The sequence below is a fragment of the Sphingobium phenoxybenzoativorans genome (assembly GCF_001757355.1).
In the GTDB taxonomy this organism is placed as follows: domain Bacteria; phylum Pseudomonadota; class Alphaproteobacteria; order Sphingomonadales; family Sphingomonadaceae; genus Sphingobium; species Sphingobium phenoxybenzoativorans.
Genome location: NZ_MINO01000004.1, coordinates 1 through 56,498 on the forward strand (window position 1 = coordinate 1; position 56,498 = coordinate 56,498).

Genomic DNA, 56,498 nt, shown 5'->3' on the forward strand with positions numbered 1-56,498 from the left:
CTGGAAGTCATATTGTCGACCGGGCGCCCATTGTCCCACTGGCAGGCGCAAAAGGAGGGCGGGATCGGCGAAGATATCGCCTTGCGTCCCCTGATCCTGTTGCCGCCCCGCCAATGGCTGATCGCGCGCTGCGACCAGCGGTTCGAAACGATGGTGGATCGGGGCGCGGCGGCGGAGGTCGAACGGCTGCTGGCGCGGCGGCTTTCCCCCGAACTGCCCGTGATGCGCGCCATCGGTGTGCGAGAAGTCACCGACTGGATCGTTGGAGATAGTGACCGCGAAACAATGCTGGAAAGGGGAAGGATCGCCACCCGCCAATATGCAAAACGCCAATATACCTGGTTTTCCAACCAGCCTCCGGCGGATTGGCGGCGGGAGGGGAATATCATCGATAACAATTTTATCGCTGATATGGTAATAAAATTACAATCTTAGATATTGACATGCCATTTTATGACAAATAAAGGCGGGCACCTTGCCATGCCGGGCCACCTGGCCCAATGGCGCTGCTTGCATTCGAGGAAGGAATCGACGTGGCCGAAATGAGCGGCGCGGACATATTGTGCCAATGCCTTGTCGATCAGGGCGTCGAAGTCGTGTTCGGCTATCCCGGCGGCGCTGTGCTGCCGATCTATGACATCCTCTACAACCATCCGAAGATCAAACATGTGCTCGTCCGCCATGAACAGGGCGCGACCCATATGGCGGAGGGCTATGCCCGCTCGACCGGCAAGCCCGGCGTCGTTCTGGTCACGTCCGGCCCCGGCGCGACCAATGCGATCACCGGCATCACCGATGCGTTGATGGACTCCATCCCGATGATCGTCATCACCGGGCAGGTCGCCACGCATCTGATTGGTTCCGACGCATTTCAGGAGGCCGACACGGTTGGCCTGACGCGCCACTGCACCAAGCATAATTATCTGGTGAAGTCGCCGGCGAAGTTGGCCCATGTCGTCCATGAGGCATTCCACATCGCCACGTCCGGCCGCCCCGGCCCGGTCGTCATCGACATTCCCAAGGACGTGCAGGTCGCGACCGCGCCCTATTCCAAGCCGGAGATGAACGCGCATCCCAGCTATCGCCCGCAGGTGAAGGCTGATGCGGCGGCGATCTCCACGGCGATCGAGATGCTGGCTGCGGCCGAACGGCCGATCCTCTACACGGGCGGCGGCGTCATCAATTCCGGGCCGGAAGCCAGCGCGCTGCTGCGCGAACTGGCGGAGCTGACCGGCGCGCCGGTCACGTCGACGCTGATGGGCCTGGGCGCATTCCCGGCATCTTCGCCGCAATGGCTGGGCATGCTGGGCATGCACGGCACCTATGAAGCCAATATGGCGATGAACAAGGCGGACCTGATCGTCTGCCTGGGCGCGCGTTTCGACGACCGGGTTACCGGACGGCTGGATGCGTTCAGCCCGAACAGCCGGAAAATCCATGTCGATATCGACCGCAGCTCGGTCAACAAGACGGTCGAGGTCGAATTGCCGATCATCGCCGATGTCGGCAGCGCCATGGCCGACATGATTGCGGTGTGGAAACAGCGCGGCCATGAAGCCAACGACATGACCGAGTGGACCGCGCGGATCGATGGATGGCGCGCCCGCAAATGCCTGGATTATGTCGAGGACGGCGCGGAGATCATGCCGCAACGGGCGATCGCCGACCTGTTTTCCGCGACCAGGGCGTCGGGCAAGGACGTCATCATCACCACAGAGGTCGGCCAGCACCAGATGTGGGCCGCCCAGCATTATCATTTCGACGAGCCGAACAAATGGCTGACGTCGGGTGGTCTGGGGACGATGGGCTATGGCTTCCCGGCCGCCATTGGCGCGCAGATCGGGAACCCGGACTCGCTCGTCATCTGCGTCGCGGGCGATGCGTCGATCCAGATGAACATTCAGGAGCTTGGCACGGCGATCCAGTACCGCCTGCCGGTCAAGATCTTCATCCTGAACAATGAATATATGGGCATGGTCCGCCAGTGGCAGGAGCTGACCTATGAAAGCCGCTATTCCAACAGCTATTCCGACGCGCTTCCCGATTTCGTGAAGCTGGCGGAGGCCTATGGCTGGACGGGCATACGGATCGAAGGGCCGCAGGAACTGGAGGCCGGGATCAGGCAGATGATCGAGACGCCGGGACCGGTGATGGTCGATTGCCGGGTTGCGAAGCTCAGCAACTGCTTCCCGATGATCCCGTCGGGCGCGGCGCATACCGACATGCTGCTGGACCCCAGCCAGGTTTCGGGCACAATGAATGATGAGGCCAAGGCATTGGTCTAGAGCATAATCGGGGGGCCGCCATGACCGCACATCTCAAGCTTCGTTTGCACATCAGCGAACCCTGGGACTTTGCGCGGCTGACCGGCCTGGAGGAAGTGTTCGGCTGGACCGTGGATCATATCCATGAGGAGGAGCAGGAGCCGAACGAGGAATGGGAAGTGACGCTGGATGAGAGTTTTGAATATCACGACCGCCGCATCCGGCGCCTGCTGGTCAGCCCGCGCTATGTCGGCGAGCACCTGACCCGCATCTTCGACGCGGTGGTGGGCTTTCCGGTGCGGGTCGCCCATCGTCAGGATGGCGGATGGCATTATGCGCTGACCGGCATGCTCTCCATCCGCCCCGAACCAGAAGACGACGAGACGGAAGAAAAGACGGATTGATGCATATCCAGGAAGAAACCAACCAACGGCACGTCCTGTCGCTGACGGTCGCCAACGAGGCGGGTATTCTCGCGCGGATCGCGGGCATGTTCACCGCGCGCGGCTATAATATCGACAGCCTGACCGTGGCCGACATCACGCCGGATCATGCGATCAGCCGCATCACCATCGTCACCAACGGCCCGCCCAAGGTGATCGACCAGATCATAGCGCAGCTCGACCGGCTGGTGCCGGTGCACAAAGTGACCGACCTCAGCGAGAACGGCCCTTATGTGGAGCGCGAACTTGCGCTGGTGAAGGTCGCGGGCACCGGCGAGGACCGGATAGAGGCGCTGCGCCTGGCCGATGTGTTCCGGGCCAAGGTGGTGGACACCACCATCGAAAGCTTCATCTTCGAAATCACCGGCCCGTCCGACAAGATCGACACCTTTGTCGGCCTGATGGGGCAGATCGGCCTTGTCGAGGTGGGCCGTACGGGTGTCGTGGGCCTTGTCCGGGGGAAAGACCCGGTTTGACTTCATCCCCTCTCCCCTTGCGGGAGGGGGTTGCGCAGACTTGGGCATGCAATGCCCTAGTCGAAGCTGGGTGAGGGGTTGGCGATTGCCAGGCAATCGCGCTGAGCCTTCGGCTCGCTCGACCCCTCTCCAACGCCATCTAGGCCCGGCTTCGCCAGGCCAAGATTTCGTATCCTCCCCCCTGTCGCGGGGGAGGGAGTATTTGGTTGGTTTGAGGGATATAACAATGCGCGTTTATTATGATTCTGATGCGGACATAGGCCTGGTCAAGGGCAAGAAGATCGCCATCGTCGGTTATGGCAGCCAGGGCCACGCCCATGCCCAGAACCTGCGCGATAGCGGCGTCGCCGAAGTCGCCATTGCGCTCCGCCCCGGCAGCGCCACCGCCAAGAAGGCCGAAGGCGCCGGCTTCAAGGTGCTGAGCAATGCAGAAGCCGCAAAATGGGCCGACATCGTAATGATCCTGGCGCCCGACGAGCATCAGGCCGCCATCTACGCCGATGACCTGCACGCAAACATGAAGCAGGGCGCGGCGCTTGCCTTCGCCCATGGCCTGAACGTGCATTTCGGCCTGATCGAGCCGCGCGCCGACCTCGACGTGTTCATGATCGCGCCCAAGGGCCCCGGCCACACCGTACGCAGCGAATATGTGCGCGGCGGCGGCGTTCCCTGCCTGATCGCGATCGCGCAGGATTCGACCGGCAACGCCCATGACGTCGCCCTCTCCTACGCCTCCGCGGTTGGCGGCGGCCGTTCGGGCGTCATCGAAACGACATTCAAGGAAGAATGCGAGACCGACCTGTTCGGCGAGCAGGCGGTTCTGTGCGGCGGCCTGACCCACCTGATCACCGCCGGTTTCGAAACGCTGACCGAGGCGGGCTATGCGCCGGAAATGGCCTATTTCGAGTGCCTGCACGAAGTGAAGCTGATCGTCGATCTGATGTATGAGGGCGGCATCGCCAACATGCGCTATTCGATCAGCAACACCGCCGAATATGGCGACATCCACACCGGTCCGCGCATCATCACCAGCGAGACCAAGGCGGAAATGAAGCGCGTGCTTGAGGATATTCAGGCCGGCCGTTTCGTCAGCCGCTTCGTCCTCGACAACCGCGCCGGCCAACCGGAGCTGAAGGCCGCCCGCAAGCAGGCCGCCGCCCACCCGATCGAGCAGACCGGCGCCAAGCTGCGCGCCATGATGCCGTGGATCGGCGCGAACAAGCTGGTGGACAAGGACAAGAACTGATCCGCCGGCCCCGCCCAACGGACGGGGTTTGCAGAACATAGAGTTTCCGGTTTCGCATCTGGAACAATCGGGGGACGTGGTCTATTTGAGGCCGCGTCCCCTTTTCTTTCCCCCTGGACCTTCAAAAACGGAGACCGATGTCTATGCGCAAGTTCCTCCTCCCCGCCGCCCTCGCCTTCACGCTGCTTGGCGGCGCAGCCGTTGTCGCTCAAGGCATGGGCAAGCCCGGCTCGCCTGACCCGGCGCTGGTGACCGGCGGCAATTATGTCGTCGAGCCGACCCACACGCAGATCTTCTTCGCCTATGACCATATGGGCTTTTCCAACAATATGGGCCTGATCTCGATGCCGACCGGTACGCTGAGCCTGGACCCCAAGAACCCGGCCGCCGCCAAGGTGTCGATCACCGTTCCCATCGACAACCTCAAGACCGGCATTCCCAAGCTGGACGAGCATCTGCTGAAGCCGGACTTTTTCGACAGCGCGAAATTCCCCACCGCGACCTTCGTGTCGACGGGCGTGAAGGTTGACGGCAAGACCGCCGACATCAGCGGCAACCTGACCATCAAGGGCGTGACCAAGCCTGTGGTGCTTGAGGCGACCTTCTACGGCGCGGGCAAGACTCCGGCGCAAATGGGCGGCAAGGAAAATGTCGGCTTCAACGCCACGACCCTCATCAAGCGCAGCGATTTCGGCATGGGCTATGGCGTGCCGGTCGTCGGTGACGAGATCGAACTGAAGATCACCGCCGCCTTCATGAAGGAATAAGCGGCTTGGGGGGAACGCGTTTTCCTTGCCCCACTCCACCCCGTCATCCCGAACTTGATTCGGGATCCATTGGCCGTTCCGTTGCATGAATATGCCGCCGTTCGCGCTCATGGATCCCGAACCGAGTTCGGGATGACGAGCGTGGGACATCGTGCATGGCCGCAAAAACGGCTGGACCTTCTTAACCCTTTGCCGTTATAGGCTGGGGCATCATGCAGCGTGCGCTTCTATCCCTGCTACGACTTACACGCCCTTAGGCGTGGTTTTCTCGTGCGCGCCTTGCATGGCGGCACACATCGCCTAAGGGCTTATCCGAACATCTTCAGTCACCGGGCAGAGTGCGCAGCGCGCCCGCCCGAAGCAGGAATGCCGTTACCATGATGCTGAGCGACCCTTCACAGAAATACCGACCGTTCCCGCAGGTGAACCTGCCCGACCGGCAGTGGCCATCACAGACCATCACCAAGGCGCCCCGTTGGCTGTCCACTGACATGCGCGACGGCAACCAGTCGTTGATCGACCCGATGAATGCGGAAAAGAAGCAGCGCTTCTTCGACCTGCTGATCAAGGTCGGCATCAAGGAAATCGAGGTCGGCTTCCCGTCAGCGGGCGCGACCGAGTTCGACTTCATCAGCGGCCTCGTCAAGAATGGCAGCATCCCCGACGATGTGATCGTGCAGGTGCTGACCCAGGCGCGCCCCGAACTGATCGCCACGACCTTCGAAAGCCTGCGCGGCGCGAAGCAGGCCATCGTCCATGTCTATAACGCCGTGTCGCCCGCCTGGCGGCGCATCGTGTTCGGCATGGAGCGGTCGGAAGTCAGGCAGATCGCCATCGACGCCGCCAAGCTGCTGCGCGACCATGCGGCGGCGCAGCCGGACACCGACTGGTTTTTCGAATATAGCCCGGAGACCTTCTCGACCGCAGAGCTGGATTTCAGCCTGGAATGCTGCGAGGCGGTGATGGACATCCTGCTGCCCACGCCGGAAAAGCCGCTGATCCTGAACCTGCCCGCGACGGTCGAGGCGGCCAGCCCCAATATCTATGCCGACCAGATCGAATGGATGTGCCGCAACATCTCGCGCCGCGACAGCGTGGTCATCTCGCTCCACCCGCATAATGACCGGGGCACCGGCGTCGCCGCGGCGGAGCTGGGCCTGATGGCCGGCGCGGACCGGGTCGAGGGCTGCCTGTTCGGCAATGGCGAGCGGACGGGTAACTGCGATCTCGTGACCGTCGCGCTCAACATGTATACGCAGGGCGTGAAGCCGGGCCTGGACTTCTCGGACATTGATGAGGTCATCCAGACCGTCGAATATTGCAACCAGTTGCCCGTCCATCCGCGCCACCCCTATGCGGGGGAACTGGTGTTCACCGCCTTCTCCGGCAGCCATCAGGATGCGATCAAGAAGGGTTTCGCCGCGCAGGAGGCGCGCAACGACCTGATCTGGGATGTCCCCTATCTGCCGATCGATCCCAAGGATCTGGGCCGCGACTATGAAGCGGTGATCCGCGTCAATTCGCAGTCCGGCAAGGGCGGCGTCGCCTGGGTGCTGCAACAGGACAAGGGCCTGAAGCTGCCCAAGCGGATGCAGGCCGATTTCAGCCGTGTCGTGCAGGAACTGGCCGACAGCACCAGCCGGGAACTGGGCGCTGCCGACATCTGGGATGCGTTTGGCAAGCATTACCGCGTGTCGGGCGATCAGCCTTATACGCTGGTCGATTATCATGAGACCGGCCCGGCGGGCGACCGCGTGTTCGTCGGCAAGATCGGTTTCGAGGGCGGCGAGCGGAGCATTTCCGGGCGTGGCAATGGCCTTATTTCCGGCGTGCTGGCGGCGCTGCGCGACGAGCTGGGAATCGACCTGGAGGTCGCCGATTACAGCGAACACGCCATCGGCGTGGGCACGGATGTGAACGCAGCGGCCTATGTCGAGTGCCGCACGCCGGACGGCGTGACGATTTTTGGCGTGGGCATGGACTGCGATGTCGCTACGGCATCCGTGCAAGCGGTGCTTTCGGCGGCGAACGGGCTGGCCGCGCGGCGAAAATAGGGGTTGCGGGGCCGGGTCAGGCTGCCCTAGCCCCTCCTCTCCTGCCGGAGAGGATATAGAAATGCCCCTGCCCTCGCCCCTGTTCGACCGACTGCGCCTGCCGGTCATGGGATCGCCCATGTTCCTGGTGTCGGGACCGGAACTTGTCATCGCGCAGTGCAAGGCGGGGATCGTCGGCAGCTTCCCCGCCCTCAATGCCCGGCCGCAAAGCCAGCTCGACGAATGGCTGCACCAGATCAGCGAGGAGCTGGCGGCATGGGACAGGGACAATCCCGCCACGCCCGCTGCGCCCTTCGCCGTCAATCAGATCGTCCACAAGTCGAACGGGCGGCTGGATGAGGACATGGCCACCTGCGCCGCGCGCAAGGTGCCGATCCTCATCACCTCGCTCGGCGCGCGCGAGGATGTGAATGAGGCGGCGCATGGCTGGGGCGGGATCGTGTTCCATGATGTCATCAACGACCGGTTCGCCCGCAAGGCGATCGAAAAGGGTGCGGACGGCCTGATCCCGGTGGCGACCGGCGCAGGCGGGCATGCAGGCCCCCTCTCCCCCTTCGCGTTCATGCAGGAGATACGCGCCTGGTTCGATGGACCGGTGGCGCTGTCCGGCGCGATCGCGCATGGCCGGTCGGTCCTGGCGGCGCGCGCGCTGGGCGCGGACCTCGCCTATATCGGCAGCGCCTTCATCGCCACACGGGAGGCGCGGGCGCAGGCGCAATATAAGCAGGCCATCGTCGAAGGTCAGGCGGCGGACATCGTCTACACCAATCTGTTCACCGGCATTCACGGCAATTATCTGCGCGCCTCGATCGCCGCGTCGGGCCTCGACCCCGACAATCTGCCGGAAAGCGACCCCAGCAAGATGGATTTCGGGTCCGGCGGCAATCAGGCGGCAAAGGCCTGGAAAGATATCTGGGGGTCCGGCCAGGGCATCGGCGCAGTCACCCAAAGCCTGACGGTCGCCGAGTTTGTCGAACGGCTGGCGGCGGAATATGCGGCGGCGAAGGTCGGTATTTGCGGCTGAAGCGCCGGATTTAACCTGCCCGTCCGCCCGGCGCGCGCATCCCGGCGATCAATATGTCGACCAGCCGCAACGCGCCTTCCTTCCACTCCGGCCCCGCGCCGACATGGGCGACGCCCGCAAGCGCGCGGAGCAAATCCAGCGGATCGACATTCAATTGGATGTCACCATTTTCCACGGCCCTGTTCACCAGCATGGCGATTGCTTCCTTCACCTGCACGCCGGACCGCGCGTAAAGATCGGACGTGCCGCCGACGATTGAATTGAGCGCCTCGGCCATCATCTGCTTGGTCGCGAGATGCTCGACGAATAGCCGCAGCCAGGCGCGCAAAGCCTCAACCGGCGCATGGTCCGCCATCAGACGGGGCGCCGCCGCTGACAACTGCTCGGTGTCATTCTGATAGACGGCGGAAACCAGCGCATCGCGCGTGGGAAAGTGCCGGTAGAGCGTGCCGATGCCGACAGCGGCGGCCCGCGCGATTTCGTCCAGGCTGGCCTCCGACCCCTTCTCGGCAAAGATGGATTTTGCGGCCGTGATCAATAGCTGCCGGTTGCGCACCGCATCGGCGCGCAATTTGCGCTCGCCAGCCGGTTCGCTTTTTTCAACCACGCAAAGACCCGCCCCTTGATAAACGGAGGAACCCTCCGTATTTATGAAACGGAGACACCCTCCTCTTATACCTTTACCAGTCAAGCCGCAACGGACCACCCGGAAGCGGCCAGAAATCCGCCCAACCCCAATAAGGAAATTAGGATGACAACAGCTTTCGGCAACACATCCACGACCGATGACGTTCTTGGCGACATAGACCTTAGCGGCAAGCGGGTCCTCGTCACTGGCGTTTCGGCGGGGCTTGGCGTTGAAACGGCCCGCAGCCTGGCGGCGCGCGGCGCAAAGGTGGTGGGCGCGGCCCGCGACCTGAAAAAAGCCGAACGCGCAACCGCGCAGGTTCTTGCAGACGCAGCGAACGGTGGCGAGCTGGACCTGATAGAGCTGGATCTCGCCTCTCTGGCGAGCGTCCACGCCTGCGCCGACGCCCTGGTCGCGGAGGGCAAGCCTTTCGACCTGGTGATCGCCAATGCCGGTGTGATGGCCTCGCCCTTCGGCCACACCACGGACGGCTTCGAAACCCAGTTCGGCACCAACCATCTCGGCCATTTCGTGCTGGTCAACAGCATCGCCTCGCTGATGGCGCCGGGATCGCGTCTGGTGAATGTCGCGTCTTCAGGCCACAGGTTCGCCGATGTCGACCTGAAGGACCCGAATTTCGAACATACGCCCTATGACCCCTTCGTCGCCTATGGCCGGTCAAAGACCGCCAACATCCTGTTCGCCGTTGAATTTGACCGGCGGCACAAGGATCGCGGCATCCGGGCGACCGCGCTGCATCCGGGCGGCATCCTGACCGAGCTTGGCCGTCATGTCGGAGACAATCAGCTTGAGCAGATGATCCAGCAGATCAATGCGGACCTCGCGGCGGAGGGCAAGCCGCCCTATCGCTGGAAAACCATTCCGCAGGGTGCGGCGACATCGGTCTGGGCCGGCGTGATCGCCCCCGCCGAGGCGGTGGGCGGTCATTATTGCGAGGATTGTCAGGTCTCCGAAGTGACGGACGGGCATATCAGCCCCGTCAGCCCCGGCGTGCGCCCCTATGCGGTCGACCCGGAAAACGCCAAGGCGCTCTGGGCCAAGAGCGAGGAAATGGTCGGCGAGCGCTTCTGATCCCTCCCTGCAACGGTAAAGGGCCAGTAACGGCATAGGGCCGGTAACGAAAAAGCGCCCGTGATGATAAGGGGGTTGCGCCGGACAGACCGGCGCAACCCTTTTGTCATGACCAGCCGGAAGAAGGAGTTGATGGATGCCGCATCGCCGGGACGTCCGGTCTCGCAAGCTGTCGTGGGAACAGGCGCTTTACCGGTCGGGCCTGATGGACATGCTGGCCGCGTTCGATCCGCATGTCGTTGGCACCCTCCCTCTCGGCGTCTCTGTTCCGGGCAGCGACATCGACATTGTGTGCCATGCGGCCGACCCTGCCGAATTTTCGGCGCTGTTATGGCGAAATCTCCGTCACAGGGCGGCGTTCGGCATGCGCCAGTGGATCGCCGTGCCCAATCCAGTGATCGTCAGCTTCACCTATCTGGGCTGGCCATTCGAAATATATGGCGCGGACCAGCCGGTGCGCGACCAGCCCGGCTGGCGGCACTTCATGGTCGAGAAACGATTGCTGACCCTGGCGGCGGCGTCCTTCAGGGATGCCGTCATGCGCGAACGGCGGAAAGGCGCAAAAACCGAGGCGGCCTTTGCCACGATGCTGGGCCTGACCGGCGATCCCTATGAGGCGCTATACGGCCTGTCCGCCGCGCCGGACCCGGTCCTGATGGACATGCTCGCCGCAGCAGGTCACGCCGCCAGACATCGCGACATGGCAAATGAGACTGCTACTGATAACGACTTGCAATAGTCCCGCCGATGTTTTAGCCGCTGCCCCAGAAAAACGGGGAGTATCTATCTTATGCGCCGGCAGCTTGGCTTTGTTCCTTCCATAATCGCGATGATGGCCGCAGCGCCGGCATTCGCGCAGTCCGCCGACACTGACGCGCCGGGCGATGCGGACGGGTCCATTGTCGTCACGGCGGCCCGCACCATCCTGCCGGTCAATGCGCTTCCGCTGACCATCGACATCATCACCAAGGATGCGCTGGACCAGCAGATCGCGATTTCAGGGTCAGTCACTGACGCAGTGGCGACCCTCACCCCGTCCTTCTCCCCGACCCGGCAGAAGCTGTCCGGCGCGGGCGAGACCCTGCGCGGCCGATCGCCCCTTTATGCGATCAACGGCATTCCGCAGTCGACGCCAATGCGCGACGGCAGCCGCGACGGCTTCACCATCGACGGCTTCTTCGTCGACCGGGTGGAGCTGATCTACGGCTCCAACGCGCTGCAGGGCATCGGCGGCACTGGCGGCATCGTCAATCAGGTGACTGTCGGCGCACCGAAGCAGGACGGCATTTCCGGCCGCGTGCTGCTTCAGGGCACGGCGGACAATGATTTCAGCAGCGACGGCATCGGCGGCAAGGCCGCTGGCCTGATCCAGTATAAGGCTGGCCGTTTCGATGCGACCGTGGGCGCCGCCTATGAAAAGCGCGGCGTATTCTATGACGGTGACGGACGGCGCGTCGGCCTCAACCTGACACAGGGTGAAACGCAGGATTCAAAGACGACCAACCTGTTCGCACGGCTTGGCTATGCCCTGTCGGATACCGGCAGGCTGGACCTGATCGCCAGCCGGTATGAAATGAAGGGCGAAGGCGACTATGTCGCGGTCGCGGGCAGCCGCCTGACCGGCCGTCCCACAAGCGCGATCAAGGGCGATGCGCCTGGCTTGTCGGCGGCGAGCCGCACGGAAAGCGTCGCGCTGTCGCTGACCGACACCAATCTTGGCGGCGGCAATTTCGTCAGCCAGATATTCTTCAACCGCAGCCGCGACACTTTTGGAGGGGAGATTGCGCCGATCGCCACCTTCCAGGATGCGCGGATCGCCCCGGTCGGCACCCTGTTCGACCAGTCGCAGAACCGCTCGCGCAAGCTGGGCGCGAAGATCAGCTATGAGCGCGCCATGCCGGGCCTGGAGGCGCTGACCCTGACGGCCGGTTTCGACGCCCTGCTGGACAAGACGGCGCAGTTGCTGATCGCCACCAACCGCGTCTGGGTTCCGCCATCGGACTTTCAGAGCCTTGCGCCCTTCGGTCAGGCCAACCTCAAGCTGTTCGACGGCGTGCTGCGGCTGGCGGGCGGGGTCCGCTGGGAGAATGTGCAGATCAAGATCGATGACTTCACGACCCTGGCGTCGTCAAATTCGACCTTCGTTTCGGGCGGCAAGCCGAAATTCTCCGACGTGCTGTTCAATGGCGGCGTGATCATTGAGCCGGTGCCGGGCATCCGCGCCTATGCCAGCTATGCCGAGGGCTTCACCGTTCCCGACATCGGCCGCATCACCCGCGCGATCAACCGGCCGGGACAGGATATCGACACCTTCCTGGATATCAGCCCGATTATCTCCAACAATCGCGAGATTGGCGTGGAGGTGAAGCAGGGTCCGCTGGACGCGAGCGCCACCTATTTCTGGTCGTCGAGCGACAAGGGCCAGTTGCTGATCGCCCGCGCGGGCGGCATTTTCGATGTGCAGCGCCAGCGCGTCGAGATTCAGGGGCTGGAAATCAACCTGGGCGTCCAGACGCCGATCAAGGGCCTCAAACTGTCGGCCGGCTATGCCCATATCCTTGGCCGCTACGACGCGAGCACCGTGCCCGACGGCATAGTCGATACGGATCTGGACGGCACCAACATCTCGCCGGACCGCCTGAACCTCGCTGCCAGCTATATCAACGGGCCGCTGTCCGCGCGCATTCAGACCCAATTCTATCTGAGCCGGACCTTCACCGGACTGGTGCGCGACCCGCGCAACGATTTCGGCGGCTACACGCTGACCGATGCCAGCGTCCGCTATAATTTCGGCGGGCTGGGCGCGATCAGCCTGAGCGCGCAGAATATCTTCAACAAACAGTATATCGACTATAACAGCGATACGCGCCTGCCGACCGACAATCTGGCCTTCTTCGCCGGGCGCGGCCGGACCTTCACTCTGGGTTGGGATTACCGCTTCTGAAGCTGCTCGACACGCTCCATCGCTGGACGGGCGGACTCATCGGGCTGATCCTTGCCCTGCTGGGTCTTTCCGGTGCGATCCTGGTGCATCGCGACGCCTGGATCATGCTGCCGCACGCCAGCGATGCGCGGGTGACAGACCCTGCCGCCATCGGCGCGGCGGTGGAGCGGATGATGGCCGATCCAGACCATCTTCCGCGCAGCATCCTGTTCGCCAACGACAGTTTCGGCCTCAATCGCCTGACATTCGGCAAGGGCGCGGGCGCCTATGCCGACCAGGCGGGGGCGATCGTGACGCGCTGGGACAGCCAGTGGCAGCGGCCGGAACTGTGGCTGTTCGATTTCCATCATCACCTGTTCGCCGGGGATATGGGGGAAACGGTGATCGGTGTGGCGGCGCTGTGCGGCCTGTTTTTCGTCATTTCCGGCGTCATCCTGTGGTGGCGCACCCGGCGCACTTTCGAAGTCCGGCTATGGCCCCGGCGGATGAGCCGCCCCGCAATCGTGCGTCATCACCGGGATCTGGGCGTCATCATGACCCCTCTGCTGGCGATGGCGCTGTTCACTGGCGCGGTGTTCGTGTTCCGGCCCGTGGCGTCCCTCCTGCTGGGGCCTGGCACATCGGCCGAGTTGAAGGCCGCATCGAAATCGCCCAAGCCCCTTGAGGCGAAGTTGGCGGCGAAGCCCGACTGGCGCGCTATGGTGCGGGCAGCCCATGCGCGCTTTCCGGAGGCGGAGCTACGCTCCATCGGCCTGCCGCGGGGGGATAGCGGCCTCATCGCCTTCCGCATGCGCCAGCCGGAGGAATGGCTGCCGAACGGCCGCACCATGGTCTGGTTCGCCGCCGATACGGGCGTTGTCGCCGGCTCACGAGATTCTCGCGACCTGACGCCCAGGGTCAAGGCGTATAACATGTTCTATCCGCTGCACGCAGCCAAGGTGGGCGGGCTGCCGTACCGCATCGTGATGACGCTGACCGGCCTCGCCCTGGCGATGCTGGGCAGCCTCGCGGTGTGGAGCTTCTGGTTCAGGGGCGGACGGCGATCCACCATGCCCAAACGAGCCGTGTGGCGGTGATGGCGCCAGCCCGGCCTTAAATTCGGCCCTTAGAACAGGCCCGGCACCTCGCGCTGGGCCGTGCCCGGCCGGGCTGGCGTCAGAAGCTCCCTGCGCTGCTGATTGACCGACTGGCTTGAGACTGTGCCGGAGATCGGCGTGCAGGTGGCCCCGGCAAGGAAATCCAGCGCCTGGCGCGTTGACGCCTCCCGCGGGTCGCCAAGTTGATAGCCGATATCGTCCGGCGCCTGGCAGCTCGCCCCGACCGAACTGGCGAGGCCGGTGAAATAGTTGGCGTTGCCCGCGCTGTTCTGCGTGGCGAAAGCGACCACGCGCAGACGGTCGTCACAGGCCGACCGGTCAAGCGCCACCTGCCCCACCGGCTTCCCATAGGTATTGGTGCCGATCAGCCCGGCGCGCGCATTCAGATAGGGGATGAAGCTGTTGATCACCAGCTCGCTGGCGGAGGCGGTGCCGCGCGTGCCGATGAAGGCGATGCGCGTCGGCGCGATGGATTGCGGCTGCACCTCGAAATAGCGGGTTTCGTTCTGCGCCGCCTTTTCGGGACGGAAGGTCGTGCGCGTCAATATGTCGGACGAGGACCGTCCGCCGCCAAGCAGATCGCCAAACAGCTCCGCAATGGAAACCAGCCCGCCGCCATTATAGCGCAGGTCGACGATCACCTCCGTCACGCCCTGGGCCCGGAACTGCGCAAACGCATCGCGCAGGGCGGGTCCGGCGGTCGTGATGAAGGTGCGCAGATTGACGTAACCGACGCGGCGGCCGCTATCGTTCAATATTTGCGCGCCATAGCGGCTTGAGACCGGCGTGATGTCGAACTCCCGCTTCGTGACGCTGACATCGCGCGTGCCGGCCGCATCGTAGACGCGCAGGATGCGCGTGGTGCCAACCGTATCGGGGCCAAGCGCATTTGATACACCGTCCAGCCCTTCGCTCGCGGTGATGGCGCTGACGGAACGGATATTGGACGAAGTCGTCCCGATCCCGATGATTTCCGCGCCCCGGTCTATTCCGGCGGTCAGGCCGGGTCCGCCCTCAAACGCCTCCGTCACGAAAATGCGCCGCTGGGTGGAATCCGTCGCCAGGCGCAGGCCAAGTCCAGCGCTGGAGCCGGAACTATAATAGGCGTTTTCCTCGGCGATCGAGGTCAGATAGGTGAAATAGCGGTCCCTGCCCTGCCCCCGCGCAGTGGCGGTCAGGGCATCGATATAATCGTCCACCGTCGCATAGGGCGACGGGTCCAGGCTGGCGGGCAATGTTTCGGGAAACAGATACCATTCGCGCAGTTGCGCGGCGGCCCAGTTCTGCCGTTCGCGCACCGAACAGGCCGATGACGGGGTGGGCGTGGGGGTGGGCGATGGCGTGGGCGTTGGTCCGCCCACGATGCTGCCGCCGGGCGAATCGCCTCCGCACGCGGAAAGCAGCAAGGCCAGTCCGGTTGTTGCCGACAATAGCCGCGAATGTTTCTTCATTACCCGTTCCCCGAAATGTACGCCGGAACGCTAGAGGACAAGCGTGAAGAATTTGCATCGGAAAATGCCACCAAAATGGCCCAAAACCGATGTAAAATGGCGCGTCGCTATATCTCGACCTGGCTACCCAGCTCGACCACCCGGTTGGTGGGCAGGCGGAAGAATTCCATGGCGCTTTCCGCGTTGCGCAGCATCCAGGCGAACAGCTTTTCGCGCCACACGGGCATGCCGGGCCGGGCCGAGGGCAGCAGGGTCTGCCGCGCCAGGAAGAAGCTGGTCTCCATCATCTTGAACGTCTGGCCGCAGCCGGTGACGGTCTTGAGCGCGGCGGGCACGTCCGGCTCCTGCATGAAGCCATAATAGAGGACGAGGCGGAAGAAGCCCCGGCCCAGATCCTCCAGCTTGCAGCGTCCGTCATTCTCCACCACCGGCACGTCCATGATCTTCACGGTCAGCAGGATGACCCGCTCGTGCAGCACCTTGTTATGCTTGAGGTTGTGGAGCAGCGCATGCGGCACGCCGTCCGGGGTCGACGTCATGAACACCGCCGTACCGGGGACACGCACGGCGCTGTTGGCGGCGGAGGCGACGAACACGGGGATCGGCATGGCGGACTCGCGCATCCGCTCGATCATCAGCTTGCGCCCGCGCGACCAGGTGGTGAGCAGCGTAAAGACGATGAAGCCGATGAACAGCGGGAACCAGCCGCCATCCGGTATCTTGGTCAGGTTCGCCGCCAGATACAGGCCATCGACGATGTAGAACACGCTGAGCAGCGCGACAGCGCCGGCCCAGTGCCATCTCCACAGCTTGAAGATCAGCACCGTCAGCAGGACATTGTCGATGAACATCGCGCCGGTAACGGCAATGCCATAGGCCGCCGTCAGGTTGGACGAGGTGCGGAAGCTCAGCACCAGCAGGATGACCATCACCATCAGCCCCCAGTTGATCAGGGGGATGTAGATCTGGCCTGCGGTTGATGCGCTGGTATGGGAAATCCGCAGGCGCGGCATGAAGCCGAGCTGGATCGCCTGCTGCGTGACGGAGAATGCGCCGGATATAACGGCCTGCGACGCAATGATGGCGGCCAGGGTGGCAAGGCCGATCAGGGGAAGCTGAAGCGCCTGTGGGGCAAGATTGTAGAAGGGGCTGTGGAGGGCGGACATGCCCTCGCGGAACAGCAGCGCCCCCTGCCCCAGATAGTTGCACATCAATGCGGGCAGCACGAAGAACAGCCATGACACGCGGATCGGATTACGGCCGAAATGCCCCATGTCGGCATAAAGCGCCTCCGCCCCCGTCACCGCCAGCACCACGGAACCAAGCGCCAGGAAAGCGGGCAGCGGGTCAGTGACGAAGAACATCAGCGCCCAATAGGGGTTAAACGCCTGCAGGATGCCGGGCGTATGCCATACACTGATCAGGCCCAGCGCGGCGATGGTGCAGAAATAGAGCAGCATGATCGGGCCAAACATCGCCGCGACCCGGTTAGTCCCCGCGCTCTGAATCCAGAACAGGCCAAAAAGGATCAGCACGGCGGCCGGAAGGATCATCGGCTCCAGCGCCGGATTGTAGACCGCCAGACCTTCGACGGCGGAAAGCACCGACACCGCCGGCGTGATCATGGAGTCGCCGTAGAACAGCGCCGTCGCGAACACGCCGAGCAGGATGATGCCCGATGACCAGCGTTTCGTGCGCGTCTGGCCGCTGATCAGCGCCAGCAGGGCCAGGCTGCCGCCCTCCCCCTTATTGTCCGCGCGCATGATGATGGTGACATATTTCAGCGTCACCACCAGCATCATCGACCAGAACATCAGGCTGATGACGCCAAGGATATGGTCGGGATCGAGCGTCAGCTTGTGATGGCCCGCAAATGTCTCGCGAAAGGCGTAGAGCGGGCTGGTGCCGATATCGCCAAAGACGATGCCGATCGCGCCGACCGCCAGCTTCAGCGTCGCCTTGCCCTGAGTATGGCCATGCGCATGGCCATGGGCATGCTCATGGTCGCCCTCGCCCGACTCCGCCGCCGGGGCGGCCTTATCCGAGTCGGTCATATGCGGACAGAAATGCTGTCATGCTGGTGCTTTACCTGCCTTCACGCCGCGACCGGACCTACCGGCGGACATGCAACCGGTGCGCCCTATCATGGCTAATAGTGCGGTGCAATAAAGCTGAACAACGCATTAAAGACTGTCCGGTTTCGGGAGCCTTTTTGGCGGAGGCTACTGCCCGCCCTGCTGCTGCGCGGCGAGCAGGCGGTCCATGACGATCAGCTTTTCCTCCAGCTCCGTCCGCAGTCCGCTTCCAATGGGCAATTGGGCCGCCAGCGCCGCCCAGACCGGGCGGGCCTCCGCCATCTGGCCCGAACGGATCAGCGCGATCCCGTAGAAATAGGGCGCTGCGGGCTTTGCGGGGTCCAGGGTCATGGCGCGGCGATAGGCGAAATCGGCGGATGGAGAGAGCACGCCATTGCCATGCGCGACGAGCGCATTGCCGAGCGCCGCCCAAAGATTGGGGTCGTCGGGACTTTGCCGCAGGCCGGAAACCAGGACATTGGCCGCCTCCCGCGTCTTGCCCTGCCGCGCGAGACCGTCGGACAGGATCAGCCACTGCGCCGCATCGCCGAAACGATCCTCCATCGACCGGCGGCGCTCCACCAGCTTTTCGTCGAAGTTCGCCGCCTTGGCCTGCACGGATCGCGGGCTTCCCGCCAGATTCGGCCGGCCCTGCCAGGCATAGCCCGCCAGGCCAAGGATGAGCGCAGCCGCCACCAGTTCCCATGTCGCGCGCGGCAGGCGGCCAATGCCGATGATCCCGGCAAGCGAGACGCCGAGCAGCCCAAGGACGATAGCCCAGCCCATCAGCGCTTCCTGCGCCGGATGCGGCTGCGCACCAGCAGGCCGCCAAGCGCCAGCAGCACCAGCGGCGCGGCCCAGAGCGGCCATAGGATCGGCGCTGCAGTCGGCGCATAGCTCACCCAGTCGCCATAGCGTTCGATCAGCCAGGCGCGGATATGTTCGGGCCGCTCCCCCGCCGCGATGCGCTGGCGGATTTCCGAACGCATGTCGCCGGCCATGCTGGCGTTGCTGTCCGCGATCGACTGGCTCTGGCAGGTGAGGCAGCGGATCGTCACCATCAGGTCGCGCGCCTTCGCCTCCAGCGCCGGATCGTCAAGCTGGCGGTCGGCATAGGGCGCGGGCGGCAGTGCGGTTTGCGCCATTACGGGAGAATGCAGGAGAAGGAATAGCAGGCCAATCATCCCCCACGCGTCATTCCCGCGAAGGCGGAAATCCCGCTTTCTTCTCCGCCGTATAAAAGAAACGGGATGACCGAGGGACTGGCTGATCACCGCGCGTCCCTCAGTATTTTCAGGATGCCCGCCACATCGTCCTCGCGAATGTCGCCGACATGCTGATGCACTATCTTGCCCTTGCCGTCGATCACGAACGTCTCCGGCACGCCAGAGGAGCCGAGCGCCATTTGCACGGCGCTGCGCGCGTCGAGGCCGATGCGGGTATAGGGATTGCCGTACCGCGCGAGGAACCGGTCCACATCCGGCCGCGCGTCGCGAATGGCGATGGCGTCGATCTCCACGCCCGCCTGCTTCAGCGCCATCAGTTGCGGCGCTTCCGCCGCGCAGGGAATGCACCAGCTCGCAAAGATGTTGAGGAGGCGCGGCTTGCCGGTTGCGAACTGCGCGCTTGCCAATGCCGGGCGATCGCTCGCCGCTGCGGGCAGGGAGAAAGCGGGAAGCGGCTGGCCGACGAGGCGGGAGGCGATGATGCGATTGTCGGGCTTCAGCAGTCCGCTTGCGAACAGCCCGAAAAAGGCGAGGAACAGGAGCAGCGGGAGCCAGATGAGCGCGCGCTTCATGCTAGCGCGCTCCGTTTGCGTATCTTCATCATCCACCCACGCCTTTCGCGCCCCAGCAGGGCAAGCGCTCCGCCCAGCGCGATCATGATGCCGCCTAGCCAGATCAGCGTCACGAACGGCTTCCACCATATCCGCAACTGCCAGCGACCCCGCTCCGCCTCCTGTCCAAGCACGACATAAAGCTGCCCGTTCCAGCGCGTCAGCAGCGCAGCCTCCGTCGTGGTCGTCGGGGGGTTGGTGAAGAAGCGCGACTGCGGGTGGATGGCGATGGGCGCGCCATTGCCGCGCCAGACCGTCATATCGCCCTGCAAGGCGGTCCAGTTATCGCCCGCGACCGGCACGATCCGGTCGAAACGCAGCGTCCACCCGGCGGTGCTGATCGTTTCGCCCGGTTTCGCTGCCACCAGCTTTTCCACCGTGAAGGCGGAATCCGACGCCATGCCCGCCAGGCTGACCGCGCAGCCGAGATGGGCGATCACCATGCCCCAGGTGAACAGCGGCGTGCGGCGCAGGTTGCGTTTCCACAATGGCGCGACGCTGCCGACCGCCACGGCGGCTGCGATGATCAGGCCAAGGAAGGGCAACACGCCGATCCGTCCCCATGCCAGCGCGGAAACGGCAATCGCCGCCGCCAGCAGGATAATGGCGGGAATCAGCATCCGCCCGCCGACCGCCTTCGCCCGGTCCTTGCGCCAGCGGGTCAGCGGCCCCCCGGCCATGGCGATGACAAGGACCAGCGTGATTGGTCCGACGATCCGGTCGAAATAGGGCGGCCCGACCGACACCTTATGCCCGAACGCCTCGGTCATCAGCGGGTAGAGCGTACCGATCAGCACCAGTCCCAGGATCACGGTCAGCAGCAGGTTGTTGACGACCAGCATCGTCTCGCGGCTCACCAGCTCGAACTGCGCGCCCTCCCGCACCGTACCGATGCGGAAACCGAACAGGGCAAGCGCGCCGCCGATATAGAGGGCGAGGAGGCCAAGGATGAAGGTGCCGCGCTGCGGATCGACGGCAAAGGCGTGGACGCTGGTCAATATGCCCGACCGGACAAGGAAGGTGCCGACCATCGACATGGAGAAAGCCACCACCGCCAGCATGATCGTCCAGGCGCGGAGCGCATCGCGCGTCGCCAGCACGGTAGCACTGTGCAGCAGCGCCGTCGCAGCCAGCCAGGGCATCAGCGAGGCATTCTCCACCGGGTCCCAGAACCACCAGCCGCCCCAGCCCAGCTCATAATAGGCCCAGTAGCTGCCCGCCGTGATGCCCAGCGTCAGCATGATCCACGCCGCCAGCACCCAGGGCCGCATCGCCTTGGCAAAGGCGGCGTCCACCCGCCGGGTCAAAAGCGCCCCGACCGCGAAGGAAAAGGCGACCGACAGGCCGACATAGCCGATGTAAAGCGTTGGCGGATGGAAGGCGAGGCCGGGGTCCTGCAGCAGCGGGTTCAGTCCCTGCCCGTCCGGCGGCGCGGGATCGAGCCGGGCGAACGGATTGGAGGCGAACAGCAGGAAGGCGTAGAATCCCAGGCTGATCGCCGCCTGCGCGCCCAGCGTCGCCATATGCGTGTCCCGCCGCAGCGCCCTTTCGAACAGCGCGACGGCGGCGCCCGCGACGCCCATGACCGTGACCCAGAGCAGCATCGACCCTTCATGATTGCCCCATGTGCCCGCGACCTTGTAGAGCCAGGGCTTCATCGAATGGCTGTTCGTCGCGACCAGCGCGACCGACATGTCCGACTGCACGAACAGGGTGATGAGCAGCAGGAAGGCGGCGGCGGTCAGCATCCCCTGCGCCACCGCGACCGGGCGCATCGCGGACAACAGATCATCCTTGCCGCCCACCAGCCCGAACCAGGCCAGGGCAAGCTGAAGCAGCGCCAGCGCGGCAGCAAGCCACAGCGCGGCAAGACCAGCTTCGGCGATCATGCGAAGATCACCGCACCATCATTCGTCATCCCCGCGAAGGCGGGGATCCCGCTGCCCTTTCCGTTCGTCCAGAGGAACAAGCGGGATCCCCGCCTTCGCGGGGATGACAAGGGAGAAAAAGATAAAGCGCCGGAAACCCTCACTTCTCCTTCCCCATCTCAGGCCCCATCTCATGCGTGGTCTCATTATATGTCATGCCCTCAAGCTCCCTGGGCATGTACCGCTCATCATGTTTCGCGAGCAGGTTGGTGGCGACGAAGGTGCCGCTGCGGTCGAACGCGCCCTCCGCCACAACACCCGACCCCTCCCGGAACAGGTCCGGGGCGATGCCGGTGAAGGTGGCGGGCACCGTCGCCTTATTGTCCGTCACGTCGAACCGCACCGTCACGCCATCCGCGGCGCGATGCAGGCTGCCCTTCACCACCATGCCGCCCAGGCGGATCGCCTTGCCCGGCTCGACGCCCTTGGTCTTTGCGTCGCTCGGCGTGTAGAAATAGGCGGCCTCATCCTTCAGCGCGGACGCCGCCAGCAGGGCCGCGCCGATCAGCGCGGCAAGCGCCACCAGCGCAAGGATCAGACGTTGATGCTTCGCTTTCATGAAGGGTCAGCCCCGGTCGCGCTTCATCTCGCCGGCGCGGCGTTCGGCCGACCGCATGGCGCGCCAGCTTCCAATGCACAGCGCCGCCGTCCCCAGCAGGGTCAGCGCATAGGCGGCGATGACGAAGGGCCAGGGGTTCATGTCCGTCAGTCCCGCGCCATCCGGCGCAGCCGCGCCTCTATCCGCGTCTCGGCAAGGATCGTGCGCATCCGCATCAGCACGATCGCCCCGAACAGCAGGCTGAAGCCCAGCACGGTAAGCCCCAGCGGCCAGAGCATCGACGATGCGATGCTCGATCCGCCCAGCGTGATGCTCGGCCCCTGATGCAGGCTGTTCCACCACACGACAGAGCGGTTGATGATCGGAATGTTGATGGCGCCGACCAGCCCGAAGATCGCCGTCACCCGGCTGACCCCGCCTCGCTCGCCCGAAGCGGCGCTGGCGTTGGCGAGCGCCATATAGCCCAGATACAGGAAGAAAAGCACGAGCATGGAGGTCATCCGCCCGTCCCATTCCCACCAGGTTCCCCATGTCGGCCTGCCCCAGATGGAGCCGGTGATCAGGCAGATCGCCGTGAACAGCGCGCCAGGCGCGGCGATGGCGCGGCCCGCAATCGCGGCCAGCGGATGCCGCCAGACAAGCTGGACCAGCCCGGCCACCGCTATGCCCGTCCACCCGCTCATCCCCAGCCAGGCGGCGGGAACATGGATGTAGAGGATACGGACGGTTTCCCCCTGCAGATAGTCGGCCGGGGTCAGGAACAGCCCGCTCAGGCATCCCGCGACCAGCAGCGCCAGGCCCGGCCAGAACAGCCAGGGCGTCAACGGACGGGCGATGGACAGAAACCGCGCGGGATTGGCGAAAGCATGCATTGATGGCGTCTTTAGCCGGGCCGGAAACCCAAGGCCAGTCATGCTTTATGATGATGGCGTCAAAGGCCGGAAACGCCGCCTGCCGCTTTTTTGTGACAAGAGGGCGACAAATCGGAACGACACGCCTATATGCGCAGCCATCGGCGGCCCCTGCGGCCCCACAGATTGGCAGCGGACCTTTCGACACATGCTCACAACTCATCCGTTCATGTCCTCTGATGATGGGGACAAGTTGCGTGAAGAATGCGGGATTTTCGGGATTTCCAACGTCGAGACCGCTTCGGCGGTCGTCGCGCTGGGGCTTCACGCGCTCCAGCATCGCGGCCAGGAAGCGGCGGGAATCACCAGTTGGGACGGCCATGATTTCCACACCCACCGGGCGATGGGTCATGTGGCGGGCAATTTCGACCGGGACGATGTGATTCGCGCCTTGCCCGGCGAATCGGCCTGCGGCCATGTCCGCTATTCGACGACCGGCGAAACCTCGCTGCGTAATGTCCAGCCGCTCTATGCCGATCTTGCTTCGGGCGGATTCGCCGTCGCGCATAACGGCAATATCTCCAATGCGATGAAGCTGCGCCGGGAACTGGTGCGCCGCGGATCGATCTTTCAGTCGACTTCGGACACGGAAGTCATCATCCATCTGGTCGCGACGTCCAATTACCGGACCCTGCTCGACAAGTTCATCGACGCGCTGAAGCAGGTGGAGGGCGCCTACTCCCTGATCTGCATGACGCCGGAAGGCATGATCGCCTGCCGCGATCCGCTGGGCATTCGTCCGCTGGTGATGGGCAAGCTGGGCGATTCGATGATCTTCGCGTCCGAAACCGTGGCGCTGGACGTGGTCGGCGCGGACTATGTGCGCTCCATCGAACCGGGCGAACTGGTGATCGTCACCAATGGCGGCGAGATGCGCAGCCACCGGCCGTTCGGCGAAACCCACGCCCGCCCCTGCATCTTCGAGCAGGTCTATTTCTCCCGCCCCGATTCGATCATTGGGGGCACCAGCGTCTATTCCGCCCGCAAGGCGATCGGCGCGCAGCTCGCCATCGAAAATCCGGTCGATGCCGATTATGTGATCCCCGTGCCCGACAGCGGCGTCCCCGCCGCCATCGGCTATGCCCAGCAATCGGGCATTCCGTTCGAACTGGGCATCATCCGGTCGCACTATGTCGGCCGCACCTTCATCCAGCCGAGCGACAAGGTCCGCCATCTGGGCGTGAAGCTGAAGCATAACGCCAACCGCGCGCTCATTGAGGGCAAGCGGATCGTGCTGATCGACGACAGCATCGTGCGCGGCACCACCAGCCTCAAGATCGTGCAGATGATGCGCGAGGCGGGCGCGTCGGAGGTCCATATGCGGATCGCCAGCCCGCCGACCAAGCATAGCTGCTTCTACGGCGTCGACACGCCCGAACGCACCAAGCTGCTGGCGCACAAGCTGGACGTGGGCGGCATGCAGGACTTCATCCACGCCGACAGCCTGTCCTTCATCTCGATCGATGGCTTGTATAAGGCGCTGGGCGAGGCGAAGCGCGCCGACATCCGTCCGCAATATTGCGACGCCTGCTTCACCGGCGACTATCCCACCACCCTGACCGATCAGGATGAGGCGGCGGTGCCGAATCAGTTCGAGCTTCTGGCCGAGCGGGTGGTATAGCGTAAGCGCCCACTCCCGTTCGGGCTGAGCTTGTCGAAGTCCTGTCCTTACCCCTCTTGAAATGCAGCCCTTCGACACTGACGCGAGTCGCGCGCCTCGTGTCAGCAGGGCGAACGGAAAAAGAATGTCTGACAGCCTCCCCCTCTCCGGCAAACTCGCGCTCGTAACCGGCGCCAGCCGCGGCATCGGCGCCGCCACCGCCCTCGCGCTTGGCAAGGCGGGCGCGCATGTCGTGCTGACGGCGCGGACCAGCGGCGCGCTGGAGGAGATTGAGGAACAGATTCACCAGGCGGGCGGCAGTGCGACGATCGCGCCGCTCGACCTGACCGATGGCGAAAGCATCGGACGGCTGGCCGGCGCGGTGGCGGGCCGGTGGCAGGCGCTCGACTATCTGGTGCTGAACGCCGCGATGCTCGGCACGCTGTCGTCGGTGCCGGCGATCGACGCCAAGGAATTCGCCCGCCTGATGACCCTCAACGTGACCGCGCAACAGGCGCTGATTGCGGCTTTCGATCCTATGCTGCGGTCAAGCCAGGACGCCCGGATTGTGGCGCTCACCTCTACGGTCGGACAGACGCCCCGCGCCTACTGGGCCGCCTATGGCGCATCGAAGGCGGCGCTGGAGATTTTGGTGCAATGCTATGGTGAGGAGATGAAGAATATCTCCAATATCCGCACCCATATCGTGAACCCCGGCGCGACCCGCACGGCCATGCGCGCGAAGGCGTTTCCGGGCGAGGACCCCGCGACGCTGAAAGGCCCGGAGGTGGTTGCCAAGGCGATCCTCGACCTGATCGTGGCGGACACGCCGACCGGCTATAGCGGCGCGCGGATCGAGGGGTAAGATCAAGGTTTGCCTATCGACAATTACCCTCCCCGCCGTTCGGGCTGAGCTTGTCGAAGCCCCGTCCTTTCTTGAAGTGAAATGCAGCCCTTCGACAAGCTCAGGGCGAACGGAACGGGACAGGCTCTCAAGAAAAGGCGCCTCGGATCAGACTCTCAAACCCCCTTCACCAGCGTCACCTGCATTACATTGATGCCGCCGCCCCGGAATCCGCCTTCGCAATACATTAGATAATAGCGCCAGAGCTTTACGAAGGATTCGTCAAAACTGGCGGGAAGTTTGCCCGCGAGCACCACTTCGTCGAACCGCTCGCGCCAGCGGCGCAGGGTCTCCGCATAATGCAGGCCGAAATGATGCGGATCTGTCCATTGCAGCCCCTCCGCCGCCGCCAGCTTGCGGAACCGGCTTTCCGACATCAGCAGGCCGCCGGGAAATATATAGGCCTGGATGAAGTCGGTATTGGTGGCATAGCGGTCGAAGATCGCATCATCGATGGTGATGAACTGCAGCGCGGCCCGTCCGCCGGGCTTCAGCAGGCCGCGTATGGCCGCCAGATAACTGCGCCAATAGCCCTGCCCCACAGCCTCCACCATCTCCACGCTGGCGATGGCGTCATATTGGCCGGTAATGTCGCGATAGTCGGTCAGGAGTATTTGCGCGTCCCCGCGCGGCGAGAGCGGCGCCAGGCGCTTCTGCGCATAGTTGCGCTGTTCGGCGGAAAGGGTCAGCCCGTCATAGCGCAGGTTCATCCGTGACAGCGCCACCTCCGCCAGCGCGCCCCAGCCGCAGCCAATCTCCAACAGGGAGTCGCCATCCTTCAGGTCCAGCCGCGCGAGAACCGCGTTGGCCTTGCGCTGCTGCGCCACTTCCAATGGTTCAGACCGGTCCTCAGGATCGACATATAATGCACTGGAATAATGCATCTTCTCATCCAGCCATAGCTGGTAGAAATCATTGCCCAGATCATAATGGAAGGCGATGTTCCGGCGGGACCCCTTGCGGCTGTTGCGGCGGAAGGCATGGACAGCCCATCCCACCCAGCGCGCCGGGCCGCTGGCGCGGGCGACGCCGCCCAGGCTCTTGGCGTTGGCCATGAACAGTTCGAACACCGCCACCGGATCGGGACTGCCCCACTCGCCGACCGACCAGGCGCGATACCAGCCCGCTGATCCCGACGTCGCCAGCCGGACGAGCGCCCGCCAGCTCCGCAACCGCACTTCGCAGGCCGGTCCGGGCGCGCGGCCGCCCAGCATGCGAAAGCCGCCATCGGGCAGCCACGCCTCCAGCATGCCCTGCTCCAGCCCGGCGTCGATCCGGTCGAGAATCCGGTGGAAACTGCCCGCCCAAAGATGCGCGAAAGTACCGCCCCCGGTCGCAAACCGGCTCCCGGCCTTCACCAGATGGCGGCCGCGTTTGGGTGGCAATGCATTCATGGCGGCATAGTGCCCCAGAGGGGCGGATTCTACAATCAGCCTTTCATCTTTCGATGGGCCAAAAGCGCTCTTTCCCGCGCCTCGCGATGACCGATGATCGGGGCGGGATATCCGTCCGGGCGGCGGCCCGCCGTTTCGGGATCGTGGATGGCCTCATCGGGCAGTCCGGCAAGCTCCGGGACCCATTCGCGGATATAATCCGCCGCCTCGAATTTCGGCGACTGGGTGAGCGGCGCCATGATGCGCACGAACATGTTCGCATCCACCCCGCTGCCCGCCGTCCATTGCCAGTTGACGCTGTTATTGCCGTAATCGGCATCGACCAGCGTGTCCCAGAACCATTGTTCGCCATGCCGCCAATCGATCAGCAGATGCTTGATGAGGAAGCTGGCGGCGATCATGCGGACGCGATTATGCATCCAGCCCGTCGTCCAGAGCTGACGCATGCCCGCATCGACGATCGGATAGCCGGTCCGCCCCTCCTTCCATGCCGCGAAATCGCCCCGCGCCTCACGCAGATCGCGCCAGGCCATCGTGTCGAACGCCGCGCGGCCATTCTCCCGCCCATAGGCCGGGAACTGGCGGATGATATTCTGGGCATAGTCGCGCCAGGCGATCTCTTTCAGGAACACCGTCGCATTCCCCTTCGCCTTTGCAAGCCGATTCCAGACATAAGCGGGTGATATTTCACCGAAATGCAGGTGCGGCGAAAGGCGCGACGTACCCTCGCGCGACGGCAGGTTGCGGGCATGGTCATAATCGGCGGCTTCGTCGAGAAAATCCGCCACCCGCTCGCGCGCGGCGGCCTCCCCCGGCGTCCAGTCGGCGCAGAAACCCTTTGCCCAGTCCGGCTTCGACGGAAGGAGGTTCCAGCCGCTGAGATCATCCGATTCCGGCCATTTCCCCGGCGCGGCGATATGGGCCGGTGCGGGGTGCGGCGGGGCGGGTGGCATATGCTCGGACAGCGCCCGCCAGAAGGGCGTGTAAATTTTGTAGAGGCCGCCACTCCCCGTGCGCAGAGTGCCGGGCGGCAGCAGATAATTGCCGTCATGCAGGCAAAGGTCGAGGGCATCGGCCACGGCGCGTTCGGCGTTGCGCCACCAGGGTTCATAATGGTGCAGCGCATGGACCCGGACCGCCCCGGTCTCCTTCGCCAACTCGGTCAGGACCTGCGCACTGTTGCCGCTGCGCAGGATCAGCCGGGACCCCTTCTCCCGCAGGCTGGCGTCCAGGCTGGCGAGGCTGTGATGCAGCCACCAGCGGGAGGCCCCGCCCATCTTGCGATGCTTGGGCGTCTCATCGTCCAGGACATAGACCGGGATCACCGGCCCCTCGCCTGCCGCCGCGATCAGCGCAGCCTGATCGGACAGGCGCAAGTCGCGGCGAAACCAGAGGATCGTGGGAGGAGGCATGGTTCGGGTAATGCCCTTGAAGGCGGGTCAGTTCCAGTGGCGCTTGGCATGGGAAATGAGCGTCGCGAATATATCAGGACTTTCCACAGCAGCCGTCATCCCGGACTTGATCCGGGATCCATGAGCGCAAGCCCCGCATGACCATGCCACGTAGCGTCAATAGATCCCGGACCGAGTCCGGGATGACGGAACTGGGAGCAAGGCGGCCGACAGCCTTTACAATTCCGGGCCGCCCTTCCCGACGGTCCAGGTCTGCCCTTGGGAAACCAGCTTCTGCAGGTCCGGCACCTTCCCCTTCGCGGCCAGCTCGTTCTGCGCGACAATCGCGCTCTCGAAGGTCGGGACGGGATCGTCATACAGCACGCCAAGCGCCATCGGGAATGCGCCGAACGGCATTTCGACCAGCATATGCGCGACCGACCGGTTGGTGACATCATGCACAATGACGCCAGCCGCTTCCCAGTCGCCATCGACGACCTCGACAACCTTCAGCGTCAGCTTCTCCTTGTCGAGCGCGATACCCTTTGCGCCCTTCGCAAACAGCATCGGCTTGCCCTGCTCCAGCCAGAGTTGGCCCTCGTCCGCATTCTTCTTCTCGGTGAAGTCGGCGAACACATCCTTGTTATAGACGATGCAGTTCTGGAAAATTTCGACAAAGGCCGCGCCCTTGTGGGCATGGGCGGCCTTCAGCACATCCGGCAGGTTCTTCGACACGTCAAAGCCCCGGCCGACAAAGCGCGCGCCCGAACCCAGCGCGAGGGCGGCTGGCTTGGCCGGGTGATCGACCGATCCGAACGGCGTCGACGGGCTTTTCGTCCCCTCGCGGCTGGTGGGCGAATATTGCCCCTTGGTCAGACCGTAAATCTCATTGTTGAACAGCAGGATCTGGCAATCGAGATTGCGGCGCAGGATGTGCATCGTATGATTGCCGCCAATCGACAGGCCATCGCCGTCGCCAGTCACGATCCACACGTCCAGCGCCGGATTGGCGAGCTTAACACCCGTCGCCACCGCCGGCGCACGGCCGTGGATCGTGTGGAAGCCATAGCTTTCGACATAATAAGGGAAGCGTGAGGAACAGCCGATGCCGCTGACGAACACCGTATTCTCCGGGGTCGCGCCGATGTCGGGCAAGGTGCGCTGCACCGCCTTCAGGATCGCATAGTCGCCACAGCCGGGGCACCAGCGGACCTCCTGATCCGTCTCCCAGTCCTTGGGCGTCAGCTTCACGGGGGTCATGTCGTTCATCGTCTTCTTCCTTACCCCCTCTCCCGCAAGCGGGAGAGGCAATGAGACTTGGCGGCTCTGCCGCCTAGTCGCAGTGGTGAGGGTCTTGCTTGGGGCGCCCTCACCCTCCCATTGCTTCGCAATGGGCCCCTCCCTCTCCCGCTCGCGGGAGAGGGATTTAGGTAAGCTGTTCTTCGATCGCCGCTTCGATCTCCGCGATGCGGAAGGGCTGGCCGGAGACCTTGTTGAGCGGCTTTGCGTCGACCAGATACTGGTCGCGCAGCACCGTCTTGAGCTGGCCGGTATTCATTTCGGGCACCAGAACCTTCTCATAGGATTTCAGGAGATCGCCCAGATTCTTCGGCATCGGCCAGATGTGGCGCAGGTGGATATGGCTGACGTCCAGCCCCTTCGCCCGCGCGCGGCGCACCGCCTGATATATGGGTCCGAAGGTCGATCCCCAGCCGACAATCGCCAGCTTGCCGCCCTTCTGGCCCAGCTCGACATCCTGGTCAGGAATGTCGTTGGCGATGCCCAGCACCTTATCGCGGCGCAGCTCCGTCATCGCCTGGTGGTTGGCGGGCGAATATTCGATATGGCCGGTGTTCAGCGCCTTTTCGATGCCGCCGATGCGATGCATCAGGCCGGGCGTGCCGGGCTTCACCCAGGGGCGCTTCAACTTCTCGTCACGGCCATAGGGCAGGAAGCCGCCCTCCTGCGCCTTGTCGAGGAACGTCACGGGGAACGGCGTATAGCCGCTCATGTCCGGCACCTTCCACGGCTCGGCCGCGTTGGCGATGTAACCGTCCGTCAGCAGCATGACCGGCGTCATATATTCGACCGCGATCCGCACCGCCTCTATCGCGCAATCGAAGGCGTCGGCGGGCGAACGGGCGGCGATCACCGGCATCGGCGCGTCGCCATTGCGGCCATAGACCGCCTGATAGAGGTCCGACTGCTCGGTCTTGGTGGGAAGGCCGGTTGACGGCCCGCCACGCTGGGAATTGACGATGACCAGCGGCAGCTCGGTCATGATGGCCAGGCCGATCGCCTCGCCCTTCAGCGCGATGCCCGGCCCGGAGGAGGAGGTGATGCCAAGCGACCCGGCATAGCTCGCGCCGATGGCCGACGCGATGGCCGCAATCTCATCCTCCGCCTGGAATGTCGTAACGCCATATTCCTTAAGGCGCGAGAGGTGATGCAGGATCGCCGAGGCCGGCGTGATCGGATAGCCGCCGAAGAACATCGGCAGGGAGGCGAGTTGCGCACCCGCGACAAGGCCGAGCGAGATGGACTCAGCGCCGGTGACGGTGCGGTACAACCCCTCCGGCGCGGGCGCGGCAGCGATGTTGAGCTGCTTGAGGCCCAGCCCCGCCCCGCCAATCTCCGCCGTCTCGCCATAGGCGTGCCCGGCGTTCAGCGCGGCGATATTGGCGTCGGCCAGAACCGGAGCCTTCGCGAACTTGTCCTTCAGCCAGTCGATGATCGGCTGCCGGTCACGGTCGAACATCCAGAGCGCCAGACCCAGCGTCCACATATTCTTGCAGCGCAGGGCCTCCTTGTTGCCCAGGCCGAACTCCTTGACGCTCTCCATGGTGAGCTTCGAAATGTCGAAGGACAGGAGCTGCCACTTCGCCAGACTGTCATCCTCCAGCGGGTTGGCGTCATATTTCGCCTTGGCGAGATTGCGGTCGTTAAACTCGCCGCTGTCCGCGATGATCAGGCCGCCTGGCTTCAGGTCCTTGACGTTGGTCTTGAGCGCGGCCGGGTTCATCGCCACCAGCACGTCCGGCGCATCGCCCGCGGTGGTGATGTCGGTCGAACCGAAATTGATCTGGAACGCTGACACGCCGAACAGCGTGCCCTGCGGCGCGCGGATTTCGGCGGGAAAATCGGGGAAGGTCGCCAGATCGTTGCCCGCAAGCGCGGTTGAGAGCGTGAACTGCCCGCCGGTAAGCTGCATGCCATCGCCGGAATCGCCTGCGAAACGGACGACAACCGCTTCGGGCGATGCGTCTGTGGTTGCTGATGTGATGGGGTCGAGGGCGGCAGTCGCCATAGGGGGCAATCCTCTGATATTCTCCGGTGAACCGGTTTCAGCCTACTACCCTTCGCGGTCAATCGCTTCAAAGTAGTTTTGTTGCAGTAAGGGCATAGCGAAGTTTTTCCGCCATGTCTTGCATGCACGCCAATACATGGGGTCATTTCAGGACGCTGGCGCTTCGTCAGACGCTGCGGTCAGCGATAATAGCTCATCGCCATGATGCGGATGGCGTCGGCGTGCCGCCGCGCCACCGCCGCCTGATCCGCGCCATAGCCACCGCCCAGCACAGAGGCGAGCGGAATGCCCCTGGCGCGTGCGACAGAGGCGACCAGGCTGTCGCGGATATGCAGCCCCTCGTCGCTGAGCGACAGGCGGCCAAGCTTGTCGTCCCGGTGCGGGTCCACACCGGCCTGGTAAAGAATGAGGCCGGGATTGCCGTCATCGATCATCCGCGGAAGATGCTGGTCGAGAATTTCGAGATATTCCTCATCCTCCGTCCCGTCGGGGAGCGCGATATCCAGCGTCGACACCGCCTTGCGCGCCGGGAAATTCCGCTCCGCATGCATGGAAAAGGTCTGCACGCTTTCCCGCCCCGCCAGAAGCGCCGCCGTGCCGTCGCCCTGATGCACGTCCAGATCGACGATGAGGATGCGCCCAACATCGCCTTCCTCGATCAGCCGGTTGGCCGCGACGGCAAGGTCATTGAAAATGCAATAGCCCGCACCCGTGTCGTACAGCGCATGATGGCTGCCCCCGGCTGTATTGGCGGCATAGCCATAGCGCAGCGCCAGCCGCGCCGCTTCCCATGTGCCGCCGGTCGTCCTTTGCGCCCGGCGGCTGAGCGCGCCCGTCACCGGAAAGCCGATGCGCCGCGCCTTGTCCTGCGGCACATCGGCGGCCAGAACCTGCGCGACATAGGCGGGATCATGCACCGCCTCCAGCCACTTGCGCGGCATCAGCGGCGCCTCATGTTCGTCGGGCGCAGGAAGCGCGCCGCGAAGCATGTCCATCACCAGGCCATATTTGTCCCATGGGAAGGCAGCGACGCCATCCTGCCGCAGAGTGTAATCCAGATGATGGACGAGGGGGAACATGCGGCCTATCTACAGCCTTGTTGGGGGGCGCGGCAAACCCGATTCCCTCTCGCATGATGATCCGAACCGGACGAGACGAATGCCTAAGCTGGATGACGAACTGCCCTATCGCCCATGTGTCGGCATCATGCTGGTCAACATGGACGGCAAGGTATTCGTGGGGCAGCGGATCGATAACAAGGTCGAGGCATGGCAAATGCCGCAGGGCGGCATTGACGCGGGCGAGGACCCCAAAAAGGCCGCCTTCCGCGAACTTGGCGAGGAAACCGGCATCGACAAGGGGCTGGTGAAGATCATCGCCCAGTCGAAGGAAGAACATTATTACGACCTGCCCCCTGAACTGATGGGACAGATCTGGGGCGGAAAATATCGCGGCCAGCGGCAGATCTGGTATCTGGCGCGCTTCCTGGGCACTGACGACGATATCGATATCCAGACCGCCGAACCGGAATTTCGCGCCTGGAAATGGACGGAGCCCAAGACGCTCCCCAACCTGATCGTGCCGTTCAAGAAGAAGCTTTACCGCGATATATTGAAGGAATTCCGCGATCTTATCTGACAATCCGGCGCGTTTATGCGCCGGATTGCCTTCAAAAATATGGTAAAGACTGTAGGGTGGCGCAGATGCGCAAACGCCTTCTGCTTCTTTCGCCTCTCCTTTTCCTGCCCGCCACCGCTCTCGCGGCCGAACCTGCGCCCCTGCCGCCCGCCGTCCGCGCGATGATCGAGCAGGCGATTGCGGGCGGCAATCAGGGGGACATCGACACTGTGGCGCGCATCGCCCAGAAAACCTACCCCGCTGCGCAGGCCGAGATCGCCGCGATGGTGAACGCCTATGACACCCAGCAGGCGGAGGCGAAGAAAGAGAAGATCGAGCAAGCCGGCATTTTCCAGCTATGGGAAGGCCGCGGCGAAGTCGGCGGTTTCCGCTCCACAGGCTCCACCAGCGAAATCGGGATCAGCGTCGGCCTCAACATCTCGCGCACTGGCCTGCACTGGAGCCACACGCTTTCGGGCAGCGCTGACTATCGCCGGGCGAACGGAGAAACCTCCCGCCAGCGCTTCGTCGCCTCCTACCAGCCGCGATACCAGTTCGACCCCAGCGGTTTCGCCTACGGCCTTATCCAGTTCGAACGCGATCCGATCATCGGCTTCGACAGCCGCTACACCGGATCGGCGGGTATCGGTTACAAGCTGATCCACGGGAAGAAGGTCAACTTGTCGGTCGATGCCGGTCCTTCCGTCCGCCATGTCGAATATATCGACGGCACCGGCGAAACCAAGCTTGGCGCGCGATCCTCGCTCGACTTCGGATGGAAGCTGTCCGACACGCTGACATTCCGGCAGACGGCTTCGGGCTATGCCGAAAATGACGTGCGAAGCCTGATCGCCCAGACCTCGCTCACCACCCGGCTGGTGTCGCGGCTCTCGGCCAATTTCTCCTATAACGTCCAGTATGAAACGCAGACCCGGCTGACCGATGAGCGGCTGGACACGCTGAGCAAGGCGACGCTGGTCTACGATTTCTGAGCCACCCGCCGGGGGTGGAGGAAGCGGTGGCGCTCTGTTATAGTGTTACCGATGAGCGCAATATCCTTATCGGAGAGGGCAGTGCTGGAGGCAGCGGCGGATGCGCCGATGCTGGGACAGGTCGAGCGCTGGGCAGCGGTCAACAGCGGCTCCCGCAACCTGCCGGGCCTCGCCGACATGGCCGGGTTTCTGGCCGACGCCTTCGCTGCATTGCCCGGCGACGTCGCCCTGTCCAGTCCCGATGAAGTCGATGCCGTGGACGCGGACGGCACGATCCGCATCATCAATCATGGTCGCCACCTGCATGTGGCTGTGCGGCCCGATGCGCCCACCCAGATTTTGCTGACCGGGCACATGGACACCGTATTCGCCGCTAGCGATCCTTTTCAGGACCTGCGCTGGCTGGAGGATGGCGTGCTGAACGGGCCGGGCGTCGCCGACATGAAGGGCGGCATCGCCCTGATGCTCGCCGCACTGAAGGCCGTGGAGGCAAGCCCCGTGGCTGGCCGGATCGGCTATGAAGTCGTGATCAACAGCGATGAGGAAGTCGGCAGCGCCTCCTCCGCCGCGCTGATCCGGCGGGCGGCGAAGGGGAAGATCGCCGCGCTGACCTATGAACCCGCCCTGCCCGACGGCACGCTGGCGGGCGCGCGCGCCGGGAGCGGCAATTTCTCGATCATCGTCGCCGGGCGCAGCGCTCATGCCGGGCGCAACCCGGAGGAAGGGCGCAACGCGCTTGTCGCCGCCGCCGACATCGCCCTGCGCCTGAAAAATGCCAGCGGCGCGGGCTTTTCCTGTAATCCGGCGCGGATCGACGGTGGCGGCCCGAACAATGTCGTGCCCGCCCATGCCGTATTGCGGGTCAATTTCCGGCCCAGAACGCCAGAGGACGAAACCGCCGCCGCCGCCCTGCTCGACACAGTGATCGCTGATGTCGCGCGGGAGCATGACGTGCATATCCACCGGCATGGCGGCTTTGGCCGCCCGCCCAAGCCGATCGACGCAGGCGCCGCCCGCCTGTTCGGGCTGGTCAAGCAGTGCGGCGCTGACCTCGGCCTGCCGATTTCCTGGCGCGACACCGGCGGCGTGTGCGACGGGAACAATATCGCGGCGTGCGGCGTCCCCGTGGTCGACACGATGGGCGCGCGGGGCGGCAGCATCCACAGCGCCGAGGAATTTCTGATCGCTGACAGCCTGCCCGAAAGGGCGCAACTGTCGGCATTGACGATCATGCGGATTGCCGAAAGGGGAATGGTTTGACTTTCTTCATGCGCCCGGCCCGGCCGGACGACCTGCAGACCCTGTACGAAATGGCGAAGCTGACCGGCGGCGGGTTCACCAACCTGCCGCCCGACCGGACATCGCTGTCCGCCAAGCTGGAGAGGACAGCCGAAGCGCTGGCCCGCACAGAAGACAGCATGGAGGATGAGCTGATCGTCCTAGTGCTGGAAAATAGCGAAACCGGCCAGGTGCGCGGCACCTGCCAGATATTCAGCAAGGTGGGGCAGAAATGGCCCTTCTATTCCTATCGCCTGGGCGTGCTGACCCAGCATAGCCGCGAACTGGCGCGGACATTCCGTGCGGAAATGCTCTCGCTGACCACCGATCTGGAAGGGTCGACGGAGGTTGGCGGCCTGTTCCTGCATCCGCGCGAACGGGCCGAGGGGCTTGGGCTTCTGCTGGCCCGCAGCCGCTATCTCTACATCCGCCAGCATCGCGCCCGCTTCGGCGAGAAGGTGATCGCCGAGTTGCGGGGTGTGATTGACGAGGCGGGTGGGTCGCCTTTCTGGGATGGCCTTGCGGGCCGCTTCTTCGGCATGAGTTTCCAGGAGGCGGACGAGTTCAACGCCATCAACGGCAACCAGTTCATCGCCGACCTGATGCCCAAGACGCCGATCTATACGGCGATGCTGACCGATCACGCCCGGTCGGTGATCGGCCTCCCCCACCCCAATGGCCGCGCCGCCATGCGGATGCTGGAGGCGGAGGGTTTCGCCAATGCAGGCTATATCGACATATTCGATGGCGGACCGACGATGGTGGGTCAGGTCGATGGGCTGCGCACCGTGTCGGAAGCGCGGGACGTGACCTTCTCCGGCACGCATGACAGCGGCGGCAAGAAGGTGCTGGCTGCGCGCGGGCGGCTGGCCAATTATCGCTGCGCCTATGCCTTCGTCGCAGAGCAGCCGGACGGGACGGTGAAGCTGGATGCCTCCGGCGCGAAACTGCTTGGCCTTGCCGAAGGCGACACGTTGACCCTGGCGGACCGGTGATGAGCGTCCGCGAAATCAATTTCGACGGCATTATCGGGCCAAGCCATAATTATGCGGGCCTCAGCCCCGGCAATCTGGCGTCCTCCCATAATGCCGGCGCTGTCGCCTATCCCCGCGCCGCCGCCCTGCAGGGCATTGGCAAGATGCGGGCGAACATCGCGCTCGGTCTGACCCAGGGCATCTTCCTGCCCCAGCCGCGTCCCGACACCGCATGGCTGGAAAAGCTCGGCACGGACATGGAGCATGCCGAACCGCATATGCGGGCGGCGGCGATGTCGGCTTCCTCCATGTGGGCGGCGAACGCGGCGACGGTGTCGCCTGCCGCGGACACGGCCGATGGCCGATGCCATCTGACCGCCGCCAATCTGGTGACCATGCCCCACCGCAGCCATGAATGGCCGCACACCATCCGCCAGTTGCGCATCGCCTTTGCCCACAGCGCGCATTTTGCCGTTCACGACGCCGTGCCAGCCCCCTTTGGCGACGAGGGCGCGGCCAATCATATGCGGCTATGCGATCATCATGGCGCGCCGGGGATCGAGGTGTTCGTCTATGGCAAGTCGGGCGGCCCCTTCCCCGCCCGCCAGCATATCGAGGCAAGCAAGGCCATCGCCCGCATCCACGGTCTAAACCCGGAACGCACGCTTTTCGTCCAGCAATCGGAGGAAGCGATCGCGGCGGGCGCGTTTCACAATGATGTCGTGGCGGTCGCCAACGAACGCATATTGTTCGCCCATGAACAGGCTTTCGCAGACAAGGCGGCTTTCTTCGACGCGCTGCGGGCAACGCTGCCCTCGGTCGAGATCGTCGAGGTTCCGGCGAGCGCGGTCAGCCTGGGCGACGCCATCGCCAGCTATCTGTTCAATGCGCAGCTCGTCACTTTGCCGGAGGGCGGGACCGCGCTGATCCTGCCTACGGAAGCGCAGGCCATCCCCGCCGTCTGGAATTGGCTGGAGGCGCATGTCGCGGGCAACGGGCCGATCCGCAGGCTGATCCCGGTCGATGTGCGGCAGTCGATGGCCAATGGCGGCGGCCCCGCCTGCCTGCGCCTGCGAGTCGTGGCCGATCCTGAGACTATCGATCCAAGATTCCTGGTAAATGCCGGAAAACTCGATGCAATCGCTGCAGTGATAGAGGCCCACTGGCCGGAGGAAATCGCGGCGAAGGACCTGCAAAGCCCCGCTTTGATACGGCAGATTCAACAATCATGGTTAAGCCTTGTTGACCATTTGGGGCTTTCGCGCGACCTGTCGTGACGCGGCGTGAATGCCGTTCCCCGCGCTGGATGCGATACCCCTCTGGGTCCGCCGCCGGCACGGATGTCCTTCAGGATGACGATGCAACGGATCAAGCGCCTTTTCACGATCAAGACCAAGTTCGAGGCGTTTCTGATTATTTACGCCCTCGGCCTGGGCGCGGTCGAGCGCGGCATCGTCTATATGCAGCAATATCCCGGCTTTGGCGGGCAACTCCTCGCCTTGGCCTGCACCGGGGCCGTATTCATGGCCGGCGGCAAGGTGCTGGACGCCGTGACGTTGCAGCGCGACGCCGAATATTGAGGCGTCAGCCCGTCGCGCGTTTGCGGATCAGATAGCGGTATACGCCGAACAGGTTGATCGCGAACAATACGAAATTCTGGGCCGTCAGCGCGCCTTCGCTATCCAGCATGCCGGATATGATCCACGCGATGCTGGAGAAAACGAACAGCACGAAGCCCCAGCCCGTTATCTTCCTGCCGCTGTCGAGCGACACCGTGAAAGCCGCGACCATGCCACTAAGGGACGCGGACCATTTGAGGATTTCCAGCATGGGTGTCTCCGGGAGGATGCGCAGGCCCCGTCTAAACCGGCGCCCGCGCGTTTCGCTCCCGGAAATTCGTCACTCGGCCTTGGCGGTAACGACCGATGCGGTCTGCCCGAACAGGATTTTGCGCTCCTCCTCGGTGCGGATCGTGCTCTGGTTGGGGTTGATGCTTTCCACCAGGCCATAGGCGCGCACCGTTGCCGGACGGGCGGCAATAGCCTCGAACCAGCGTTTCAGATGCGGGAAGTCGTTCAGGTCCTGACCCTGATTGGCGTAGGGCACGATCCAGGGATAGCTTGCCATGTCGGCAATGCTATATTCATCCCCGGCCACGAAAGCGCGATCGGCGAGCCGCTTGTTGAGAACGCCGTACAGCCGGTTCGTCTCCTTCACATAGCGCTCAATGGCGTAGGGAATCTTCTCTGGCGCATATTGGCTGAAGTGATGATTCTGCCCCGCCATCGGGCCTAGGCCACCCATCTGCCAGAACAGCCATTGCAGCACTTCCGCCCGGCCCTGCACGTCAGCAGGAATGAATTTCCCTGTTTTCTCTGCGAGATAAAGGAGGATTGCGCCGGACTCAAAGAGGGAAACCGGCGCACCGCCGCCCGTGGGATCATTGTCGACGATGGCGGGAATGCGGTTATTGGGCGCGATGCTGAGAAATTCCGGGGTGAATTGCTCACCCTTCCCGATATTGACGCCATGCACCCGGTAAGGAAGGCCGGTTTCCTCCAGAAAGAGCGTAACCTTATGCCCGTTCGGCGTGGTCCAGTAGTAGAGATCGATCACGTCATGCCTCCTTTGCCGATATTCCCGTTGCGATTGAGAACGGGAATTGGGAGCAAGGCGCAGGATGTTCAACCAAATAAAATCGATCGGCGGCCTATTTTGTTTTGCGCGAGGCCATCCGTCAGCGGCTGCCCTGCATCGCGCTGGTCATGGCGGGCGCCATTTTCGGGCAGACGCTCTTACGCACGGCATCGGCCATCGATGCGGCCGCGATCGGCTGCGGGTCCGGATGCGCGGATTCAGCATCCCACAATATCGCGCCCTTGGGCGAAAAGCCGACGGTCGCCCGCACATCCGTTGTGCCCGCCATGCAATCAAACTGCTGCAGGCTGCGCGTGATGCGGGCTTTGGTGGATTTGTCTGAACTATGGTCTTTCGTCACCCAAACCACCGGCCGGAAATTATCCTTGTTCGCCATGTCTCCGGCGCGCACGAACCAGACGACGCCGTTGGCGTCCTTGCCCACCAGGATCAGGGCCTTTTCCCATTCGGCATCGGCATGGGGCTGAACGGAGGGCGCTGGCGGTGCTGCCTGCGCGGACGGGGCGGCAGCGGCAAGGAGCAACAATGCGGACGAACCCACCATAACGTCCCCCAGAGAATGCCTGTCCCAGCCGGTCGGCCGGTGTCATGTGATGTCGCAAAATCCCGCGGCAACATTATGAAAAAGGCCGCCCCAGCGACTCGGATGATAGCATATTTCATTAACCTTAAAAACACGGGCGGCGGCAGTCCGCGACGCGGATGTGGCGGTCCGTTGCGCATGCGTCTAACTGCTTGAACAATACCGGAAAGGGGGCGTGGTCATGAGTTTGATCAAACTGGAGAAGCAGGATGGCATAGCCATCATGACGCTGAATGATCCTGAGCGGCGGAACATCCTGACCGTCCCTCTTTGCGAAGCCATTCTGGAAAAGCTCGCAGAAGCCGAGGCCGATGAGGGCATCCATGCCCTGATCGTCACCGGGGAAGGGTCCGCCTTTTGCGCGGGCGCGGATTTCGGCGACCTCCAGGCCGCATCGGAAGGCGACGATGCGGCGGTGACGATGGTCTACCGGTCCTTCATGGCAGTCGCCAACAGCATGTTGCCGACCATAGCGGCCGTGAACGGGCCAGCCGTCGGCGCGGGCTTCAACCTCGCCCTTGCCTGCGACATGCGGGTGGCCTGCCCGGAGGCGCGGTTCGACACACGCTTCCTGAAAATCGGACTGCATCCAGGCGGCGGCCATAGCTGGCTGCTGTTGCGGGCCGTGGGATGGTCGCAGGCATCGCGACTGCTTCTGGCGGGAAAAGCTGTGGACGGCGAAACGGCGCTATCCATCGGTCTGGCGGACGCGCTGAGCGAAGCGTCCGGCCCGCTGGAGACGGCAAAAGCCCTTGCCGCGCCGATGGCGAAAACACCGCGGGAACTGCTGCTTCGCACCAAGGCGAGCCTGCGGCTGGCCGGCAGGAGCACGCATGACGAGACGTTCGCGCATGAAACCGCCGAGCAGGCGTGGTCGCTATCGCAACCTGCATTCCGGTCATTGCTGAAACGGTAACGCGTCACCTCCGGCGGAACGCAGGACCGGCTCCATCGGTTGAGAGGCTGTTCAACCATGGAGAAGGACAATGATCCGCCCGAATATCACCACAGCCGCCGGACTGACCCTGGTCGTCATCGGCCTGTGCACCACCAGCCCGGCCCTGGCCGACCGGGGACCCAGCAAGGAGGAAATGCAGGCGATCGCCGCGAAACTCACGGCCGAAGGCTTCAAAAGCTGGAACCGGGTCGAATTTGATGAGGATGGCCCGATCTGGAAAGTCGATGACGCTCGCGCCCTCAATGGCAAGACATATGATCTGCAACTCAGCCCCAATGGCTATGGCATTGTGAAGAAGGACGGCGATTGACCGCTGCAAGCGGGGATGTTCGGCGTTAAGAAGCGGCATGATGATGCAGAGACTCCTTGCCGCCGCCTTCCTCGCCCTTCTGCTTGCCAGCCCCCTGCCCGTCTTGGCGCAAGACGCGCAGCCTGCTGCGGCACGTCCCGAAGCGGCCCTCATTCGGGTCGTCCTCCAGACAAGCGAAGGCGCGATTACGCTTGCGCTCGATCCCGTTCGGGCGCCAATCACCACCGCCAATTTCCTGAAATATGTGGACAGCAAGAAGCTGGACGGGATCACTTTCTACCGCGCGATGAAATTCAGTGCCGGAGAAGGTCTCATACAGGGCGGCGCGCGGGGAGACCCCGCCCGGCTGTTCCCTCCCATCGCGCATGAACCGACCAGCCAAACGGGCATCAGTCATACCGCCGGCGTGATATCGATGGCGCGCTATGCGCCTGGGTCGGCGACATCGGATTTCTTCATCACCGCCAGTCCCATGCCCTCGCTCGACGCCAACCCGTCCGGCGAAGGGGATAATGCCGGTTTCGCCGCCTTCGGCCATGTCGTTGAAGGCATGGACGTCGTGCAGCGGATATTGGACGCGCCGACCTCTCCAACCGAAGGCGAAGGCGTCATAAAGGGCCAAATGCTGGAACCCAAGATCGCCATAGTGGCGGCGCGGCGGGCGAATTGACGCCTCCAACCAGCATTTGTGCGGCGCAACCGAAATGATTGACGGGTCTGCGCCTATCGCCTAATGGCCCCGCTGCGACAGGTTCCCCGGAGACGGGGATGAAAATGGGAACGGGGTTGAAGGCCCCGGCTGCCCCTGCAACTGTAAGCGGCGAGCCACCGGTTCACATGCCATTGGAACATTCGTTCCGAGAAGGCGAACCGGAACGGCGCTGACCCGTGAGCCAGGAGACCTGCCCGTCGCGGTCGTTCTTCGTGCGGACAGGGTGTGCCGGGCGGACGGGGGTAAACCCGCGTAACGACATGATCGGACCGCGTGACTGCGGGGATGATGCCGTGCGCTCGAAGGCCACCGGCTTGCCCCCCGCTCCGGCGCGCGGGCCACAGTCGGGGTACTATCATGTTCAAATCTCTTTCTCTTTTGTCAGTTCTGCTGTCTTCCACCGCGTTCGCGCAGGAAACGACATCGCCTGACGCCGCTGCGGATGCGGAGGCGGGCTCGATCGTCGTTACCGCCACGCGGCTCGCGACGCCGCTGGATCAGGTTCCCGCGTCGATCACCGTGCTGGACAAGGCGGACATCGACCGCGCCCAGGACATGGGTGTGACGGAAATCCTGGTGCGCACGCCGGGAATCAGCATCTCCCGCAACGGCGGATATGGCACGTTAACGTCGCTGCGCATCCGCGGGGCGGAAACCGACCAGACAGTGGTGGTGATTGACGGCGTGAAGCTCAACGATCCCTCCTCCACTGGCGGCGGCTATAACTTCGCCAACCTTCTGACCGGCGATGTCTCACGCATAGAGGTGCTGCGTGGCCCCCAGTCGACCCTGTGGGGCAGTCAGGCGATCGGCGGCGTGGTCAACATCGTAACGCCGCTTCCCGAAAAGGATCTGGAAGGCAGCTTCGACGTCGAGGCCGGTTCGCGCCAGACGGTCAGCGGCCGCGCGGCGCTGGGCGGCAAGACCGGCCCCGTGACATGGCGGATCGGCGGCCAGACCTTCACCACTGACGGCATATCGGCCATTGCGCCGGCGGCCGGTGGACGGGAAAGGGACGGCTATACCAATCGCAGCCTCACCGGCCGGGTGGAGATCGCCCTTACCGAGGGCGTGTCGGTGGACCTGCGCTCCTATTATTCCCGCGGCCGTGTGGAAATTGACGGCTTCGCCGGGGACAGTCAGGAATATAGCCTCAGCCGCGATTTCGTGGGCTATGCGGGCCTCAATGTCGCACTCCTCGACGGCCGGTTTCAAAACCGTTTCGGCTTCGGCTACACTGATACCAACCGCGACAATTACGATCCCACCCGCGCCCGCGCACAGACCTTCGATGCCGCAGGCCGGAACCAGCGGCTCGAATATCAGGGCAGCTTCACGGTGGCCGAGGGCTGGACGGTCCTGTTCGGCGCGGAAAATGAGCGTTCGCGCTTCCGCAGCGTTTCGCCGCCCGCATCCCTGTCGGCGCCGATCCCCGAACCCGGCCGCGGCAAGGCGGAGATCACCAGCTTCTATGGAGAGTTGAAGGCTCAGCCCATTACGGGCCTGACGCTGACCGGCGGCGTGCGGCATGACGATCACAGCCGCTACGGTGGCCGGACGCTGTTCTCCGGCGGCGGCATCTGGGTGCTTCCCACCGGCACCGTGCTTCGCGCCAGCTATGGCGAGGGTTTCAAGGCACCTTCGCTCTACCAACTGTTCTCCGAATATGGGAACACCAGCCTCAACCCGGAAAAGGCGCGTGGCTGGGAAGCTGGCGTCGAGCAGCGGTTGATGGATGGCGCGCTGAGCTTCGGCGCGACCTATTTCGAACGGACCTCGACTGACCAGATTATCTTCGCCAGTTGCGACTTCCCGTCCACCCTGCCGATCTGCTTCATTCCCGGTACGACGATCAGCCGATTTGGCTATTATGACAATGTCGCCCGCGCAAAGGCGCACGGCATAGAGGCGCAGGCGGCGCTGCGCCCGGTCGAAGGTCTGACGATCGACGCCAACTATAGCTGGACCGTGGCGGAAGATCGCTCCACCGGGGCGAGCACGTTCGGCAACTGGCTGCCGCGCCGTCCGCGCGACACAGCGAACGGATCGATCAGCTACGAATGGCCCTTCGGCCTGACGACTGGCGCGGCGATCCGCTGGTCGGGCAAGAGCTATGACAATGCGTCGAACACCACCCGTCTGGACGACTACACGCTGGTCGATCTGCGGGCTGAATTTGCCGTGTCGTCCACTTTCTCGCTGTTTGCGCGGGCCGAAAACCTGTTCGACGAGAAATATATGACCGTCAATCGCTATGGTACGCTGGGCCGCAGCATCTACGCCGGCATCAGGGGTCGCTTCTGATGTCCGCGAAGGAGATGACGGGAGTCCCCCAGCGCGGGGCTTCCACGCTCTGGATCATGCTGCTGACGGCGGCGAGCACGGTGACGACGCTGGCGCTCGCCTGCGCCACGCCGTTCCCGGCTCTCGCGGCGCTGGCGGCGGTCCACATGCGCAGGCGTGACGGCGTGGCGCTGGTCCTCGCCGCCTGGCTGGCCAGTCAGGTGGTCGGCTTCTGCATCCATGACTATCCGCGCGATCTGGAGACGGCGGGCTGGGCCGTGGGCCTGGCCACCGCCGCTGTCGCCTCAGTGCTTGGGGCCTATGGCGCCATAGCGCGCACGGCGCAGCTTCCGGCATGGCTGAAGCTGGCGGCGGCCTATGTCAGCGCATTCATCGCGTTCAAACTGGCGGTGCTGGTCTGGGCGATATGGCTTGGCGGCGTGGAAATGGCGTTCGCGCCGGGTGTCGTCATGCGCCAGTTTGTGCGGGATGCCGCGATATTGGCGGGCCTCATGATGCTCTATCGCGCGATGACGGCGATAGGCGTGCCCGCCGTGACGTCGCGGACGCGGGCAGCCTGAACAATAATCCCCCCGCGCGCTGGCGCGGGGGGACATTATCCGGCAGGAGGCGAAGCGATGCTGACTCAAGTGGATAATGTCCCGGCAGTGGTCGTGTGCAACACCTGCCGCCATAGCCGGGAAGCCCGCGAGGATTCCGAAGGGATTCGCGGCGGAGCGAGGCTGGCGGAGGCGTTGCGTTCGGCGCAGGCTTCCGACCCCGCCTATGCCACGGTCGCCGTGCAGGAAATGCCCTGCCTTTTCGCCTGCTCGGAATTTTGCACCGTCCATCTGCGCGCGCCTGGAAAGCTGGGCTATGTGCTGGGGCGCTTCGCGCCGGACGCGGACTCGGCGCGGGCCATTCTCGACTATGCCATGCATTATGCGGAAAGCCCGCATGGCCGCGTCCCCTTCGCCAAATGGCCCGAAGGCGTGAAGGGACATTTCATCGTCCGCACTCCACCCGAAGCGTTTGTGGCGACAGAATGAAACCGTTTCGATCCATTGCCGAATTTGACGCAGCCCTCCGCGATCTTCCCGGCCCGGACAGGCACGCCATTGCCTCAGCGCGCGCGCGGCAGGCGCAACTGACCAAGCCGGCCGGGTCGCTTGGCCGGTTGGAGGAGATCGCCATTTTCCTGGCGGGCTGGCAGGGGCGCGAACGCCCGGAAATCGCCAGGGCGCGCGCTGCGATATTCGCAGGCAATCACGGCGTCACCGTTCACGGCATCAGCGCCTTCCCATCCGAAGTGACTGTTCAGATGGTCCGCAATTTCCAGGCCGGGGGCGCAGCGATCAACGCTCTGGCGGCCGCAGCCGGTCTGGAATTGCATGTCGAGGCGCTCGATCTCGATCAGCCGACGAGCGACTTCACCGTTGCGCCCGCGATGAGCGAGGCGGAATGCCTGTCGGCCCTGTCTCGCGGAGCGGCCGTCGTCGACTCCGGCCTCGACCTGCTGGCCGTGGGCGAAATGGGGATCGGCAATTCCACTGTGGCGGCCGCGCTCTGCGCGCGAAGCCTTGGCGGGTCGGCAGCGCACTGGACGGGTCCCGGCACCGGCGTCGACGATGCGGGGATCGCGCGAAAGATTGCGGTGATCGAAAAGGCGCTGGCTTTCCACACCGACGCGCCGATGACGCCTTTTGAAACCCTGCGCCGGGTCGGCGGGCGCGAGATTGTGGCGATTGCGGGCGCGATCATCGCCGCGCGCCACGCGGGCATTCCCGTGGTGCTGGATGGTTTCATCAGTTGTTCCGCCATCGCACCGGTCGCCGCCGCCTTCCCCGCCATCACCGAACATTGCATCGCAGGGCACCGTTCCGCCGAGCCGGGGCATATCCGCCTGCTTGACCGCCTGTGTCTCAGGCCATTGCTCGACCTCGACATGCGCCTTGGCGAAGGCAGCGGAGCAGCCGTCGCCGTTACAGTGATCCGCAGCGCTCTTGCCGCCCATAACGGGATGGCGACCTTCGCGGAAGCAGGCGTTTCGGGCGCCTGATGACGGGTTTCCGCCTGCATCTTCTGCGTCACGGAACGCCCATCGATGCAGGAAAGATGACAGGCTGGACAGACTGCGTCCCTATGCAGGAGGGACTAGCCGCATGCGTGGAGCGCGCCGCGCGGCTGGATGTCGCCGCGATCATTTCGTCCGATCTGCTGCGGGCGAGAGCCGCGGCAGAGGCTATTGCACTCCGCATGGCCATGCCTCTGACGACCGATCCGCGCTGGCGGGAACTGGATTTCGGGGCATGGGACGGGCGCGCTGCTGCAGATATCGGGACGGACGCCCTCGCCCCGTTCTGGAGCGATCCGGAAGCCAATCCGCCACCGGGCGGCGAACGCTGGTCCAGCATCGTCGCGCGCGTGGGCAAAGCGATTGGCGACTTGCGCGCGGCCGACACGCTGGTCGTGACCCACGCCGGCGCAATGCGTGCGGCGCTGGCCCTGTTGTGCGGCCTTGATCATCGTCAGGTGTGGATGTTCGACCTCCCCTATGCGAGCATGCTGTCCCTGCATATCTGGCCGGGCGAAAAGCCCTCCGCCCAGATCATCGGACTGTATCAATGAAGGGATTGATCCTCGCCATCCAGTTTCTGACACGCCTGCCCATGCCGCGGGTGATGGCGAACGACGCTGATTTTGCGGCGTCGATGCGCTGGTTTCCGGCGGCAGGGCTGGTCGTCGGCCTGTTCGTCTCCGGCGCGGCGTGGTTGGGCGCGCATATCGATCCCTGGACCGGGGCCTTGGCGGGTCTGGCGATGTGGACGCTCGTTACAGGCGCGCTTCATCTGGACGGCCTGGCAGATCTCGCCGACGCGGGCGGCGCAGCGCACAAGGACAGGGAGAAGCTTCTGGCTGTCCTCGCCGATCCTCATGTCGGCAGCTTTGGCGTCGTGGCGATCGCGTTGCAAATCGTGGCGAAACTGATCCTGCTGCACGGCATGGTTATGGCTGGCCTGTTCCCCGCGCTCATCCTTATCCCCTTCGCCGCCCGGATCGGGCCGTTGGTGTGGACGCTATGGCTGCCGCCGCTACATGCCGGGCTTGCCGCCCGCTTCAGGGATGCAATCCGTCCCGTGCATATTGCCCTGTGGAGCGCCATCCTGATCGCCAGCGCCTGGGTGTCTCCGGCGCTTCTCCTGACCTTTCTGATGACCCCTCTATGGGGCTGGCATGTCCGGCGCAGGCTTGGCGGCATATCCGGCGATGGGCATGGTGCGGGCATCGAATTGGTCGAAACCGGCCTTCTCGCCGCGATCCTTGCAGCCAATGCTTACTGATCAAATGCGCTCTACAGGACGGGTTGTCGTTCCCGCGCCGACTCACTATCGCTATTTTTAAGTCAGTTGTGGGGAAACGGGGTGATGGCGACCGCGATCAGGGATGAAGGCAGGAAAAGACGATCCATCGTGACCGCCGCGACGCGGATCAAGATCATGGAAGCCGCCGAACGCCTGTTCGCCGATCGCGGCATAGACGGCGTTGCCTTGCGCGAAATCGCCGCCGCCGCAGGCCAAGGCAATAACACCGCCGTCCAATATCATTTCGGGACCAAGGAACGGCTGGTCTACGACATTTTCGACTATCGCACGAACCTGTTTGAACCGCTGCGGCAGAAGATGCTGGATCAGGCCGAGGAAGCCGGGCAGCTCAAAAATGCGCGCGTCCTGCTGGAGGTGATGTGCCTCCCTCATCTCAGCATCGCGGATGAAAAGGGCGCCCACCCCTATTCCGCATTCCTCGCGCAATATCTTACCCGCTCGCGCGCCGAGGGGATCAAGCATCCCTATGACGATCCCGAAGTGCCGGTTCCCGCGCTTCGCCGCGTCCGAAGGCTGATCATCGAACGGGTCAGCTATGTTCCGCCCGATGTCCTCCGTCTGCGCGTCGGTCTGTGCAAGCTGATGTTCCTCAACATGCTGATGCGCCGGGACAGCGGCTTTCCCCTGCCCGATCAGGATATTTCGCTGCAATCGCTGGTCGATGACACTCTGGAGCAGATGTCGGCGGCGCTCACTGCCCCCTATCGCCATGACGGGCTGAAACTGTTCGAGGGGCTGACCCTGCCCGAACTCAGCGGTGCGCCAGAAGCAGCCGATAGGATCTAAGCGCCCGCCACAGGAAGAATGCGGACAGCAACGCGGCCGCCGCGCAGGTGATCGACAGCGAGTCCCCCACCCGCTTCTCGTCGCCGAACACATGATCGGTGAGCAGCGCCACGATTGTCGGAGCAGCGCCAAGGCCCGTCACGCTAACGACAAAGACATAGACGGCCGATGCGATGCCGCGCATCCGGTTCGGCGTCGCCAGTTGCAGCGCTGACGAAGCCAGCGCCTGCGGCATGCTGTAGATGAAGCTGGCCGCCGTCGCCACCGCAAGCGCGGAAGCATAGCTGGTGGTGAAACCGAGCGCGATTGAGATCAGGATCAGGCCCACCGCTGCGCAGAAGGGGAGCAGCATCAGCGACTCCACCCGTCCCCGCTTCTCCAGCATGCGCGCCAGCCATGGCCCGGTCAGCACGCCCAGCGATCCCGTCACCAGAACCAGCGCGCCATATTGGACGCCGACCGTGGAGGCGGCCGCGTCGAACCGCCGGATCAGCACCGTCGGCATCCACGCCGGAAACGCATAGAGACAGACCACCAGCGACGACATGCCCGCATAGAAATTGCCATAGAAACCGCGATGTTGGATAAAGACGCGCCAGACGTCGGCCATCGCCATCTGCCCCTTGTCTTCGGCGATGCGGCTGGCGTGGCGGACTGGTTCGCGCACGAAAAACATCATTGCGACGATCAGCAATCCGGGAAGGCCGGCCGCCAGAAAGACGATCTGCCACGGCTTCATCGCGCCGATCAGGGGCACGGCGGACAGGTCCCAATGCTCCGCGCTTTCCAGCAACAGTCCGCCGAAGATCAACGCCAGACCGCCGCCCAGATATGGCCCCATCATGAAGATGCTGAAGGCGCGCGGGATCATCCGTTCGGGAAAGCTGTCGGCGATGATCGACCAGGCGGCGGGCGTCAGGCACGCCTCCGACCCGCCGACCCCGAACCGCGCCATAAACAACTGCCAATAGGTGCGCGACAGGCCGCACAGGCTGGTGCCGATGCTCCAGAGCGCAATGCCGAAGATCAAGATGCCGCGCCTGCTCCCGGTATCGGCCAGACGGCCGAACAAGGGGCTGAACAGGATATATGCGCTGGTGAAGGCGACGCCCTGCAACAGGCTGAGCTTCGTGTCATCCAGTCCGAAATCGGCCTTGAGCGGGCCGACGAGAAGATTGAGCACCTGCCGGTCGATGAAGCTCGCCGTATAGGCCAGCGTCAATGCCGCGATCAGATACCATGCGGCGAAACCGGGTTTCGGTTCGGTACCCGCCGGGGCCTTCATGCTCCCTTCCTAGTATAGGCGGCGACGTCGATCTTGCCGGCTGGCTCGAACGTCTGGCGCAGCTCGAACTTCTGCACTTTCGTCGCGCTCATCGGCCAGCTTTCGACAAAGCGGACGTAACGCGGAATTTTGTAGCTGGCGATCGCGCCGACGCAGTGGCGGACGACCTCATCCTCCGTCATCTCCGCGCCGGGGTTAAGCTCGATATAGGCGGCGGCGACTTCCATCAGCCGGTCGTCGGGCACGCCGATCACCTGCGCCATGCGGATCGCCGGATGGGTCATCAGGAAACTTTCCAGCTCCACCGCAGCGACATTCTCGCCGCCAATCTTCAGCATATCCTTCAACCGGCCGTCATAAATCAACCGCCCGCCCGGTCCGATACGGCCGAGATCGCCCGTATGCAGCCAGCCTTCCGGCGTTATCGCCGCCGCAGTCGCATCCGGGTCGTCATAATAGCCCGCGAAAATGCCGAAGCCGCGCAGGCATATCTCGCCTGGCGTACCGTGGGGCACTTCCTTGCCATCTTCGTCCAGGATACGCGCCTCCATCCCGTCGAACAGTGCTCCGCTGGTTTCATAGAGCAGGTCTTCAGGATCATCGAGAGCGCTGTAGCATGGCACGCCTGTCGCTTCCGTCAGGCCGTAGCTGTTGACCGCCACCGCGCCGGGGAACAGCGCGCCATAGCGGCGCAGCAGGTCGGTCGGCCCGACCACATGATTGATGCGCAGCCGCGACTGGTCATATTTGGCGAAGTCGGGATGCGTCACCAGCGCGGAGATGATTGTCGGGAAACCCGCATAATGCACCGTGGGCCGCTCCGCGATCAGCAGCGCCATCGCCGTGTCCCCGTCAAAATGGTCCATGCCGATGAAGCATGCGCCGGCCGACCGGCATGCCGCCATCGGCAGCATCGTCGACATGTGGAACAGCGGCAGCGGGTCCCACAGCCGGTCCTGCGGCGTCAGCGCAAAGCGCTCGGCCACCGCCGCGCCCATCTGACTGAGCGACAGGTGGGTCAGCATGCACGCCTTGGGCCGGGACGTGGTGCCGGAACTGAAGATCATCATGCCGATATCGTCAGGAGATACGGCGCGTGCAGCGGCCAGTACCGCGTCGCGCGTCACATTGGCTGCCGCCTGTTCGACGGCGGCGTCCTTCGGCCAGGCGCCTTCGCGCGGATCGCCAAGCTCGATCACCTGATGCAACGCCGGCGCAGCGTCCAGTTGCAGCGGCCCGCCCGTCCAATCCGCCAGACCGGGAAACACCTCGGTCAGCATCGGCCGGTAATCGCAATGACGATAGGCCTGCCCGCCGATGAAAAGATGACGGATATGCGCCTTGGGGATCACATAGGCGAGATCGTCCGGGCGGTATCGGGCATTGAGCAGCACCGCCCGCGCCCCGATCAGGTTGATCGAATAATAAAGGATCACATAGTCCCAGCAATTGGGCATCAACACGCCGACATGGTCGCCCGGCTTTACGCCAAGGCCGATCAGCCCGCGCGCCCGATCGATCGCATGTTCCAGAAGCCCGGTATAGCTTGCCTTCCTGCCGCTGTAGATCAGCGCGTCATGATCTGGAAAATACTTCGCCGCATGAAACAGGGTGCCGCCCACAGTGAAGGGATCGATCTGCTCTGACATGGTCGCATCACTGTGCACGGGCAGTTTCAACTGTCTCTCCGACTATACGGCGTGAAAAATGGGAAAGGCATTGGGCCTGATGCGGGCGCGCCGTGAATGGCAACCGCCGGCCAGAGGCCAGTGCCTCCGGCCGGCGATGCTCTGTCCCGATCATGCCCAGGCAAAGCGGCATCTCAGGGAATGCGCCAGGTAAGCTGCAGCGCGACTGTGCGCGGCATCGACACGAAGCCGACCTGATCCGCCGTGCGCCCGGCGGCTGTGCCGGTGCCAGCGCCGGAGCCGCTGGCGTCGGTCACGCCGGTCACGACGAACTGGTTGGTCAGGTTCTTGCCCAGCAGGGCGATTTCCCAGCGGTCGTCCTCTGCGCGCAACCGGACCGACGCGTCGAGATTCACATATTTGTTCTGGCGGGAAAGCGGCGTGCCGAACGATGAGGTCAGATAGCTGGAGCTGTACCGGCTATCCACCGACAGGCCCAGGATCATACCTTCGGTAACCGGCGTCTCATACCGGGTGCCCAGCGACAGGGTCCAAAGCGGCGCGTCCGAAGTCGGCAGCCCGTTCAGATCCTGACCCGGCGTTCCGGCGCGCGCGGGCGTTGTCGGGGTTGCGGCCACCGGCGGCACCAGCAGGCCGGGGAAGCAGCCGTTCGCCGGGGTCTGGCCGCCATAGCAGGGCGCGATGGACGATCCGTAACGCGCCTTGTTATAGTTCGCGCTGCCGTTCAGCTCGAAACCTTCGATGGCACGGGGCGCATAGGTGAAGTCCATCTCCACGCCCTTGGTCCGCACGCTGCCCGCATTGACCGAATTGTAGGAAAGCGCGGCGGAGTCGAGATATGTCACCTGCAGGTCAGTGAATTTGTAGGAATAGACGCCGACGTTCAGGCGCAACTGACGGTCGAACAGGGTCGTCTTGACGCCGCCTTCGAAGCCTTTCGCCCGTTCCGGATCGAAGGTGAAGAAGTCGGCCGGGGTGGTGGTGGTCAGGATCGAGCTGTTGGAGAAGCCGCCCGACTTGTACGCCGTCTTGTAGGCGCCATAGACGGTGATGTCGCGGCTCGGCTTCCAGGTCAGCGACGCTTCCGGCGACCAGTTGTTGAAGGTCTGATCGGCGGTGATCGTCTGGCCCACTGCGTAGCTGATGCCCGCAAAGCGCGGATTGGCGTAGGGCTGGACGAAATAGCTGTCCTTCGTCTCGTGGATGTAGCGCACGCCGCCCGCGGCTTCGATAGTCGGCACGATCTTCCAGATCACCTGGCCGTAGACCGACATGGTTTCGCCGTCCGTGCCCGAATCCTTGGCGTAGGTGACGTAGCGGTAGCCGTCCGGCGCGGCGCTGTTCTCCGAAGCATTGTTCAGGACGACCTGCTCAAAGCCGCGCTTGGTCTTCTGGTAATAGCCGCCAAGCAGGAAGTTGACGGGGGAGTCGAACTTGCTGAGCAGGCGCAGCTCGGTCGAGTAAGCATGATATTTGCTGACTTCCGCGCCCCAGATGTTGACCGTGGGCGACGACTGGTAATCAATGTCGTTCGACCAGTGGTTCTTGTTCCAGTTGTAATTGCTGACCGATGAGATGGCGAGATTGTCGAGGTCATAGTCCAGCGACAGGGTCGTGCCCCAGGACTTGTAGGTGTTGAAGTTCAGGCCATCGGGACGGGCAAATCGCGTCTCCGCCGCAATGTCGGCGGGCAGGTTGTTGACGCGGCCAGCAAAGTCGCGAACGCAGGGCGTGCCCGGCGACGTGGTGCTGGTGCCGCCCTGGCATGCGAACACCGCATAGTTCCAGGTGCCGGGCTGAGTCTTGTTCAGGCCGTAATTCGCCTTCCAGGTCGCCGAGAGATTGTCCGTCGGCTGCCAGTGCAGCGTGGCGCGGGTTAGTATCTCGCGCTCATTGGGGCCGTCATCCGGGCTTGCCCCGGCAATATGCGGCGTGTTGGGCGCAACCGTCGTCGCTGTCGGCGTGTCGCGGGTGTTGTAGGTGATGGGGCCAGCCAGATTATCGAACAGGCTGCCATAATCCTTGGACGCGCGCACGGCGAGGCGGAAGCCCAGCGTTTCGCTGATCGGGCCGGACACCACGCCCTCAAGCGAAACCTTCTGCGCGTTAAACTCATAACCACCGCGCAGGCTGGCCGTGAAATGGTCGGTCGGGTTTGCGGTGGTGATCGAGATCACACCGGCGGTGGCGTTCTTGCCGTAGAATAGCGACTGGGGACCTTTCAGGATTTCAATCCCGCCCAGGTCGAAGAAACCTTCGTTGATGGTGCGGCCCTGGCCATAATAAACGCCATCCACAATGACCGCGATCGACTGCTCGGTGCCGATCGACAGGGAGTTGGAGCCGACGCCGCGCAGGGTGAGCTGCGCGCCGGACCCGGTGGCGTTACGTCCGATGGCGAGCTGCGGCGTCGCGGCGGCCAGGCGCTCCAGCGTGCTCAGGTCGCGGTTCTGGATTTCCACGGCCGAAATCGCGGTAACGGACACCGGAACGTCCTGCACCGACTCCTGACGCTTGCGGGCGGTAACGACGATGTCCTGCAGGCCGCCTTCTTCGCCCGATGCCGCGGCCGGCTGTGCGGCATCGGCCTGTTCGGCGGGGGCGGTCTGGGCGTGCGCGGTTACGGCCGTTCCGGCAAGAATGATCGCGCTGCTGCCCAGCAGCATGCGGGTAAGGACGGTCAAACGGCTTGCGCCGGATTCTCGGAAACTCTGCATCGATAATCCCCTCAACTCTGATCTTTTCTGTCACGCCTGCCGACGCGCACCTTCAGCGGGAGCAAACGCCCCGGCTTTCGATAAGGGCAATCTATCCACGTCGATTATTTAAGGCAAGTGACTTTATAATTTTCGGCAGAGCAAGCGCAGAATGGCCAAAATGCGGCAAAATCTGACAATTTTTCACCGAATTCAGCGAATCTTGCTGCATCGCAATAATCGAATTGATTATTTTTTGTTCCAGAGTCGCCCATCGCCCTTGCGGACAGGCCCATCAATATATTAAGTCATCTGCACCAACAAATCGCCACCCATCGGCATAGCGCGCCTGTTATCCGGCGCGCCGGCGTCGACAGGCAAGGCCGGGAGAGAAGCATGGACGCCACCAAGAAGCGGCTTGAGGATTTCAGCCTGCTGGACCCGCAGGTTCAGGATGACCCCTTCGGCATGTATGAGGCGATTCAGGCATATCCGGGCATCTACCAGATGCCGGAAACCGGCTTCTTCATTGTCTCCCGCTATGCCGATCTTCGCGCCGTGCTGACCGATCCGGTCACCTTCTCCAACGATGTCGACCGCGCGTCGCTGCAGGGGCCGGAACTTTCCGACAAGCATCAGCATTATCTGAGCGCGCATGGCTGGCCGCATATCCAGACACTTCAGCGCACCGACGCGCCCGCCCACAGCCGCTATCGCAAACTGGTCGACCGGGTGTTCACTCTGGGCCGGGTCCGCGAAATGACGCCCCATATTGAGGAGGTGGCGAACCGCCTGATCGACAGTTTCGCCGGTCGCGGCGAATGCGAGTTCATCTCCGAATTCGCCATGCTGCTGCCCGGCATCATCCTGGCCGAGCAGATGGGCCTCGCTCCGACGGAAGTGGCAACCTTCAAGCGTTGGGCCGACGCCATGCTCGCCCCCGCCTCGCGCCAGATGAATGAGGAGGAGTTGCGCACCGTTGCTGACATAGAGCTGGAGGCCCAGCATCATCTGGCGCGCATGTTCGACGACCGGCGCGCCAATCCGCAGCCCGATCTCATTTCCGGCCTGGTCCACGCCCATGCGGAGGGTGAGGAGCCGCTGTCCATGGCGGAACTGCAAAGCGTGATGAGCCAGCTTATCGGCGGCGGCTTCGAATCGACGATGACGGCGATTGGTCACGCCATGCTGCAACTGATCCGCCATCCGGAGCAGATGCAGGAGCTTCGCGACAATCCCGCGCTCATCAAGGGCTTCGTCGAGGAGGTCATCCGCATCGAAAGCCCGACCCAGGGCCTGCGCCGCCGCGCGACCCGCGATGTGGAATTGAGCGGCACGCTGATCCCCGAAGGATCAGTGGTGGTGGTCCGCTATGGCGCGGCGAACCGCGATCCGGCGAAATTCGTCTGCCCGCACCAGTTCGACATGAAGCGGTCCAATGCAGGGACTCACCTCGCCTTCGGCGCGGGCGCGCATTTCTGCGTCGGTGCGGTGCTGGCGCGGCAGGAGATCGCCACCGGCGTCCTGACGATGCTTGCGCGCCTTGACGATATCCAGTTGGCGCGGCCGCTGACCGAGCCGATCCACCGCCCCAACTTCCTGACTCTCCCGCTCCGCGAGCTGCCGATACGCTTTAAAGCCAAGGCCTGACGCGAAGCCACTGGCGCGGATTTCCCTCCCCCAGGGGAAATCCGCGCCATTTTATGCGTCCGGTTTGCCGGGCAAGCTGTAAGGCCCCTCTTCTGTCCGTTTCGGGCAAAGTCGAAAAACGGATATGCGGCGTCGTGCTCCTGCGACCCGAAGGGCGGCGAAGCCAACGCATGGAGTCCAGGCCCGCCCTCTGAACTGGGCTCCTGCCTTCGCAGGAGCACGTTGTGCTTTGGGGCAAAGAAGCACTGAATCGGCCCGACTCGTCCTGCCCGTCGGGCTGAGCCTGTCGAAGTCCCGTCCTTTTCAATAAGCCCGGGGCACCGCCGCCCCTAATCCAGACTCGCCAGCAATTCCCGGCTGAACGGCCGCAAATCCGCCTGCCGTCCTGCCCGCACCAGGTTCGCCCAGTCGGGGTTGGCGATCATCGCCCGGCCCACGGCGATCATGTCAAACTCGCCATCGGCGATCAGCCGCGCGACGGCGTCGACATCCTTTGACCGGGCCGCGCTGTTGGCGATGCCGCCCGTATCCTCGGTCATGCCTTCCTTGAAATCCATCTCCAGCGTCACCGATCCGACCGCAATCACCGGCACGCCGGTCAGCTTTCGCGCCCATCCGGCCAGAGTCATCGGATCGCCGGCAAAGCCCGGCTCCCAGAAGCGCCGGGTGGAACAATGGAAGGCGTCGACTCCGGCATCCGCCAGCGGCTTGAGAATGGCCCCCAGTTCATCCGGCGTCTCCGCCAGCCGCGCCGCATAGTCGAAGCTTTTCCATTGCGAGAAGCGCAGGATGAAGGGAAAGTCGCTTCCCCCCGCCGCCTTGCACGCCTTGATCAGCTCGACGACAAAGCGGGTGCGGTCCGCGGCAATGCCATATCCGTCCGTCCGCCGGTTGGTGCGCGGCCAGAGGAACTGGTCAGGCAGATAGCCATGCGCGCCGTGGACCTCAACACCATCAAAGCCCGCCTCCCGCGCCGCGCGGGTGGCGCGCGCGAAATCGGCGATGGTGTCGGCGATGCCTTGCTCGTCGAGCGCGTCGCCCCCCATTTCTCCAGTGCCCAACAGGCCGGACGGACCGACGCGGCGGGGCTTCTGCTTGACGGTCGAGGGGTTCACCTCGGTCGGCGAGTCCTGCACCCCCACATGCCAAAGCTGCGGCACGATCTTTCCGCCCGCGCCATGCACGGCGTTCGCAATGGCCGCCGATGCCCTGATCGTCTCATCCCGGAAGAATAGCGGGATCGGCCCGTCATGCGCGCCCGCCGCATTCACGGCCATGCCTTCGGTGATGAT

General features: G+C 63.9%; 52 protein-coding genes, 1 pseudogene and 1 riboswitch (1 of these 54 running past the window's edge). Of the genes and pseudogenes, 31 read left to right on the top strand and 22 right to left on the bottom strand.

What is annotated here, in order from left to right; genetic code table 11:
- From BHQ40_RS03215 to BHQ40_RS03250, 8 genes and pseudogenes are all read left to right on the top strand, one after another.
- Positions 1 to 435: pseudogene (locus BHQ40_RS03215) on the top strand (tRNA dimethylallyltransferase); the annotation flags it as partial.
- Positions 436 to 533: 98 nt separating this feature from the next.
- On the top strand, positions 534 to 2,285 hold the full coding sequence (locus BHQ40_RS03220; protein ID WP_070152664.1) for an acetolactate synthase 3 large subunit: 1,752 nt from the start codon (positions 534 to 536) through the stop codon (positions 2,283 to 2,285).
- Positions 2,286 to 2,305: 20 nt separating this feature from the next.
- Positions 2,306 to 2,668, top strand: coding sequence for a hypothetical protein (locus BHQ40_RS03225; protein WP_070152267.1), 363 nt, complete (start codon positions 2,306 to 2,308; stop codon positions 2,666 to 2,668).
- Positions 2,668 to 3,183, top strand: a complete 516-nt coding sequence (gene ilvN / locus BHQ40_RS03230) for an acetolactate synthase small subunit (protein WP_070152270.1) — start codon at positions 2,668 to 2,670, stop codon at positions 3,181 to 3,183. The genes BHQ40_RS03225 and ilvN overlap by 1 nt, the downstream gene beginning before the upstream one ends.
- Positions 3,184 to 3,409: 226 nt before the next feature.
- Positions 3,410 to 4,429, top strand: a complete 1,020-nt coding sequence (gene ilvC / locus BHQ40_RS03235; RefSeq protein ID WP_070152274.1) for a ketol-acid reductoisomerase — start codon at positions 3,410 to 3,412, stop codon at positions 4,427 to 4,429.
- 143 nt (positions 4,430 to 4,572) lie between these two features.
- Positions 4,573 to 5,196: a YceI family protein gene (locus BHQ40_RS03240; protein ID WP_070152277.1), complete on the top strand. Its 624-nt coding sequence runs from the start codon at positions 4,573 to 4,575 to the stop codon at positions 5,194 to 5,196.
- 377 nt (positions 5,197 to 5,573) lie between these two features.
- Positions 5,574 to 7,250, top strand: coding sequence for a 2-isopropylmalate synthase (gene leuA, locus BHQ40_RS03245; protein WP_070152280.1), 1,677 nt, complete (start codon positions 5,574 to 5,576; stop codon positions 7,248 to 7,250).
- Positions 7,251 to 7,311: 61 nt separating this feature from the next.
- Positions 7,312 to 8,274, top strand: a complete 963-nt coding sequence (locus BHQ40_RS03250; protein ID WP_070152283.1) for an NAD(P)H-dependent flavin oxidoreductase — start codon at positions 7,312 to 7,314, stop codon at positions 8,272 to 8,274.
- A gap of 10 nt (positions 8,275 to 8,284) precedes the next feature.
- Here BHQ40_RS03250 and BHQ40_RS03255 read toward each other — a convergent pair whose 3' ends face one another.
- Positions 8,285 to 8,881 carry a TetR/AcrR family transcriptional regulator gene (locus tag BHQ40_RS03255; RefSeq protein WP_070152285.1) on the bottom strand — a complete coding sequence of 199 codons (597 nt, stop codon included), beginning with the start codon at positions 8,879 to 8,881 and terminating at the stop codon, positions 8,285 to 8,287.
- A 144-nt stretch (positions 8,882 to 9,025) separates the two neighbouring features.
- Between BHQ40_RS03255 and BHQ40_RS03260 the strand changes: the two genes are divergently transcribed.
- The 4 genes from BHQ40_RS03260 (at position 9,026) to BHQ40_RS03275 (ending at position 14,014) form a co-directional block, all read left to right on the top strand.
- Positions 9,026 to 9,994, top strand: a complete 969-nt coding sequence (locus tag BHQ40_RS03260) for an SDR family NAD(P)-dependent oxidoreductase (RefSeq protein ID WP_070152288.1) — start codon at positions 9,026 to 9,028, stop codon at positions 9,992 to 9,994.
- A gap of 136 nt (positions 9,995 to 10,130) precedes the next feature.
- Complete coding sequence (locus BHQ40_RS03265) at positions 10,131 to 10,733, top strand: DUF4269 domain-containing protein (RefSeq protein ID WP_070152291.1); 603 nt, start codon at positions 10,131 to 10,133, stop codon at positions 10,731 to 10,733.
- Positions 10,734 to 10,784: 51 nt separating this feature from the next.
- Entirely contained in the window at positions 10,785 to 12,938 is a 2,154-nt protein-coding gene (locus BHQ40_RS03270; protein WP_070152294.1) for a TonB-dependent receptor, read from the top strand.
- A complete protein-coding gene (locus BHQ40_RS03275; RefSeq protein WP_070152667.1) occupies positions 12,935 to 14,014 on the top strand; it encodes a PepSY-associated TM helix domain-containing protein in 1,080 nt (359 codons plus the stop codon). The genes BHQ40_RS03270 and BHQ40_RS03275 overlap by 4 nt, the downstream gene beginning before the upstream one ends.
- 29 nt (positions 14,015 to 14,043) lie before the next feature.
- On the opposite strand, the gene BHQ40_RS03280 is transcribed toward BHQ40_RS03275, so the two are convergent.
- The 9 genes from BHQ40_RS03280 to ccmC form a co-directional block, all read right to left on the bottom strand.
- Positions 14,044 to 15,486 carry a S41 family peptidase gene (locus tag BHQ40_RS03280; RefSeq protein WP_083276670.1) on the bottom strand — a complete coding sequence of 481 codons (1,443 nt, stop codon included), beginning with the start codon at positions 15,484 to 15,486 and terminating at the stop codon, positions 14,044 to 14,046.
- 107 nt (positions 15,487 to 15,593) lie between these two features.
- Positions 15,594 to 17,540, bottom strand: a complete 1,947-nt coding sequence (locus tag BHQ40_RS03285; RefSeq protein ID WP_070152298.1) for a potassium transporter Kup — start codon at positions 17,538 to 17,540, stop codon at positions 15,594 to 15,596.
- A gap of 168 nt (positions 17,541 to 17,708) precedes the next feature.
- On the bottom strand, positions 17,709 to 18,350 hold the full coding sequence (locus tag BHQ40_RS03290; RefSeq protein WP_070152673.1) for a tetratricopeptide repeat protein: 642 nt from the start codon (positions 18,348 to 18,350) through the stop codon (positions 17,709 to 17,711).
- Positions 18,347 to 18,745 carry a cytochrome c-type biogenesis protein gene (locus BHQ40_RS03295; RefSeq protein ID WP_070152302.1) on the bottom strand — a complete coding sequence of 133 codons (399 nt, stop codon included), beginning with the start codon at positions 18,743 to 18,745 and terminating at the stop codon, positions 18,347 to 18,349. Before BHQ40_RS03295 ends, BHQ40_RS03290 begins: the two co-directional genes overlap by 4 nt.
- Before the next feature lie 86 nt (positions 18,746 to 18,831).
- Positions 18,832 to 19,359: a DsbE family thiol:disulfide interchange protein gene (locus BHQ40_RS03300; RefSeq protein WP_070152305.1), complete on the bottom strand. Its 528-nt coding sequence runs from the start codon at positions 19,357 to 19,359 to the stop codon at positions 18,832 to 18,834.
- A complete protein-coding gene (locus tag BHQ40_RS03305) occupies positions 19,356 to 21,287 on the bottom strand; it encodes a heme lyase CcmF/NrfE family subunit (protein WP_070152308.1) in 1,932 nt (643 codons plus the stop codon). The genes BHQ40_RS03300 and BHQ40_RS03305 overlap by 4 nt, the downstream gene beginning before the upstream one ends.
- A gap of 139 nt (positions 21,288 to 21,426) precedes the next feature.
- Entirely contained in the window at positions 21,427 to 21,885 is a 459-nt protein-coding gene (ccmE, locus tag BHQ40_RS03310; RefSeq protein WP_070152312.1) for a cytochrome c maturation protein CcmE, read from the bottom strand.
- A 6-nt stretch (positions 21,886 to 21,891) separates the two neighbouring features.
- Positions 21,892 to 22,026: a heme exporter protein CcmD gene (locus tag BHQ40_RS26465; protein WP_139139165.1), complete on the bottom strand. Its 135-nt coding sequence runs from the start codon at positions 22,024 to 22,026 to the stop codon at positions 21,892 to 21,894.
- Between the two features lie 5 nt (positions 22,027 to 22,031).
- Positions 22,032 to 22,757 (bottom strand): heme ABC transporter permease CcmC, encoded by a 726-nt coding sequence (ccmC, locus tag BHQ40_RS03315; RefSeq protein ID WP_070152315.1) that lies wholly within the window; start codon positions 22,755 to 22,757, stop codon positions 22,032 to 22,034.
- Between the two features lie 187 nt (positions 22,758 to 22,944).
- Between ccmC and purF the strand changes: the two genes are divergently transcribed.
- Positions 22,945 to 24,417, top strand: a complete 1,473-nt coding sequence (purF, locus tag BHQ40_RS03320) for an amidophosphoribosyltransferase (protein WP_070152676.1) — start codon at positions 22,945 to 22,947, stop codon at positions 24,415 to 24,417.
- Between the two features lie 124 nt (positions 24,418 to 24,541).
- Positions 24,542 to 25,261, top strand: coding sequence for an SDR family NAD(P)-dependent oxidoreductase (locus BHQ40_RS03325; RefSeq protein ID WP_070152318.1), 720 nt, complete (start codon positions 24,542 to 24,544; stop codon positions 25,259 to 25,261).
- 155 nt (positions 25,262 to 25,416) lie between these two features.
- Here the strand turns inward: BHQ40_RS03325 and BHQ40_RS03330 are convergent, their stop codons facing one another.
- The 5 genes from BHQ40_RS03330 to BHQ40_RS03350 form a co-directional block, all read right to left on the bottom strand.
- Entirely contained in the window at positions 25,417 to 26,694 is a 1,278-nt protein-coding gene (locus BHQ40_RS03330) for an SAM-dependent methyltransferase (protein WP_070152321.1), read from the bottom strand.
- Between the two features lie 35 nt (positions 26,695 to 26,729).
- A complete protein-coding gene (locus tag BHQ40_RS03335; protein ID WP_070152323.1) occupies positions 26,730 to 28,106 on the bottom strand; it encodes a cryptochrome/photolyase family protein in 1,377 nt (458 codons plus the stop codon).
- Positions 28,107 to 28,322: 216 nt separating this feature from the next.
- Positions 28,323 to 29,354 carry a 2-oxoacid:ferredoxin oxidoreductase subunit beta gene (locus tag BHQ40_RS03340; RefSeq protein WP_070152326.1) on the bottom strand — a complete coding sequence of 344 codons (1,032 nt, stop codon included), beginning with the start codon at positions 29,352 to 29,354 and terminating at the stop codon, positions 28,323 to 28,325.
- A 157-nt stretch (positions 29,355 to 29,511) separates the two neighbouring features.
- A complete protein-coding gene (locus BHQ40_RS03345) occupies positions 29,512 to 31,392 on the bottom strand; it encodes a 2-oxoacid:acceptor oxidoreductase subunit alpha (protein ID WP_070152329.1) in 1,881 nt (626 codons plus the stop codon).
- Between the two features lie 179 nt (positions 31,393 to 31,571).
- Positions 31,572 to 32,471 (bottom strand): histone deacetylase family protein, encoded by a 900-nt coding sequence (locus BHQ40_RS03350; RefSeq protein ID WP_070152332.1) that lies wholly within the window; start codon positions 32,469 to 32,471, stop codon positions 31,572 to 31,574.
- A gap of 79 nt (positions 32,472 to 32,550) precedes the next feature.
- On the opposite strand from BHQ40_RS03350, the gene BHQ40_RS03355 reads away from it, so the two are divergent.
- From BHQ40_RS03355 to BHQ40_RS03380, 6 genes are all read left to right on the top strand, one after another.
- Entirely contained in the window at positions 32,551 to 33,030 is a 480-nt protein-coding gene (locus BHQ40_RS03355; RefSeq protein WP_070152335.1) for an RNA pyrophosphohydrolase, read from the top strand.
- A gap of 65 nt (positions 33,031 to 33,095) precedes the next feature.
- Positions 33,096 to 34,001, top strand: a complete 906-nt coding sequence (locus BHQ40_RS03360) for a DUF481 domain-containing protein (RefSeq protein WP_070152679.1) — start codon at positions 33,096 to 33,098, stop codon at positions 33,999 to 34,001.
- 51 nt (positions 34,002 to 34,052) lie between these two features.
- The gene (locus BHQ40_RS03365) at positions 34,053 to 35,261 is read left to right on the top strand and encodes a hydrolase (protein WP_070152338.1); all 1,209 of its coding nucleotides are present in this window, start codon (positions 34,053 to 34,055) and stop codon (positions 35,259 to 35,261) included.
- Positions 35,258 to 36,274, top strand: a complete 1,017-nt coding sequence (locus BHQ40_RS03370) for an arginine N-succinyltransferase (RefSeq protein WP_070152341.1) — start codon at positions 35,258 to 35,260, stop codon at positions 36,272 to 36,274. Before BHQ40_RS03365 ends, BHQ40_RS03370 begins: the two co-directional genes overlap by 4 nt.
- Positions 36,274 to 37,530, top strand: coding sequence for an N-succinylarginine dihydrolase (locus tag BHQ40_RS03375; protein ID WP_070152344.1), 1,257 nt, complete (start codon positions 36,274 to 36,276; stop codon positions 37,528 to 37,530). Before BHQ40_RS03370 ends, BHQ40_RS03375 begins: the two co-directional genes overlap by 1 nt.
- An 81-nt stretch (positions 37,531 to 37,611) precedes the next feature.
- Positions 37,612 to 37,833 (top strand): hypothetical protein, encoded by a 222-nt coding sequence (locus tag BHQ40_RS03380; protein WP_070152682.1) that lies wholly within the window; start codon positions 37,612 to 37,614, stop codon positions 37,831 to 37,833.
- A gap of 4 nt (positions 37,834 to 37,837) precedes the next feature.
- Here the strand turns inward: BHQ40_RS03380 and BHQ40_RS03385 are convergent, their stop codons facing one another.
- The 3 genes from BHQ40_RS03385 to BHQ40_RS03395 all read right to left on the bottom strand — a co-directional run bounded on the left by BHQ40_RS03385 (position 37,838) and on the right by BHQ40_RS03395 (position 39,455).
- Positions 37,838 to 38,083, bottom strand: a complete 246-nt coding sequence (locus tag BHQ40_RS03385; protein ID WP_253183242.1) for a hypothetical protein — start codon at positions 38,081 to 38,083, stop codon at positions 37,838 to 37,840.
- A 69-nt stretch (positions 38,084 to 38,152) separates the two neighbouring features.
- Entirely contained in the window at positions 38,153 to 38,869 is a 717-nt protein-coding gene (locus tag BHQ40_RS03390; protein WP_070152347.1) for a glutathione binding-like protein, read from the bottom strand.
- A 121-nt stretch (positions 38,870 to 38,990) separates the two neighbouring features.
- The gene (locus BHQ40_RS03395; protein ID WP_070152350.1) at positions 38,991 to 39,455 is read right to left on the bottom strand and encodes a hypothetical protein; all 465 of its coding nucleotides are present in this window, start codon (positions 39,453 to 39,455) and stop codon (positions 38,991 to 38,993) included.
- A gap of 220 nt (positions 39,456 to 39,675) precedes the next feature.
- Between BHQ40_RS03395 and BHQ40_RS03400 the strand changes: the two genes are divergently transcribed.
- From BHQ40_RS03400 to BHQ40_RS03445, 10 genes are all read left to right on the top strand, one after another.
- Positions 39,676 to 40,410: an enoyl-CoA hydratase gene (locus BHQ40_RS03400; RefSeq protein ID WP_070152353.1), complete on the top strand. Its 735-nt coding sequence runs from the start codon at positions 39,676 to 39,678 to the stop codon at positions 40,408 to 40,410.
- A gap of 70 nt (positions 40,411 to 40,480) precedes the next feature.
- Complete coding sequence (locus tag BHQ40_RS03405; RefSeq protein WP_083276671.1) at positions 40,481 to 40,762, top strand: PepSY domain-containing protein; 282 nt, start codon at positions 40,481 to 40,483, stop codon at positions 40,760 to 40,762.
- 43 nt (positions 40,763 to 40,805) lie between these two features.
- A complete protein-coding gene (locus BHQ40_RS03410; RefSeq protein ID WP_070152690.1) occupies positions 40,806 to 41,432 on the top strand; it encodes a peptidylprolyl isomerase in 627 nt (208 codons plus the stop codon).
- Positions 41,433 to 41,494: 62 nt separating this feature from the next.
- Positions 41,495 to 41,686: riboswitch (cobalamin riboswitch) on the top strand.
- A gap of 145 nt (positions 41,687 to 41,831) precedes the next feature.
- On the top strand, positions 41,832 to 43,778 hold the full coding sequence (locus BHQ40_RS03415) for a TonB-dependent receptor plug domain-containing protein (protein WP_070152356.1): 1,947 nt from the start codon (positions 41,832 to 41,834) through the stop codon (positions 43,776 to 43,778).
- 14 nt (positions 43,779 to 43,792) lie between these two features.
- Positions 43,793 to 44,338: a hypothetical protein gene (locus tag BHQ40_RS03420; RefSeq protein ID WP_171905744.1), complete on the top strand. Its 546-nt coding sequence runs from the start codon at positions 43,793 to 43,795 to the stop codon at positions 44,336 to 44,338.
- Between the two features lie 57 nt (positions 44,339 to 44,395).
- Entirely contained in the window at positions 44,396 to 44,806 is a 411-nt protein-coding gene (locus BHQ40_RS03425) for a DUF1636 domain-containing protein (protein WP_070152359.1), read from the top strand.
- On the top strand, positions 44,803 to 45,816 hold the full coding sequence (gene cobT, locus BHQ40_RS03430; RefSeq protein ID WP_070152363.1) for a nicotinate-nucleotide--dimethylbenzimidazole phosphoribosyltransferase: 1,014 nt from the start codon (positions 44,803 to 44,805) through the stop codon (positions 45,814 to 45,816). The genes BHQ40_RS03425 and cobT overlap by 4 nt, the downstream gene beginning before the upstream one ends.
- Positions 45,816 to 46,385 (top strand): histidine phosphatase family protein, encoded by a 570-nt coding sequence (locus BHQ40_RS03435; protein ID WP_070152367.1) that lies wholly within the window; start codon positions 45,816 to 45,818, stop codon positions 46,383 to 46,385. Before cobT ends, BHQ40_RS03435 begins: the two co-directional genes overlap by 1 nt.
- Positions 46,382 to 47,098, top strand: coding sequence for an adenosylcobinamide-GDP ribazoletransferase (locus tag BHQ40_RS03440; protein WP_070152370.1), 717 nt, complete (start codon positions 46,382 to 46,384; stop codon positions 47,096 to 47,098). Before BHQ40_RS03435 ends, BHQ40_RS03440 begins: the two co-directional genes overlap by 4 nt.
- Before the next feature lie 84 nt (positions 47,099 to 47,182).
- A complete protein-coding gene (locus tag BHQ40_RS03445; RefSeq protein ID WP_070152373.1) occupies positions 47,183 to 47,926 on the top strand; it encodes a TetR/AcrR family transcriptional regulator in 744 nt (247 codons plus the stop codon).
- Here BHQ40_RS03445 and BHQ40_RS03450 read toward each other — a convergent pair.
- The 3 genes from BHQ40_RS03450 to BHQ40_RS03460 form a co-directional block, all read right to left on the bottom strand.
- Positions 47,892 to 49,211 (bottom strand): MFS transporter, encoded by a 1,320-nt coding sequence (locus BHQ40_RS03450; protein WP_070152376.1) that lies wholly within the window; start codon positions 49,209 to 49,211, stop codon positions 47,892 to 47,894. The two genes, BHQ40_RS03445 and BHQ40_RS03450, sit on opposite strands and share 35 nt — an antisense overlap.
- Positions 49,208 to 50,890 (bottom strand): AMP-binding protein, encoded by a 1,683-nt coding sequence (locus BHQ40_RS03455; protein ID WP_070152379.1) that lies wholly within the window; start codon positions 50,888 to 50,890, stop codon positions 49,208 to 49,210. The genes BHQ40_RS03450 and BHQ40_RS03455 overlap by 4 nt, the downstream gene beginning before the upstream one ends.
- 143 nt (positions 50,891 to 51,033) lie before the next feature.
- Positions 51,034 to 53,577 carry a TonB-dependent receptor gene (locus BHQ40_RS03460; RefSeq protein WP_083276673.1) on the bottom strand — a complete coding sequence of 848 codons (2,544 nt, stop codon included), beginning with the start codon at positions 53,575 to 53,577 and terminating at the stop codon, positions 51,034 to 51,036.
- A gap of 375 nt (positions 53,578 to 53,952) precedes the next feature.
- On the opposite strand from BHQ40_RS03460, the gene BHQ40_RS03465 reads away from it, so the two are divergent.
- Positions 53,953 to 55,206, top strand: a complete 1,254-nt coding sequence (locus BHQ40_RS03465; protein WP_070152382.1) for a cytochrome P450 — start codon at positions 53,953 to 53,955, stop codon at positions 55,204 to 55,206.
- Positions 55,207 to 55,535: 329 nt separating this feature from the next.
- Here BHQ40_RS03465 and BHQ40_RS03470 read toward each other — a convergent pair whose 3' ends face one another.
- Positions 55,536 to 56,498: the 3' portion of an oxidoreductase gene (locus BHQ40_RS03470; protein WP_139139166.1), read on the bottom strand. 159 nt of this gene lie beyond the right edge of the window; 963 of the gene's 1,122 nt are visible here — the last part of the coding sequence; the start codon falls outside the window, past its right edge; the stop codon is at positions 55,536 to 55,538.

What these genes read in the sequence shown, in the direction of transcription:
- BHQ40_RS03460 (WP_083276673.1), bottom strand. Translation starts at nt 53,577, where the DNA reads ATGCAGAGTTTCCGAGAATCCGGCGCAAGCCGTTTGACCGTCCTTACC.
- BHQ40_RS03380 (WP_070152682.1), top strand. Translation starts at nt 37,612, where the DNA reads ATGCAACGGATCAAGCGCCTTTTCACGATCAAGACCAAGTTCGAGGCG.
- BHQ40_RS03445 (WP_070152373.1), top strand. Translation starts at nt 47,183, where the DNA reads ATGGCGACCGCGATCAGGGATGAAGGCAGGAAAAGACGATCCATCGTG.
- ccmE (WP_070152312.1), bottom strand. Translation starts at nt 21,885, where the DNA reads ATGAAAGCGAAGCATCAACGTCTGATCCTTGCGCTGGTGGCGCTTGCC.
- BHQ40_RS03450 (WP_070152376.1), bottom strand. Translation starts at nt 49,211, where the DNA reads ATGAAGGCCCCGGCGGGTACCGAACCGAAACCCGGTTTCGCCGCATGG.
- BHQ40_RS03345 (WP_070152329.1), bottom strand. Translation starts at nt 31,392, where the DNA reads ATGGCGACTGCCGCCCTCGACCCCATCACATCAGCAACCACAGACGCA.
- BHQ40_RS03435 (WP_070152367.1), top strand. Translation starts at nt 45,816, where the DNA reads ATGACGGGTTTCCGCCTGCATCTTCTGCGTCACGGAACGCCCATCGAT.
- BHQ40_RS03375 (WP_070152344.1), top strand. Translation starts at nt 36,274, where the DNA reads ATGAGCGTCCGCGAAATCAATTTCGACGGCATTATCGGGCCAAGCCAT.
- BHQ40_RS03385 (WP_253183242.1), bottom strand. Translation starts at nt 38,083, where the DNA reads ATGCTGGAAATCCTCAAATGGTCCGCGTCCCTTAGTGGCATGGTCGCG.
- BHQ40_RS03295 (WP_070152302.1), bottom strand. Translation starts at nt 18,745, where the DNA reads ATGATTGGCCTGCTATTCCTTCTCCTGCATTCTCCCGTAATGGCGCAA.
- BHQ40_RS03325 (WP_070152318.1), top strand. Translation starts at nt 24,542, where the DNA reads ATGTCTGACAGCCTCCCCCTCTCCGGCAAACTCGCGCTCGTAACCGGC.
- ccmC (WP_070152315.1), bottom strand. Translation starts at nt 22,757, where the DNA reads ATGCATGCTTTCGCCAATCCCGCGCGGTTTCTGTCCATCGCCCGTCCG.
- BHQ40_RS03350 (WP_070152332.1), bottom strand. Translation starts at nt 32,471, where the DNA reads ATGTTCCCCCTCGTCCATCATCTGGATTACACTCTGCGGCAGGATGGC.
- BHQ40_RS03415 (WP_070152356.1), top strand. Translation starts at nt 41,832, where the DNA reads ATGTTCAAATCTCTTTCTCTTTTGTCAGTTCTGCTGTCTTCCACCGCG.
- BHQ40_RS03225 (WP_070152267.1), top strand. Translation starts at nt 2,306, where the DNA reads ATGACCGCACATCTCAAGCTTCGTTTGCACATCAGCGAACCCTGGGAC.
- BHQ40_RS03410 (WP_070152690.1), top strand. Translation starts at nt 40,806, where the DNA reads ATGCAGAGACTCCTTGCCGCCGCCTTCCTCGCCCTTCTGCTTGCCAGC.
- ilvN (WP_070152270.1), top strand. Translation starts at nt 2,668, where the DNA reads ATGCATATCCAGGAAGAAACCAACCAACGGCACGTCCTGTCGCTGACG.
- BHQ40_RS03305 (WP_070152308.1), bottom strand. Translation starts at nt 21,287, where the DNA reads ATGATCGCCGAAGCTGGTCTTGCCGCGCTGTGGCTTGCTGCCGCGCTG.
- BHQ40_RS03300 (WP_070152305.1), bottom strand. Translation starts at nt 19,359, where the DNA reads ATGAAGCGCGCGCTCATCTGGCTCCCGCTGCTCCTGTTCCTCGCCTTT.
- BHQ40_RS03250 (WP_070152283.1), top strand. Translation starts at nt 7,312, where the DNA reads ATGCCCCTGCCCTCGCCCCTGTTCGACCGACTGCGCCTGCCGGTCATG.
- BHQ40_RS03265 (WP_070152291.1), top strand. Translation starts at nt 10,131, where the DNA reads ATGCCGCATCGCCGGGACGTCCGGTCTCGCAAGCTGTCGTGGGAACAG.
- BHQ40_RS03465 (WP_070152382.1), top strand. Translation starts at nt 53,953, where the DNA reads ATGGACGCCACCAAGAAGCGGCTTGAGGATTTCAGCCTGCTGGACCCG.
- BHQ40_RS03360 (WP_070152679.1), top strand. Translation starts at nt 33,096, where the DNA reads ATGCGCAAACGCCTTCTGCTTCTTTCGCCTCTCCTTTTCCTGCCCGCC.
- BHQ40_RS03400 (WP_070152353.1), top strand. Translation starts at nt 39,676, where the DNA reads ATGAGTTTGATCAAACTGGAGAAGCAGGATGGCATAGCCATCATGACG.
- BHQ40_RS03335 (WP_070152323.1), bottom strand. Translation starts at nt 28,106, where the DNA reads ATGCCTCCTCCCACGATCCTCTGGTTTCGCCGCGACTTGCGCCTGTCC.
- BHQ40_RS03340 (WP_070152326.1), bottom strand. Translation starts at nt 29,354, where the DNA reads ATGAACGACATGACCCCCGTGAAGCTGACGCCCAAGGACTGGGAGACG.
- BHQ40_RS03425 (WP_070152359.1), top strand. Translation starts at nt 44,396, where the DNA reads ATGCTGACTCAAGTGGATAATGTCCCGGCAGTGGTCGTGTGCAACACC.
- BHQ40_RS03270 (WP_070152294.1), top strand. Translation starts at nt 10,785, where the DNA reads ATGCGCCGGCAGCTTGGCTTTGTTCCTTCCATAATCGCGATGATGGCC.
- BHQ40_RS03280 (WP_083276670.1), bottom strand. Translation starts at nt 15,486, where the DNA reads ATGAAGAAACATTCGCGGCTATTGTCGGCAACAACCGGACTGGCCTTG.
- ilvC (WP_070152274.1), top strand. Translation starts at nt 3,410, where the DNA reads ATGCGCGTTTATTATGATTCTGATGCGGACATAGGCCTGGTCAAGGGC.
- BHQ40_RS03355 (WP_070152335.1), top strand. Translation starts at nt 32,551, where the DNA reads ATGCCTAAGCTGGATGACGAACTGCCCTATCGCCCATGTGTCGGCATC.
- BHQ40_RS03420 (WP_171905744.1), top strand. Translation starts at nt 43,793, where the DNA reads ATGACGGGAGTCCCCCAGCGCGGGGCTTCCACGCTCTGGATCATGCTG.
- BHQ40_RS26465 (WP_139139165.1), bottom strand. Translation starts at nt 22,026, where the DNA reads ATGAACCCCTGGCCCTTCGTCATCGCCGCCTATGCGCTGACCCTGCTG.
- leuA (WP_070152280.1), top strand. Translation starts at nt 5,574, where the DNA reads ATGATGCTGAGCGACCCTTCACAGAAATACCGACCGTTCCCGCAGGTG.
- BHQ40_RS03365 (WP_070152338.1), top strand. Translation starts at nt 34,053, where the DNA reads ATGAGCGCAATATCCTTATCGGAGAGGGCAGTGCTGGAGGCAGCGGCG.
- BHQ40_RS03260 (WP_070152288.1), top strand. Translation starts at nt 9,026, where the DNA reads ATGACAACAGCTTTCGGCAACACATCCACGACCGATGACGTTCTTGGC.
- purF (WP_070152676.1), top strand. Translation starts at nt 22,945, where the DNA reads ATGCTCACAACTCATCCGTTCATGTCCTCTGATGATGGGGACAAGTTG.
- BHQ40_RS03285 (WP_070152298.1), bottom strand. Translation starts at nt 17,540, where the DNA reads ATGACCGACTCGGATAAGGCCGCCCCGGCGGCGGAGTCGGGCGAGGGC.
- BHQ40_RS03440 (WP_070152370.1), top strand. Translation starts at nt 46,382, where the DNA reads ATGAAGGGATTGATCCTCGCCATCCAGTTTCTGACACGCCTGCCCATG.
- BHQ40_RS03330 (WP_070152321.1), bottom strand. Translation starts at nt 26,694, where the DNA reads ATGAATGCATTGCCACCCAAACGCGGCCGCCATCTGGTGAAGGCCGGG.
- BHQ40_RS03405 (WP_083276671.1), top strand. Translation starts at nt 40,481, where the DNA reads ATGATCCGCCCGAATATCACCACAGCCGCCGGACTGACCCTGGTCGTC.
- BHQ40_RS03240 (WP_070152277.1), top strand. Translation starts at nt 4,573, where the DNA reads ATGCGCAAGTTCCTCCTCCCCGCCGCCCTCGCCTTCACGCTGCTTGGC.
- BHQ40_RS03395 (WP_070152350.1), bottom strand. Translation starts at nt 39,455, where the DNA reads ATGGTGGGTTCGTCCGCATTGTTGCTCCTTGCCGCTGCCGCCCCGTCC.
- cobT (WP_070152363.1), top strand. Translation starts at nt 44,803, where the DNA reads ATGAAACCGTTTCGATCCATTGCCGAATTTGACGCAGCCCTCCGCGAT.